This window comes from Streptomyces sp. NPDC097619, assembly GCF_040302735.1.
Lineage (GTDB): Bacteria > Actinomycetota > Actinomycetes > Streptomycetales > Streptomycetaceae > Streptomyces.
The window spans coordinates 1-40,729 of sequence record NZ_JBEOSD010000065.1 but is presented as its reverse complement, the minus strand read 5'-3'; the positions used below and the strand labels follow the sequence as shown (position 1 = coordinate 40,729).

Genomic DNA, 40,729 nt, shown 5'->3' with positions numbered 1-40,729 from the left:
CCTCCCACCACCGCGGGGGGTCCCCACCCCCCACGGGGGGGTAGTTGGGGGCCGGGGGCAGCCCGGCCCCGGCCCCCCCCCCGGCGCGGGGCCCCACCGCTCCTCCGCGGTCCGCACCGCCGCACCATCGGCACGCTCGGCGGCGGCATGGCCGCGCTGTGAGGCCGTGGACACCCTCGTCGTTGCGCTCCGTGGCTCGTTTCCGGAGTTCAGCTGGACAGGCTGAATCCGCCGACTTGGTATTCCAGCCCCGCACGGAACTCCAGGTGCGGGATGGCGCTGCGCATGGCGGAGTACAGCGCGGGTGGTACCTCGTATGCCGCGGTGTCAAGGAATTCGTCGTCCCGGTCGGGGAACAGGTCCCTGATCCTCAGGTCTCCGCGCGGGTGAGGCCGGTGACATGAGCGGCGTCCTCGTCGCCGTCCCAACCGATGAGCTCCCACCCCACGGTCTCCGGGGTATCTGTGTCGAAGTCGTTCATGTGACCAGTGGTAGGCGCGAACTCGCCCGCGACCAGAACGTCAGGCTCCGGGCGGGTGTCACCGGGCCCGCGCTCCTCCGGGCGGCCACCCCCAAGACCTGTGATCGAGAGGGGGAGTCAAGGGGGTGTTCGTGGCGTCGGTCGGAGGGGGAGGCGGGCCCGCCTCCCCCTCCGATGGACCTCGGTGTGTCAGCGGAGGAGGTCGGTGGGGGTGTGGTCCGACAGGGGCAGGAGGGCCGACTCCGCCGGGGCGAAGGGGGCCTTCGCGTTGCCGGTGCTCTTGTAGAGCTTGGTCGACCGGGCGGACTTGCCGGGGGCGATGAGGTCGGGACGGCCGTCGCCGTCCACGTCGCCGGCGGCGATCAGGGGGCGGAAAGCGTTCCAACCGCCGCCGACCTTCGTGCGAGCGGCGAAGGTGCCGTCGCCCTTGCCCAGGTAGAGCCAGAGGACGCCGTCCTTGTCGCGGGCCACCAGGTCGCCCGCGGCGGCGCCCGCGATGTTCCCGACCGCCGTGATGTCGTTGTAGATGCCCCAGCTCGTGCCGATCTTCTTGCGGGGCAGGAACGGCTTCGTGGTGGTGCCGGTGCCGGTGTAGAGCCACAGCACGCCGGACTTGTCGACGGCGAGGGCGTCCGCGCGGCCGTCGCCGGTCAGGTCACTGCCCGAGGTGATCCGGTCGTAGACCTGCCAGCCGCCGCCGATCCGCACTCGGGTCCCGAAGGCACCGGTGCCCTTGCCCTCGTACAGCCAGAGGACTCCGGACTTGTCGCGGGCGAGGAGGTCGCCGACGGGGGTGCCGCCGAGGTGGCCGGCCGCCTCGACGCGGTCGTAGACGCCCCAGCCGGCGCCGATGAGCGCCTGCGGTCCGACTTCGTCGATGCCGCGGCCCGGGTCGACGGGACGGTAGAAGAGGTCGGTGCGCCACAGCCGGCCCGCGGAGTCGCGGGTGAGCAGGTCGGGGCTGCCGTTGTCGGTGAAGTCGTGCGGCTGCGTCGTGCGGACGACCTTGAAGGTGCCGCGGGCGGTGGCGGTGGGGCCGATGCCGTTGGCCGGTGGGGCGGTCAGCTCCCAGGTGTATTCGCCGTTGGGGACGGCCTCGTGCCGGTCGACGTCCTCCCAGCTGAACATCGGGTCGCCGCTTCCGACCGGGGCGGTCAAGGTCTCGGTCCTGCCGGTGCGCACGTGGCGGAGGACGAGCCGCGGGTCGTTCAGCGCGCGGGACGGCGTCCAGGTGAAGGTGAATCCGGTGGTGCGGTCGAGGTCCAGCTCCGCCGGGGGCACGCGGGTGGACGTGAGGGTGACCTCGGTGGGTTCGCCGGTCGCCGCGACGAGTGTCGCGCCCAGGGTGTCGCCCGTGGCCGTGAGCCGGTACAGGCCCTCGCCGCTGCCGAGGAGGCCCCCGCGCGCGTAGAGGCCGCCGTCGGGGGTCGAGACGAGTTCGTAGGCGTGGTCGAGGATCTTCACCGTGGCACCGGTGACCACGTTGTGGGCGGTGATCGCGTGGTGGGGGCCGGCGTAGGCGAGGCTCATGGCGCCCTTCTGCCCGTACACGACCCAGTCGCCGACCAGGCCGACCTGGAGGAGGCCGGAGGCGGGAGTGGTGGGTACCGGGGCCTCGTGCACGGTGCCGGTGGCACGGTCGGCGACGAAGACCCGGGGGGCCCGACTTGTGGGCGTCGCGTCGGACCAGGCGGTGCGGGTCTCGGAGACCGCGTGCGGAAGGGCCCCGGTGCCGGGGCTGAAGGTGCCGGCGGCCAGGTCGAGCAGGCCCCAACGGCTCACCGACGACTGGGTGAAGGAGACGAGGGCGTGGGCGGTCGTGGCGGGGGTGACGGTGACGGCGCCGGCGTCGGTGGGCAGACCCGTGACGGGCACTACGGCGGCTCCGTCCACGTGCTTGCGGAGTACCGTGCCGGCCTCGGTGGTGAGGGTCGTGAAGAGGGCGTCACCCGCGGCGCCCGCCCATCGCGCGTCGCCGGGCAGGGAGCCGACGGCGACCTGGAAGACGCCGTTCTTCTTCAGGTTCCGCTGCGTGATCGTGTACGTGCCCTTGTGGACGAGGTAGTCGGCGGTCGGGGTCGACCGCAGGTACACCGTGCCGTCGTACCCCTGTCCGACGCCGCCCGCGAAGTCACGGAAGGCCGAGATGCGGGAGGCGGAGGTGGTCAGGAAGCCGTTCAGCCCGACCCCGGCGAGCGTGCTCTTCTTGGGGTACGGGATGGGGGCGGCGGTCGCGAGGGCCGTTCCGCCACTTCCCGCGGTGGTCCCGGAAGGAGCCGCAGCGGCGGGCTCGGCGTGCGCGGGGGACGTCAGGGGCGTCGCCCCGAGCGTGACGGCCAGGACGGTGGTGACGAGACCGGCGAGCCGCCGCCGCGTCGGACGTGCCAGAGACACAGGGGTTCCTTCCGAGAACAACAGGCGCCCCGTGCGCCTCACGGTGTGAGACACGCGAGGCGCCGGAAGGTTGTACGAGCGTCCGGGGTGGTTTCCAGGGCTTGCCGCGGCGGGGCTCGGCGGCAGACCCCGCGGTACGCATGCGTGACGTGTACGGTGATGAATCGTTTCATTTGGGACCGGATCCCGTTGGTCTCGGGTGGCGTCCGGTCGATCGGTGCGCGGGTGCCGTGTCCTTCAAAGGGAGTGTGTGTGCACGATCGTTCGTTCTTCCATTGCCGTTCCTGCCGGGAGCCGCTGTACGCGACGAGTTCCGTGGCCGGCCAGGCGGACAGGGACTGGGAGGTCGATCATCAGGAGTCCGGCCGGTGGTGTCCGCTCGGTCATCTGATGCCGTTGACCGGTACGGCGCCGGATCCGCGCGCTCTGCCCGACGCGGTGCGCATCCTGCTGACCGTCGGCGAGTAGGCCCACGGGTCGCGGCGGGCCACCGGTCGAAGGCGCTCTCGCGGATCCTGCGGACCCGAGCCCGGGCCTGAGACGGTGCCGGGCTCCTGAGCGACATCGACCTGAGTGGCGCCGCCGGAGGCCGTCGAGCAAGTCCCTCTCGGTTTCGAGCAGATGGGGGTCGGCCAGCCGACGTCGGATTGCCGCGGGCAGGTCGGTGCGCCAGCCGACCCCGCAGCTGCGGGTCAAGGACCGGAGGAAGGCGGCCATCAAGAGCCGTTCGTGGGAGCGCAGTACGAGGCTGCGGAGGATGACCTGGGTCCTGGCGACGTCGGTCTCGGGCCGACCGGTGCGGCAGGTGGTCCAGTCGATGACGCGGGGGCCGTGCTCGGTGAGGATCACGTTCTCCGGGTGGAGGTCGAGGTGCAGGACGCGCGGGTCGTCGCCGCCGTCGGGGAGCCGGGGGAGCCAGTCCGGGGCGGGGAGGGTGTGCAGGTGTCGGTGCAGCCGCCCCAGCATCGTTCCGTAGGCCAGCGCACGCCACGGCCGTGCGCGCAGGGCCTGAGCCATGGTCGGTCCGTGCAAGCGCTCCAGGACCAGGTCCGATCCCTCCGCCGCGTACACCTTCGGCACCGGGTATCCCTGCTCGTCCAGCCGGCGCAGCAACCGCGCTTCCTGCCCGGCGGGTCCCCGACCCTCCCGGAAGCGCCGCAGCACTCGGCTCCCGTCCAAGGCGAAGACCTCCGCCTCCCGCCCCTGTCCGATCAGCTCCACTTTCCCGCCCCCGCCCCCGCCCCCGTCACGCACCCATGATCGTCCAACGGGACCGCCGCACGGAACAGCCTCCGGTGATTCGTGCGGGCCGGTGCACCGAGGGCCCGCCGACCGCAGTCGCCTCGCACAGCCCACGGCCGCTTCGAGCGCCACGAACCTGCGCCGACCCGAGCCCGTCGCCTCACCAACGCCGGACCACCGGGTCTGCCCTTGGGAGCACGCCGAGATGTCGGCGGCGTGGTCCGCCTGGCCGAGGGCGTGTCCCCCGTGGGGAGGTGGGCAATCGTTTCCGTTCTTCCGTGCCCGGTCTCCGGACCGGGAGGATCGGGCCGCCCCGACCGGTGGTTCGGGGAACCAGGCTCTGCCGGAGGTGGCTTCCCGTTGGCTCTCGTGATCATTGTCGCCGTCGTCGCGCTGCTCGCCGGTCTCGCGGCGAACCGCTGGTTGCGCCCCCGCCTGCTGGACGTCGAGGACGAGGAAGGGATGGCGGTCAAGGACCTCGTCGGCCCGCTCCTGACGATGACCGTGCTGCTGCTCTCCTTCGTACTCGTCACCGCCAACGGCTCCTACGGCAAGGCCGAGGTCGCCTCACGGGGTGAGGCCCGCGCCCTGGACCAGCTCGTGGAGACCGCCGAGTACGCACCGGCCGACGAGCGCGCCCGCGTCCAAGCCGACGCCGTCTGCTACGCCCGCGCCGTGCGGGTCCAGGAGTGGCCGGCGATGGCCGACGGCGACAAGTCCCCCGCTCCCAGCGTGTGGTCGACCGACGTCCGCACGTCCTTCAAGGACGTGGCCGGGCAACCCGTCTTCGGGATGCTCGTCGCGGCCGACAACAAGCGTTCCGACGAGCGCGAGGAACGCCTGACCCAGGCGACGTCCAGCATTCCGGGCACGATCTTCTGGTTCCTGCTGGCCACGTTGGTCGTCACGGTGACGGCACTGGGGATCTGCGTGCCCCGCCGCAACAACCGCGGCCAGATCCTGGCCCTGGTGGTGATCACCGGCCTGCTCACCACCGCTCTGGTGATCATCCGTGACGTCGACCGACCCTTCGGCGGCATCATCGACATCGCCCCCACCGCGATCGCGGAGGTCGAACGCCAGGCCCTGCGCGACTTCACCCGCTACCAGCCGGCATCCCGCCTGCCCTGCGACACCGAAGGCAACCGGATCGCCACCTGACCCCGGTGGCCACCACCCGCCCCCCAGCGCCGGGAGCGGCCCCTGCCCCCTTGGGCGGGGTCCCGCCGCGCGGTGGCCGTCAGGCCGGTCCGGTCCCGGACGCCTGATGTCGGTGCGACCGCTCGGGCGTCGGCCGACTGACGTGCTCAGGTCGCCGATCCCGTCCAAATCACTCCTGGTGGTGGGCCTGCGCGCCTGGAAGTGTTCGGACGATCACGTCCCGCGCCAGGGGCGACCGACACACTGGCGCTCCTGTGCGTCCACCGGCGGCGCGCTCGACGTGGCCTCCGTCAGCGTCGAGCCCACCCACTGGGGCACCAACACCGTCTACGCACGGGTACTCGACGGAGCCGGCAACTCCTCCCCGACCCGGTCGTACGCCTTCTACGTGCCGTGGAAGGACGGCGCCGTCGCCTTCGGTGACACCACCGGCGATGTCCGCTCCGACATCCTGGTCCCCGACATCGCGGGCAATCTCGTCACGCACGGCCGCGCCGACGAGGGCATTGGCCGCGGCGCGATCCCCAGCGGCACCGCGGCCACCGTGCTGCAGGCTCCGGAGGTCCCCTCCGGCCGCACCTGGAAGGACTACCGCACGGTTCACCGCGGCTCGCTCGACCCGGGCCGCAACGTCGACGACCTGTTCGTCCACCAGGAGCCGGCCACTGCCGGAGCCCTGGGCGGCGACCGCCTGTTCGTGTACGACAACACCCTCTCCGACCCGAGCCGGTTCACCCTGGGGACCAAGACCTGCCCGTGCCGGGCGAAGGACTGCGGAGGGATCACCGAAGCCGCATCCTGCCCCGTCCACGGCACCGCCGCCGCCCCGGCCCTGCCACGGCACCCGGCGGGCGGGGCCCTCCGGAGTAAGGCTCTCCGTCCCGCTGACGCTCGGCAGTGACTTCCCAGGGTCCTGGGAACGTCTGGTCAGTCCAACTCGACGAAGCGATGAACGCGAAAGGACGTGAGGTTGTTCGGTTCGATGTCTGCCGAGTCCACTCGGTAGCGGCCGGCGGAGAGGTCGAGGATGGTGCTGTCCGTGAGCGTCCCGACCTCGGTGCCGAAGTAGGCGGCGTCGAACATGACAAGCTCGCCGGCGGTGCTGAGTGCGGGTCCTTCCTCCCACTCGGCGTTGGGAAGACCGGTCCGGATGATGTCGGCGACGCCTTCCCCGCTCTCCGCGTAGTGCCAGCGGACGAGGACTCGGTGCTCGGGAAGGTAGGCAGTGGAGAGAGGTTCGTCCCCGAGGACGAGCGCCTCGGCTCCGTCGGGCAGTTCGAGGACCCCGACGAGATCCATCACCCCGCAGGCCCGGTCGTAGTCGCCCTCCGTTCCCGACCAGTGCGGCAGCGCGGTGCGGGCGGGCCTGCTCGCCTCGACCTCCCCTTGGCTGTCCCCGCTCCGGTCCACCCGCACCCACGGGCCAGCCCGCCCGCCGCGCCGCCGCGCGGGGTCACTCCACGCCACGCGAGCGCCTGAACCCGTACCTCCGCAACCTGCGGCCATCCCCACCGGCGTCAAGGGTCCGGCACCGGGCGAGACGTGCAGCGCGGCGATCTCCGGACCGACCGCCTCGCGGCATCTCCATCGGCACCACTCATCCCGTCGCGTCGGCGGTCCGTTCCGTGGCCCTGCGCCGCAGCGTCGCCTCCACACGAGCCCGCCACAGCGCCAACGGCTCCGGCATGCCGTCACCCACGAGGGGTGTGCCGGCGGGGGCTCCCTCGTGCCCGCGCCCCGCCTCCTGGTTCCTCTCGTACAAGGTCACCAGGTCGGCCAGCCGCGGAAGTTCCCGGCGCAACCGGTCGGCCCATTCGGGCGTCAGGAACCCGTGGTTCACGACGAACCGACCGTCGTCCCGGGCCGTTGTCACATACAAGAGGTGGCCGTCCGGGGACCAGAAGTACCGGATGTGGGGGTCCGGGCTCCAGCCCGGCGACGGGTACCGGGACAGTGCCTCGTGACGGGCCGTCGCCTGCTCATGGGTCATCCACGACCGGACCCGCCCCGCCTCCTGGTACTCCTCCTCGGTGAGCGGGACCCCGAACTCCCAGAGCCGGGGCAGCATCTCCAGCTGGGCGACCTCCCGGAGGCAGACGGCCCGGACCCGCTGGTCCCCCCTGAGGCGGGCGGCCTCCGCGTCGTGCCGGCGGCCTTCCAGACCCCGCTCCTGATCGAACCGCAACAGGGCTGCCCAGTCGAGCTGTTCCGCGGCGGCCATGCGTTGCCTCCCCCGGCCCGCTCGTACAGGGCCCTCGGCCGGGCCGCCGCAGCCCGGCGACCCTCTCCACCGGATGATCCTCCGTCCGGAGGTCCGGCGCCAGAGGCTCCGGCCCGCCGGGCGAGACCGCGGTAGGCACCCCAGCCGGGCCCGTACCCGCCGTTCACCTGCATTCCGCCGCCCGAGTTCTTCCACCGCGCCAGTTCCCCGGTGGTGCCGTTCACCGCGACCCGGTCGCGGTACCCGGCCCAACCGACGCCGTGGTTCCCCGCGACTTGCATGCCGCTCGTCAACACCGGCGAGGCATCGCGCTCGGCGGGCGCCGCCTGCCCCGGTTTTCTGCCAGGTCGGCAGGCGTTTGGTTCCGGCCAGAGGCCGGATTCGAGTGGACACGTATGCCCGCAGATGCGGATAAGAAACAAGTAAAGGCATGTGCATGGCAGGGGAAGGGCGGGGCATCCGGTGTATCGGAGGTTGATAATCATGGTTCCCCTGCTTCTCGTCCTGCTTCTCGTTCTGATCCTGTTCGGTGCCGGTTTCGCGGTGAAGATCCTTTGGTGGATCGCGATCGCGGTCCTGATCCTGTGGCTGGTCGGGTTCGTCGCCCGACCGAAGAACAGCTCCGGCCGCTGGTACCGCTGGTAGCCGAACGACCCGGGCACGACCCGGCGGCGATGTGACGGTGGGCCACCCCGCTCGACGCGGGGTGGCCCACCGTCATGTCCCGGCGCCGAGCGGCTCCTTCTGGAAGAGGCCGACCTCCCGGCAGGTCAGGCGGAACGGCTGGAGGCCGGAGCGCTCCCGACGGCCAAGGCTCCGCTTCGAAGTCGACACGTGCGTTCGGTCCCCGTCCGCGCGGGCGCGGGCGGTCACCCGGTCAGCCGCTCTTCCTCCTGTCGTACGCCATCGTCGAGAGGGATACGGCCAGGCCGGTGAAGAAGAGGACCTGCGGCACGCCCCGCTCCGTCCACGGGACCTGGGATATCAGCAGCGCGCAGAGGAGGGTCAGCGCCGCCTGTGCCACCACGATCCGGGCCCAGCGGCCGCGGCGCAGGAGCGAGCGGATGGTGAGCTGCACCCCGGTGCGCATCCGGCGGTAGCGCAACAGCGCGCCGAAGCCCCAGATCGCCGCCATGACCGCCAGGACCCAAAGGCGATTGCCGAGCGGTACGGGCAGCTCGCGCAGGACCGGGTCCTTGGCCGTGGCGAAGAGGTCGACCATCGTCCCCGCGGCCGCGAGACAGACCAGCGCGAGCCAGCGCGTCCCCCGCAGCAGCCGGTACGTGGCCCGGTCGAGGCCGCTGTGCAGCATCGAGGACTGCGGCGCGCCGGCCAGGGCCGCGGAGTAGATTTCCGCGGCCCCGGCGGCGGTGACGTCCGGGCCGCTCGCCACCGCGTCGGAGTACATGGCCCGGGCCGTCTCGTTGGACGGATCGAGGCGCAGCCATTCCACCAGGGCCTGCTTCGCGAGGTCCTGGCGCTCGATGCGCACGGCGGCGAAGCACAGGGCCTGGTGGGCGTCGGGCTCCTGCGGGGCCAGGCGCACGGCCTCGCGCGCCGCCTCGTACGCCCGCTCGTGGTCGGCGCGCGGGACCGTCGCGTAGGCGACGAGTACGCCGGACAGCGCGAAGTGCGCGGTCCAGGTGCCGGGCGCCCTGCGGACGGCCTCCTCCGCCGCCGCTCGGGCCTCCGGCTGCCTGCCGAGGCTGAGCAGCACCCGGGACAGCAGGATCAGCCCGCCCACGTGCCCGGGTGAGATCCGCAGCATCTCGGTGGCCGCCCGCTCCGCGAGTCCGTACTCTTCGAGGCGCTCGTGGGCGACGGCCATCATCTGCCAGGCCCAGTCGTCGTCGGGCTCCTCGGCGAGGTGCGGGGCCAGCACCGCCTTGGACTCCTCGAACCGCTCCGCCGCCTGCAGCGCGCCGGCGCGCGCCACCACCGGGTGCAAGGTCACAGCTTCCGCCTCTTCTTCAGGTACGTCACCAGGTCGTCGTACATGCCGCCCTCGTTGGCGAACATCGCCACGTTCCGCGCCGCCGCGAACCACGGTTCTGCCGAGGGGACCACCGACCTCGCCGCGTCGAGCAGGTCCTTCGTTCCGATCATGCGGATCCGGCCGGTGCGCACCGAGTCGAGCAGCGCGCTCTCGGCCGCCGTCTCGCACACGTGCGCCAGGTCCGCGCCCGAGAGACCGTCCGTAGCCTTGACCAGACGGCTCACATCGACCGCCTCGATGGGGCGTTCGCGCAGGTGGTAGCGGAGGATCGCCTCGCGGGCGGCGGCGTCGGGGGGCAGGACGAGCAGGGTGCGGTCGAGCCGCCCGGGGCGCCGCAGCGCGATGTCCACGTCCCAGGGGACGTTGGTGGCGGCGAGCACGAACACGCCGTCGTCGGCGGCGGAATCGATGCCGTCGAGCTCGGTGAGGAGCTGGTTGACGGTGTTGCGCAGACCGCTGTGCTGCGTACGGCCGCGCTTGGCGCCGAGCGCGTCCAGTTCGTCGAGGAAGACCACGCAGGGCGCCCGGCGGCGGGCGGTCTCGAAGACCTCGTGCATGTTCCGTTCGGAAGTGCCGATCCACATGTCGAGGACGTCGTTGAGGGACACGGACAGGAAGCCCGCGCCGAGTTCGCCCGCGACGGCGCGGGCGATGAAGGTCTTGCCGCAGCCGGGCGGGCCGTAGAGGAGGAGCCCACCCCGCAGGCTCTTGCCGTACAGCTTCCGCAGTTCGGGGTTGCGCATCGGCGCGAGGAAGGCGGCTTCGAGGCGGTCCTTGACCTCCTGCATCCCGCCGACGTCCGCGAGCCGCAAGGCGCCCGGAGCGGCCACCTCCCACGCCTCGGCGCCCCCGGGGTCACCGCCGCCGCAGGCGCTCTGCGGGGGTTCGACGAAGCGAGGTTCGACGATCCCGTCGACCTCCTGCTCGGCCGCCCGCCAGTCGAACCCGGCTCGGGGGGACAGCTCTTGGGGGGCGGCCGCGGGGGTGCCGCCCGCGTCTGCGGACGCTGCCGAAGCGGTGGATTCCGCGGGCTCTGAGAGCTCGGCGGGCTCGGCGGGCTCGACTGGTTCAGCCGACTCCGTGCGCGGCGGCGGGCCCGCCGGCATCCCCATCGCTCGCACCATCAACTCCCGGGCCTGTGCATCCCCCGGAGCGTGCTGCAGCACCGCCGCGGCCTCCGTCACCGCGGCGTCGCACAGGCCGGCGGACAGCAGCAGGTCCACGAGGTGAAGCCGCAGGGGTACGTCCCCGGGAGCGGCGGCCACGGCCGTGCGCAGGCTTCGTATCAGCGGGGATTCAGGGGCGGTCGGCTCTTCGAGCATGATCCATGTTTACGCGGGACCGCCGAGGCGAGTCCAACCGGGGATGCCCGACACCGGCGCCACCCCCGGCATGGCGGGGTGTCAGCGCAACAGCGACCGGGCAGTGGGGGCCAAGCGCAGTCGCTGCGGGGGCCTGGCCGCCCAGCGGCGTGTGAGCTCCGGTTGCAGCGCGCGCCAGTCCGTCGCCTGGCGCAGCCGCTCCAGACGCACGTCGGCGCGGGCCGCGTCGGGGAAGCGGGCGAACCACACGAAGACCTCTTCGCCGCTGCGCACCGGCAGTTGCGGGAAGGTGTTCGGGGCGTGCTCCGTCTGCAGCCAGGACAAGGGCTCGACACCGGCCGCGGCCAGTACGGGTCGCACGCGGCTCCGGAAGAACTCGGCGGACTCCGCGTCGAAGGGGCGGTTGCCGTACCAGACCGTGGCCAGGACGAGCGGGGACGGCGGCTGCGCCGGCTCGCCGGGGGCGGGCCGGGTGCCGGGCTCCGGCAGCGCGAAGCCGCTGTCCGCCGAGACCGGCCGCAGCAGGAGCACGTCGTCGGAGTCGGCCATGGTCGCGTTCGCCGCTTCGCGGTGCGCGTGCCAGACCGGCCCGCCGTAGAAGCGTCGGAGGGCTTCGGCGCGCTGCGGCATGTCCTCGAAGCCGCGCAGCCAGACGAACCGGTCCGGGTGGTCCATGTCGCGGAACTGTCCCAGGAGGGTCGCCCCCGCGGCTTCCTGGGACTCCACGAACTTCCTCTCGAACAGCTCGATCAACTCGTCGCGCCGTCCCGGATACAGGGTGTACTGCCGCAGTTCGACGACTGGGCACGGGTGGGTTCGCACCGGTCCCGCCTTCCGCTCGATTGATGGAACGATTTCTGTTACAGCCGACCGTGTGAGGCGCCCGCGGCCGGACGGCCCCGCGGTCGTGCAGGGGGCGGTGGTCAGTGGTCAGTGGTCAGTGGTCAGTGGAGGAGTGTTTCGCGCAGGACGTCGGCGACGGAGGTCCCGGCCAGTTCCCGCCGCATGGCGCGCTCGACCCGGTCGTAGACCCCGCCGAGGGCGGGCCGGATGCCCCGGCCGACCGGGCACAGCGGATTGGGGTCGGAGCGGTGCATCCCGAAGGGGGGCTGCGCGTCGACGGCGTCGTACACGTCGAGCAGGGTGATCGCCTCGGGTTCGCGGGCCAGGCTCCAGCCCGCTCCGGCGCCGTGGCGGACCTCCACCAGGCCGGCCCGTTTCAGATCGCCGAGGCTGCGTCGGATCACGACCGCGTTGGTGTTGACGCTGGCGGCGACCTGCTCGGAGGTGAGTACCTCCCGGCCGCTGCGCTGCGCGAGCGCCAGCCAGGCCAGCGCGTGCGCCGCGACGGTCAACCGACTGTTTGCCGCCATCACCCCTCCTTGTCGCAACAGTTTCTGTTACAGCGACTTCCCCGTCAAGGGCGGATCAAGGGCGGGTCGAGAGCGGGTCAAGGGGGGATGGTGCGCGGTGTCGGCGCATGCCGAGGAGGCTGCCGGCAGCACGCCGACGGCCTCCCCCGGGGCGCGGGGCCGCCGCGCCCCGGGGGAGGGGCGGATCAGACCGGGTCAGGGGGTGCGCAGGTGGTGCCGGCGCCATGGGCGGAGCGCACGGGGCTCCTCGTGGACGGGGTCCGCGGCCCCCTCGGGCTCGGGCTCGGCCGCGGAACGGCTCCCGAAGTTCCCGTACCCCATCATTTCGTGCGGACCCAGTCCCCCCTTGGGGAAGTCCACGTACGCGCGGGCCCCGCGCACCTCGCGGACCGGGCCGCCGTCGGGCAGCCGGGGGTGGTCCTCCGGCGCCGGGGGCGGTCCCTCGCGGTCCATCACGCGCATCCCGGCCCAGAACGCCAGGACCAGGAACGCGGCCACGGCGATCCCCACCGCGAAAAACGGCCAGATATCGGCGAAAGTCTCCATGACGGTCCTTCCCGTCCGGGTCGACCTGCTTCCGTGCGACGCCGCCCGGCAGGGCCTGAGCGACGCCCGGTGCACTCTCCACGGGGTACTTCGCACCCCGGGGCGCGGCCGGATGCAGATGCGGCCGATACAGGCGAGGCCCTCCCGGTGGCCGAGGCCGCCGGGAGGGCCGGCGGCCGTGCCGTCAGTCCCCGTACTCGCAGAGGTAGGCGGTGTCGGTCTCGACCCTGAGCCGGAACCTGCTGTCGCCCGGAACGTGGAAGCGGGCACCGGGGCCGAAGGTCTCCCAGTCGGCCGCACCGGGCAGCCGGACCGTCAGCGCGCCCGAGACGACGTGCATGGTCTCCCGCTCGGCCGTACCGAATTCGTATTCCCCCGCGGCCATGACGCCCACGGTCGCCGGACGGCCCCCGCCCCGCTCGAACGCGATCGACGCGACCGAGCCGTCGAAGTACTCGTTGACCTTGAACACGCGCATCCTCCTGGAGAAACGGGCCGGGCACGACCGCCGCCGGCCTGCCCGGAGCGCAGACTAGTTCGCCCCGAAGCACCGATCCGCGCAGGTCCACGATGCGGACCGGGCGTCCCGGCCGCCCCCGCGGCTGAAGTTTGGTGGGACACGCCTTGCCCCGGGCCCGTCTCGCGGGCCCGGGGCGCGCTGCACGGCCTCCGGTACGCGGTGCCCGGCTTCACCGGGCCCCGTCCGAGCCGTCGCCGCCGTACCGTCAGGAGACGGTGAGGAAGCGGGCGATGCTCGGCACGCCCTGGGCGTCCAGGGCGAAGAGCATGTAGGTGCCCGGCAGGACCACTCCCGTGTCGGCCGGGAGGGACACCGTGTACGCGCCGGTGCCCGCGGGCGCCGAGACGAGGGGCACGCGCCGCTGGTCGTTGTCCGTGGAGTGGGTCGCGGCCGCGGCCCGCATCAGGACGAAGGAGGAGACCGGGCTCCCGGTGGTGAGGGTCAGCGCGGTGCCGGCCGCGGCGCGGGGCGGTACGCCGCCGGTGATCACGGGCCGAGGCCTGGGAGAGCCGTCGGCTTCGAGCAGGTACGGCGGTGTGAAGACGGCCCCGTCGGCGTGGTTGGTGGCGCAGTCCCCGCACAGGCCGCCCCCGCCGGAGAAGACCCGCCCGTCGGGCAACAGGTTCGCGACGCTGTGGTAGTTGCGCGGTACGGCCATGGTGGCCAGCGGGGTGAAGGTCCCGGTCGCCGGGTCCCACAGCTCGGGGGTGAGCACCGATGTGGCGTCGCTGAAAGGCACGGGGTACGCCTGCCCGCCGAAGACGGCGACCTTCCCGTCGGGCAGCACCACGCTGTTGCCGAAGGCCCGGGGGTGGCGCATGTCGCCCGTACGCGCGGCCCGGACCGCGGTGCCTTCGACGGCGACGGTGTACGCGCGCCGCGTGGCGGGCGAGTTCTCGTAGGCGGGGGAGCCGCCGAGGGTGAGCAGCTTGCCGATGTCGTACGCGACGGCGTTGCCGGTCATCGCGTCCTGGCTGTCGGCGCGGGGCCCGACCGGGGTGATGCTGCCGTTGCCCGTGGTCGTGATCCAGTTCATCTGCCTGCTGGGCCCGAGCTGGAGCACCCTGCCACCTGAAGTTCCGTACAGCCACATGTGGTTGTCGGCCCGGTAGGCGCCGGCCGGGTCGGCCGTCAGGGCCGGGGCGGCGGGGACGCCGGGGAGAGAGCGCCACGTGCGAGTGTCCGGGGACCAGACCTCGCCGCCCTTGTCGCCCGCGGCCCCGCTCCAGGAACCGCCCAGGACGAAGGCCTCGCCGGTGGAGAGCAGGGTCATGGCCTGGTAGCCACGGGCGGTGTTCATGCGGGTGGTCGTGGACCAGGCGTCGGTGGCCGGGTCGTAGATGCTCGCCTTCTCGGCATTGCTGCCGCCGGTGACGAGGACCCGGCCGTCCGCGAGCATGGCTATCCCCGGGCAGAACATGTCGTGGCCGGTGTTGTCGATGCGGCGCTGGGTGACGCGGCCGGTCTTGAGGTCGAAGACGGCCGTCTGCGTGTAGCCGCTGCTGCCGCCGAAGCGGTCGACGGCGTACGCCGACCAGGCGAGGAGCTTGTCGCCCGGCAGGACGGCGGTGGCGACGGGCACCAGGGGGAAGCCGATGATCCGGTCCCAGGAGCCGTGCACGGCCGGGGCGGCCGGTCCGCTCAGGCGTATCTCCGCGGCGGAGGCCCAGGGTCCGCGGCCGCCGGCCTCGCTGGTCACCGTCAGGCGGACGTGGCGGGCGTCCACGGTACGGGTGAACGTCGCGGTCTTCACGGTGTCGTCGTCGCGCCAGGTGCCCGCGGCGACAGGTGCGCCGAAGGTGGTGCCGTCGGTGCTGGTGGTGACGGTGTACGTGCCCGCGCGCCCGTTGGACCCGCCGGTGCGGGGCTGGTACACGAGGGCGGAGACGGCCGCGGTGCGGTGCATGTCGAGGGTGACGGTGTGCGGCAGCGGGGCCGGGGTGCCGGACCACCTGCTGTGCCAGATGGTGGCGGCGTCACCGTCGAGGACGTTCGCGGCGCGGCCGTCCTCTCCGGTGGTCTCCTCGTCGCTCGCCGTGGCGGTCCAGCCGGTGCGGGGCAGGTCGACGGTGGCGGCGGGGGTGCCGGGATCGCCGAGCAGGTCGAGCTCCGCGGCGGAGGTCCACGGGCCGCGGTTCCCGGCCTCGGTGACGGCGGTGAGCCGGACGAACCGGGCGCCCTGCGGGGCGAATCCGAGGGTCTTGGGGGAGGCGTCGTCCGCGAGGGTGCCGGTGGCGACCGGGCTCCCCCAGTTCTGCCCGTCGGCGCTCAGGTGGATGCGGTACTCGCCCACTCGCCCGTTGGCCCCGCCGGTGCGGGGCCGGTACACGAGGGCGGAGACGGCCGCGGTGCGGTGCATGTCGAGGGTGAGGGTGTGCGGCAGCGGGGCCGGGGTCCCCGTCCACCTGCTGTGCCAGATGGTGGCGGCGCTGCCGTCGAGGACGTTCGCGGCGCGGCCGTCCTCTCCGGTGGTCTCCTCGTCGCTCGCCGCGGCGGTCCACCCGGTCCGGTCGAGGAGGGGGGCGGACGGCTCCATCGCGTTCGCAGGGGCGACCCGGTGGTGCGGCGACTGCCGCGCCGTCTGCTGCCCGAAGGCGTCGGCCCCCGACCGGGGACCCGGGCCGCTGCCGCCCGGCCCGGTGCTCGCCACACCGAGCCAGGGGGTGACGCCGACGAGCAGCGAACCGAGGGCGAAGGCGACGAGCCAGGGCGAACGGCGCAACCCCCGGGCGAGGGCGCGTATGCGTCGGTACGGCAATCGGACCTCCAGGACGGACCGTGCCGTGGCGGCCACGGAAGGCTGAGGCCCCCAGGAGACCAGCCGCTCCCGAGCACCTCAACGTTCCGGCGGGGTAGTTGGCCGGATCGCGGCCGACTGCGCCGCGATGTCTCCGCATCCCTCGGCACGCGGCGGGCCGGCCGTGGTGCGCAGGGCACCGGCGGTGGCTTCCTCATCGTCGAGGATCAGCGGCGATATGGCGGCGCCGGCGGCGAGGCGGCTGCCGCCGCGGTGCTGGCGGCGCCCTCGACCGGGTGGTCGGGCGGCCCCGCACCCGTTGCGGACGTCACCGGCCCCCGTTGGGCGGGACAGGATACGGGGTCGGGGCGGGGGCCGGGCATCGCTCGTTCAGGGAATGGGTCGGAGCCCATTCGGGGGATAGCGTGAGGGGGTCGCGCGCTTCCTCCCGCTCGTGCGGAAGTGGAGGGCCCTTCTTCGATCCGGGACGGCACCCTTGAACCGGTTCATCCCCGCGCACCATTCCCCTGTCCACCCGCGCCCGTCGGTCGGCCACGGGTCGGTCGGGCACCACTCCGACGGACCCGGGGCCGCCCGATCACCGGGACAGGGCGAGTCAGGGGTCCGCTCCCGGCACGCCGCAGGGGAGACTTCGCAGGCCGGCCGCACCGCATGCCGCGGGATGTACGCCGGGATGCGGACCCTTTCGATACGGGCCGAGGAACTGGTGAGCGGCGGGGTGTGGGCGGTGACGGAGGAGGAGGCCGGGCTGGCGTGCGGGGCCGCTTCGGGTCTGGCCGACGCGATGGGGCCGCAGGTCGGGCGGGACCGGGCGGGGTTGCCGGATCGCGAGCGGCTGATGTGCCTGCGCGAGGCCCTGGCGGTCCTCGCCCTGACCATGGCGCGTGCCCGCGGGCATCTGGCATGGCTCCTGGCCGCGGGGAGCACCGAGCTGGTGCCGGTGCTGCAGTGGCGAGCTGCGACGGCGGATCCGGTCCGGGCCTTCGGCACGGTCCGGCCCTCCGTCGCCGACCTGGCCGACGCCGAACAGGCGGCCCACCACCTCCACACCACCCTCAGCCTGCTGCCCGACCACGCCCGACAGCAGCCCCACCCGGCATGATCCGACTCGGCGGTCGTGCGACGACCCGGCCGCCCGAAGGCGCGCGCCACGCCGTGGGGATCAGCCGTTGATGGGGAGGTCGTCACGGGTCCAAGAGGACCGGTTGCCGCCCGTCACCTGTTCACCGCTCGGGAATTCCGCCGGTTCCTCGAAGCCTTCGGGGGGCCCGCGCGTCCCATGCCTCGGTCAGGAGCTCGGCCAGGTGCCCGGTGTCCACGCGGTCGAGGTGGATCAGGACGCTGGCGTGCCCCTCGTAGTGGTCGGTGGTGAAGAACTTCTCCGGCTCGGCCGCCAGGAGGGCTTCTCGGTCTTCGAGGCTCTCGCGCCAGCACACCAGCACGCCGGGTCGCTCGGGCAGGCGGGCGAAGATCTTGCCCGCGACGTAGAAGGCCGGAGTGCCGTGGCAAGGGCGCTCGGTCACTTCGGGAAGGGCCGTGGCGAGTCGGCGGACGTCGTCCTCGGTGCTCATCGCGGTCTCCTCCGGTGGCGTCGGTCCCTGCGGTTCGATGCGGCTCGATGCGGCCGTCGGCTTTCCGGCGGGCACCCCCTCCCGAATGTACGCTCCGTGGCGCGCCGGGGACCCGATGCCCTGGACCCCTCGGTGGTCCCGAACTCCGGACCGGAACGGAGAATCCGCCCGGTGGATGCCGCTCCGCGGGGTACACGGGTCGACATGGCACCGAAGAGCGAACACCTGATGTCCCTGCGGGCCGTACGCCAGTTGCGCCGGGTCCGCGCCCTCTACATGGCAGGCGTCCTGCTGTGGATGGCCGCGGCGGCCTGGTCCGCGCGCGTCGACCCGGGCAGCCGGCAGACCTGGGTATGCCTCCTCCTGCTGGCCGTCTTCTCCGGCCTTCTCACCACGGCTTCCCTCCTGCTGTCCCGCCTCCGGGCCGCTCGGAGTACCGCGCCCGCCCACCACGCCGCACCCCGGCGGGCCGCCACCCCACGGCACGCGGGGGCCTGACCTTCCTGCTGCGGCCGTCCCGCCCCACCTCGGCCCCGTCACCAGGCCGGCCCTGAGCCGACCGTCACGGGCCGAGGCGGGGTCCGGCGAGCGAGGCCGAGGCCGGCGTCGCGGGTCGGGCCGGTCAGGCCAGGCCCAGGGCGGGGTCAGGCCAGGCCCAGGGCGAAGGAGGCGAACAGCGCCGCGAGAACCCCGGCCACCAGGTTCCGTGCCACCGAGAAGCGGCGGCCCGCTCGCGGCGGGGCCTCGAACCGACGGGTGTGGCGGGCGATCACCACCAGCAGGACGGAGAACACCGGCAGCCACGCGGCGCGCGCCACGATCCACCCCGGGCTGTCGGGCGCGGTGGTCAGCCCCGGCACCGCTCCGGCGAACGAGCCGGGCACGGCCGCCGCGAGCATCGCCGTCTGGTGCCAGCAGAGGACCGTCATGGCACCGAGGTTGACGAGGACCACCGGGGCCCACCACAGGGGCCGGTCCAGCAAACGCGCCAGCCGGTCGCGCAGCAACACCGCGGCTCCGGACTGGGCGGCGGCCAGGGCCAGGACCAGCAGCGACGGCGGATGCGAGTTCGTGCGCTCCGCACCCGGCACCCCGACCATGGACGGCGGGTAGTGGAAGACCGCGAGCAGCACGACGAACAGCACCGTTCCCCCGACCAGGAGCAGGCGGGCCCCGCGCCGCCCGATGCGGCCCTCGCCCCAGGACACGCCCAGCTGGTAGCCGAAGAGCCAGCCCGGCAGGAGGTTGAGGAGGGCCAGCCAGCCGGGTACGGCCCCGGCCACCGGCCCGTACCGCAGCAGGTCCACGAGGGCGACCCAGCAGATCAGGGGAGCCGCCGCCCAGCCGCCCAGCCTCCGGGTGGCGCGCACGCAGTACGGGGTGAGGGCGGTGACCACCGCGTACACACCGACGAACCACAGCGGTTGGACCACGAGGGTCGCCGCCGTCCGCAGCGTGGTCAGGGGTACGCCGGCCACGTGGAGCAGGGGTGCGATCAGCGCCCAGACGACGGTAACCCCGAGGACCGGGCGGCCCAGACGCACCAGGCGTCCCTTCAGCCAGCTCGCCGTGGACCCGGCCCTCCGTCGGTAGGAAAGGGCCGAGGCGCAGCCACCGACGAGGAAGAAGAGGCCGAGCATCTGGAGGACCCAGCTCGCCGGGGCCAGGTGCCCGAAGGTGGTGAGGGGGCTGGCGTTGTGCAGGGCGCCGGAGGGGTCGCGGGTGAGGCCGCCGAGGAGCCAGTGCCCGGTGGGCACGGCCAGCAGGGCGAGGGCGCGCAGTCCGTCGAGGGCGCGGTCGCGGTGGCCGGGGGTGCGGCGGTCGATCCGCGCGGCCTGTTCGGTGATCCTCGTCCGTAGCGCCCGCCGGTTCATCGGGTGCTTCCGTTCGCGATGCGGGCGAGGGCGGCCAGAGTGCGAGTGCCGGGAGCGAAGTAGCCGGTGTGGCCGCGGACTTCGGAGGTGGGGAGCGGATGTGCGCCGAAGTCCGCGGAGATGGGGTCGGCCCCGTGGCCGAGTCCGGCGAAGCGGACGTGCGGGACGTCGGCGATCCAGTCCGAGGGGCCCCGGCCGGCCCAGACACGGGCCCGGGTGCCGAGGTCCGCGACGGTGTCGGCGCGCATGCCGGGGGAGCCGAGGGCGACGACGTCGGTGGCGTCGGTGTGCCGGGCGGCCAGTCCGCACACCACGGAGCCGTAGCTGTGGCAGAACAGCGCCGGGTCGGGGGCGCCCGCCGCGTCGAGGCCGCGTGTGAACCGGGCCAGTCGCACCGCTCCGGCTTCGGCGAGTCGCCCTCCGGCGGCGTCGACGCCGACGCCCACGGGGGTGGTGTAGCCCACCCACGCGATGACGGCGGTGTCGGCTCCCGCCGCCGCCCGCAGGGCACGTGCCATCCCGGCGGGGCCGGTGGCGGGCGTCCGGGGGGCGTCGTGGCGGCTCGCGTCGTTGTCGGATCCGGGTACGACCACCGCCACGTGCGCGGCGCCTTCCAGATCCCCGAAGACCTCGGCGACCTGGCCGCGGCCCCGCGGGTCGAAGGCGAGGATCCGCCGGCCGGGGGCCGCGAGTGAGGCGTAGCGGGCTTCCCCGGTGGCGAGGACGGCGGCCCGGTTGGCCCGGTACCGCAGGTGCGGGGGGATGCCGTCCAGGTTTCCGACCACGAGGGGGTGGGTGCGCAGCAGGCGTTCCCGGGTGGGGCCGTCGAGTGCGGCGAAGAAGCGGGCCAGTTCGGCGGGCGTGCTGTCGACCGGATCGGGCAGGGGGCGTCCGCGGGCCGTGTCGGCCCGCCAGGCGGCCGTTCCCGGCGGCGGTCCGGTGACGGCGTTCTGGCTGTCGCCGGCGGCCCATCCCGCGGTGCCCGCCACCGTGGCCAGCACCAGTGCGGCGGTGGCGAACATCCTCGTGAAGCGGCGCATGCCCCTTCCCCTCTCCTCCTGACGGACCGTGACGGGGAGGAAGGTAGGAAGAAGGTGTGCGAAGGCGCCTCACACCGGGGAGCCAACCGCGATGTCATACCTGGGTAGGGGGTGGCGGAGGACGCGGACCCGGGGGAAGGGACGGGGGACGACGGAGGGGGGGAGGTGTCCGTCGTCGTCCGGGTCAGGCGCCGTCCCCCGGGCGGACCAGCCCGGTCTCGTAGGCGAAGATCACCGCTTGCGCCCGGTCGCGCAGGTCGAGCTTGGCGAGGACGCGGCCGATGTGCGTCTTCACCGTCTGTTCGGCGAGCACCAGGTGTCCGGCGATCTCTTGGTTGGACAGCCCGCGGGCGATGAGTTCCAAGACCTCGGTCTCCCTCGGGGTGAGGCCGTTGAGCCGCAGGGCGGGGTCCTTGCGCGGGGCCGGGCGCTGCCGGACGAGGTCGGCGATCAGGCGGCGGGTGACCGAGGGCGCCAAGAGCGCCTCACCCGCGGCGACCACACGGACGGCCGCGATCAGATCGGCGGGCGGGGCGTCCTTGAGGAGGAACCCGGAGGCCCCCGCGCGCAGGGCTTCGTAGACGTAGTCGTCGATGTCGAAGGTGGTCAGCATGAGCACCTTCGGCCGGTGCACGACCCCCGGCGGGGGAGTGAAGATCTCGCGGGTCGCCGTCAGGCCGTCCATTTCCGGCATGCGCACGTCCATCAGCACCACGTCGGGGTGTGCGGTGCGGGCCAGCCGGACGCCCTCGCGCCCGTCCGGGGCCTCGCCCACCACATCGATGTCGGCCTGCGCCGACAGGAGTGCGGCGAATCCCGCCCGTACCATGGCCTGGTCGTCGACGATGATCACCCGGATGGTCAACTCGGTTCCTCAGCAGTGTGGTTCAGGGGCATTCTGGCGGCGACCCGGTAGCCGCCGTCGGGGAGCGGCCCGATGTCGAGGGTTCCGTCCGTCAACCGTACGCGCTCGCGCATCCCCACGAGGCCGTGCCCGGTGCCCGCGTGCTCCAGGGCCACCGGTGCCTCGCGGGCCGGTCCGTTGACGATGAGGACGAGGAGTTCCTCCGCGTCGGTGCTGACCGTGACGCGGGTCGGGGCGCCGGGCGCGTGCCGGACCACGTTCGCGAGGGCCTCTTGCACGATCCGGTAGGCGGACAGGTCCACGACGGGCGGAACCGCTGCGGCGGCCCCGGTCGCCAGGGAGAGTTCCACGGGCTGCCCCGCGGCCACGGTGGCCTCGATCAACTGCTGGAGGCGTGCCAGGCCGGGCTGAGGGGCGAGTTCCCCGTCCCGGTCCTCCCCGCGCAGCACGGTGAGGAGACGGCGCATCTCGCCCAGCGACTGGCGGGCCGAGCCCGCGATGGCCTGGAACTCCTCCTGTACCGCCGCGGGCATGCCCGGGAGCCGGTACGGGGCCGAGTCGGCCTGCACCGTGATCACCGACATGTGGTGGGCGACCACGTCGTGCAGCTCCCGGGCGATCCTCGCCCGTTCCTCCAGGAGGGTCCGCCGGGCCCGTTCGGCCTCGCTGATGTCCTCCTGCTCGGCGATGCGCCGCCGGGCGTCGTCGTAGCCCCGGAACGCTCCTGCCGCGCCGAGCACCACCCCGCCGAGCACGAACAGCAGCAGCGCGGTGTCGCTCACGCCGTCCGGGCGGACGGCGTGCAGCAGCAGCCCGACCGCACCGGTGGCGAGTGCCACCGCGGCGAGGGTCCGGGCGGACTCGCGCAGGCCGAGACAGACCAGGGCGAGCAGGTAGCCGACGATCGTCATGGGCGGCCAGGGCCAGCCGTGTCCGGCGACGTGATCGGCGTGGACGAGGACGAGGGCCCCCGCGGTGTCCGCGGCGAGCACCAGCGACCACGCCGTCAGCGGCCTGGTCGTGGCCAGGAGCAAGGGCACGGTCTGGGCCACGCCCAAGGGGCCGGCCCAGCCCCCGGACATCCCGTAGTCCCGGCTCAGGACGGTGATCGTGACGGGCAGCAGCACCAGCACGGCGGTGGCGGCGAGGAGGTGGGGCAGCAGCCGCTGCCAGGCCTTGGGGGCGCGGGCGAGCAGTGGTTCCGCGGTGCGGGCGGGTGAGCGCAGGGCGCCCGCCGGCCAGGAGTACGGGCGCGGGCCCCGGCCCCCCGGGCCTGCGGGGGTATCGGACCGTCCGGCGCGCGTGGGATCACTCATGATCACCCATTCTGGCCCCCGGACGTCCTCGGGCCAACGCACCCGACCCTCCGGCCCCGCCCCGGCCCGCCCCGGCCCGCCCATGCTCTCCCCGGCCCGCTCCGGGCCCGCGATGCGGAGGCCGCTGTGTCCTCGCTGATGTCGGATCCTCCGGCAGAAGATCCACTGCGCGTACGGACCGGGCGTCGCCGACCACCGGGACGGACCGCCCCACCGCGGGGTGGACGGGCGTCACGACTCCGCCCCCGCGATCACCGTCGGAGCCGGCACCCGTCGTGCGGCGCGGGAACGATCCGGTCCCGTCACAGCCTCGCCTGGGCCAGACAACACGCGCAAGTCGGCCAATTTGCCCTGGGGTGATCGCTTCGGTGGCCCTGCACGGGCCGACCGGCACCCCGAACGGAAGGACTTCGTGGAGCACGGGGCAGGGAGCGCGGGAAAGGGGCTTCGGGCCCCGACGGCACGGCACTTGCGGGGACGGCGGAGGTCCGGCGGACGGCCCCCGTCGCACGGTGCCCCAGGTACCGGCGAGCGCCGACTGATCTCGGCCAGAGCCCCGGGATCCTTTTGTGCGCATCTGCCTAGCCTGCGGATGGCTGTCCGCCGACAGGCCGATACCGCGCGGCCGGACGGGCAGCCCGTCAGAACGGAGCGACCCATGGTGCAGTTCCCAGAAGGCCCCGACACCTACGCAGACCAAGCACCTCCCACGTTGTCCGTGGCATCCGGCGTGACGGCCGTGCCGCTCTTCCTGGCGGACTTCGGCCCGGGATTCAGCGCCGTGACCGGGCCACAGGAGCCCGCTCCGACCGGCACCTCCGGGACCGACTCCGACCCCCGCCTCTCCGGACTCCGCGCTTCCGGACTTCCCGGCCTCGGCCGACTGCCCGTCCACGCCCGTGCCCTGCGTGGCATCGCGGCGGGCGACGTACCGGGAACCGTCGTGATCAGCGCCTTCCGGGACCTCGGCCACACGGGCACCTCGGGCCGGCCGACCCTTCTCCAGCTGATCCTCCGCCACCACTTCGACGCCGGCGGCGGCTACGCCTACCTGGGCAACACCCACGGACGCACCCTGAAGGAGACACTGGCCGAGTCCCGGGCGTACCCCGACATCGCGATCCTGGTCCCGATCGACCTCTGGACGCAGGGCCCCGGGGCAGCCGCCGAGCAAGCGCGTGAAGTCGTGGCCGCCGCGGCCGGCCGAGGTGCGATGGCCGTCCTGCACGCGGATCGCCGGCACGACGTGGAAGCGGCCGTCCGGGCCTTCGCGGACCTCGGCCTGTCGCCCGAGCAGTCACGGTTCGCCGCCGCCTACCACCCGTGGCTGTCCGGACCGGGCCCGGACACCGACCCGGTGCCCCCGGTCGGCGCCGTCACGGGAACCTGGAGCCGCACCGACCGAGCAGGGGGCGTGTGGAAGGCACCCGCGAACGCGGCGCTGCCCGTGGGCCTGCGCCCGGACCGGAAGGTCGACGATGCGCAACAGACCCGGGCCGGCTCGGTCAACCTGATCCGTGAGTTCCCCGGCCGGGGCACGGTGCTCCGGGGCGCCCGCACCCTGGACGAAGGCTCCGACCCCACGTGGCGGTCCGTGCCCGTGACGCGCCTGCTGTCGATGATCCGGCGGGACGTCGAGACGGCCCTCCGGCCCCTCCTGTTCGAGCCGGACGACGAGACCAGCCGCCGAGCGGTCCGCTCCGCCGTCGAGAACTATCTGCACCACCTGTTCCAGCAAGGAGCCTTCGCCGGCGACAGCCCGAAGAACGCGTATTTCGTCCGCATCGGAACGGGCGCCACCATGACCGACGCGGACACCCCGGCCGGCATCCTCACCTTCGACATCGGCGTGGCCCCGTTACGACCGGACGAGTTCGTCACACTGGAGTTCACCCAACAGACCGCCACCGACTGACCGGACACCCCTCCCCGGCACGGCCGAGCCGACCGGTACGAAGTCGACCCTCGTGAGGGCGAGGTCGATACCGAGGGCGGTGGTCGCGGCAGGGGAGGGGGAACCTCTCTCGGCACGCGGAGGCCGTCCTGGCACCGCGACCCCTCTCGGACTCGGACCGCGCGTCGCGGCCGGCGGTGCGCCGCGGCCGGCGGTGCGTCCCGGCCGTCAGAGCATCAGCAGCCCCGTCACTGCCGCGGCCACCAACACGACGGCCACCGCGAGATTGAACACCACGTCCAGTCCCTGTGACCGGTGCTCGGCCGCCCGGTCCAGCGTGAACACGGCCGGGTCCTCGCGGTCGTAGCAGACCGGAACCTCGCGCCCGTACGCGTGAGCCGGGTCAGGCACGTGCCGGGTGCAGTGCGCCGTGACCTCCTGACCGGCACCGGTGGTGAAGGACACGACCGGGGTGACCGTCGTCATGGTGCTGCCGTCGTTCTGGTCGATGGTGACGTCCGTGAGGACCGCGACGATCCGCCCCGACACGGTGTCCGCGGCCGCCCACCTCTCGGCGCGACGCTTGGTGGCGCGAACCGTGGCCGGAAGGTGCCCCACCGCGAACACCGCCCCCGGCCCGCCGCAGCCGATCAGCGCCCAGGGCGGGCCCCAGACCACGGAGGCGAGGGCCACCAGCCCCGCGTACACCAGGAACAGCGCGAAGGTCGGCCATCCCAGCCCCCGGCCCGACGGGTCAGGGGCCGTGGAGAACCGGTATGCATGCGGTCTCCCCCGCCGGTAGCCGACGCCGATCCTCCGCCCCGGCCAGGCGCAGGTGATCGCCTCGCCACGCTCGCCGTCGTTCGTCACCGTCACCCGCCGACCCGAATCCGGGTCGCGGTACGAGACGACCACCCAGACCCCGCCCACCTGCGACCCGCCGTGGCGAGGCTCGCGCACCTCCTCGATCCGACCCGCGAGCCAGACCGTCCGCTGCCGCGAGGTCGCCCCGACCCACGCCATGCCGTACCCGATCAGGGCCGCCACACCCCAAACGACGCACCACAGCACCAGACCCTCTTCCCACCCCATACGCCCGGCTCCCCTCCTGCGCCCGCTCCGAACGACCGGTCAACGACCCGCGCGTGCGGTCACCTTGCCCTGACCGTCGGCCTCCAGGACGCCCGTACCCGAGCCGTCCGTGACCACGAGCTTCAGCACGCCCGCGGCCCCCTGGGCGATCAACTGCCAGGTCGGCAGCCGGGAGGGAGATCCGGTTCCTGTCCCGGCCCCGGCCCCTCTCCCCACGGTCCCGGCACGAGCCTCCTCGACCAGGCCGGGTATCCGACCGTAGGGCAGTGACCGCGGATCGAACCCCGCCGCCCGCATACCGTCCGGGGCGTAGACGATCGTGATCCGGTCCTCCTGGACGATGACGGTCAACGCCTTCCGCTGAGACTCCCGCCGCGTCAACGACTCCACCGCCGACCGCAATCGACCGGGGTCGAGCACGGACATGCCCGGACCGAGTTCGACCGTTCCCGTGGCCGAAGTGACGGTGACGGTCACCGTCGCTGATCCGGAGGCGTCCGTGGATGCCTCGGCGGACACCGTCGGCCGAGGAGCAGGAGGCGAGGCAGACCCGCCCGTACCGAACAACTCCGTCCGGAACAGCAGCAGTACGGAAGCCGCCCCCAGCAACAGTCCTGCGAGGGTGAGGAATCCACCCCCGGCGCCTCCCGAGTGCCCGCTCGCCAGGGCAGGGCCGGGAACCGAGTCGAGCCGCGCCCCGGCCACCCGCTCCTCCCACTCCGGCGTCGGACGCCGCACGATCCGTGCCTTCCACGGTCGGTCCGGCGGGAACGCCACCACCACGACCCCGCGCGGCCGGTAGTCCGACAGCTCGCTGACGTGGACGTCCTGCCGTACCACCACGCGGAAGGCGGCCGCGTCCTCCGGAACCACGGACAGCTCGAACCGCACCGGCACCTCGGTCGTTTCGGCCTTCGCCGGCTCCCGGGACTCCACGACCGCGAGCGCCGTCAGCGGTGCGGTGTCCGCCTCCCTGCGCCGGCGCGGCAGCGACACGAACAGCAACAGGAGGCCGTAGAACACGGGCAGCCCCACGCCCGCGACGATCAACGCAGGCTCGCCGACGACGCAGCCGCCGATCAGGGCGGTCGGCGCGGCACCGAGCACCCCGCCCGTCAGGAACACCCGCGCGAACCCCACAGATCTGCTGTGTCTCGGCGGCACCCCCGCGGTCGCGTTCATGGGCCCGATTCTGCACGGCACGACACCTCACGGACAGGTCCCCGAACCGCCGGCCCCCGACCGGACTGGAAGACGATCCCGCCCCCGACGCCCCCACCGCCCCACCTCCCGCGCCCCGTTCCCCCGGATCCGCCCCACGTCCCAGACCGCGACCGCTTCGGACACCGATCCCTCAGTCGGCCCGCGGGCTCCTCCGCTTCGACCACCTGCAGCGAACCCAGAGGCCCGACGGCACACCGGTCGGCGGTTGTCCCAGCCGACGCACCCGGCCGGGCCCAGGAACCGTTGCACGACCCCGGTGTCGCGCCGTGCCTACCTGGCTCGACAGGACCACCAGCCCCGTCAAGCCGGGCGCTCACGGCCCTCAGGTAGACCCTCTACCGGGAACGCCCGGTGTAAAGTTCGGGCAACACACGCGAATGAAAAATGAGTTCTCCGAGCGAAAAGCCCCAGCTCGCGAAGGCGGAACCCGCGCCTGCGGGGAGAGGCCGCACTTGCACCCGCCAACAGCAGCCGGCCGTAGGCCCCTCGACGAACCGGCGGCGGAACGGGGCCGGCGTTGTCCGGAGGCGAGGACCGAGGGGAACCCGGCACACTCGCGGGGTGATACGTCTACAGCCCGTCCTGGAGGTCCACGCCACCGCCGGCTTCGCCCTCTGGCCGGTGGCCGAGTCCGAGGGCCACGCCCTGCTTCCGCTCGACGGCACGCTCGGAGCGGCCGAGGTCGGCACGGCGGTCATGTGCATCGCCGCCTGCAACGACGTCGATCCCGAGCAAGACGGTCGACCACCACGGCCCGCCGATCCCCTCGGGTCCTTCCTGCACGGACTGCTGACCATGGGCGACACCTATGCCGCCGGTGGCTTCCGCGTCGTCGACACCGCCACCGGTACCACGCTGCTCCCGGGCTGCTGCAGCGGGTTGGAGGAGTGGCGCGGTTGGCTCGACGTCGTCGACGGCGGCGGTGCCACGTGTTTCGGGCACGACCCTTCGCCGCTCGTCGAACGCCTGGGCAAAACGGTTCGGTTGACCGTGGACGCCGACACGGAGGACAGCGCCGTGATCGAGCTGTCGGTCCCGGAACTGCGCCGCCTGCTCGCGGCAGCCGAACGGGACCTCACCGACTTCCTCCTGGCGGCCGCCCGATGGGCCGCGGCCCACCTGCCCGACCATGCGGCCGACGTGACCGCCGCCCTGGCCCGAGCCCTGGACCTGCCCGAGCCGGACGTCTCCTGACACCGGGCTGGGGCGGACCCGTTCCGGCGGCCTCGGGGCCGCCGACAAGGCCTCAGCTCGCGGTCACCCGCTCCTCCGTGCCGGCATCCGAGGCCGTGGGGGTGGCGGGCGTGCGGGCCACCGGTCCCTCGACGGCCTTCACGTGCTGGAGGGCCGACAGCCGCCGGACGAACAGGACGGCGGCGACCGCCGCGGCGAGTTCCAGCAAGTCCGAGAAGATCATCGTCTCCATCCCGCGCAGGTACGCCTCGCCCTCGTTTCCGAACAGGGTGAACGTCCCCGCCCAGCCCACGAGCGTCGCCGTGATCCACAGGCCCCACCAGGAATTCACGGTGCCGAGCGAGGGCCTGGCCGGCTGCCCGGCCGCGGGGAGCTGCGTGCTCGCGGTCCACGTCTCCACGGCGATCCGGTACGGCATCCAGAAGTTCACCACCGGGACGAACCAGGAGCCGAGCGACCAGCCCGGCCCGCGCCGGAAGCCCTCGGGCGCGAACACCTGCGCGTTCTCGCGCACCCGCCGGAACCAGACGAGGAACACCGCGGCGGTCGGCAGCAGCAGGTTCATGCGCAACGTGTCGGACAGGGTGATCAGCCGGTCCAACTCGGCGGCGCGCTGCTCGGGCCACGGGTCGTACGAGGCGTACTGCTCGGCGTAGAAGTTGTAGGCCGTGATCCACACGTACAGGGAGAAGACCACCAGAGCGGCGGACAGCACGAGCAGGCCCGTGACCCAGTGGGAGAGGGCCCGCGGGTCACGGAGCACCGGGACCGGCAGGGACGGGCGTGGCCGAAAGGTTCCGGTTTCGTGCGTGTTCATGGCTGGGATCCCCCGGGGACGTACCTGTTGCTGTTCCGTAGAGCGCGGGTTCGAGGAACCTACGGCACCCCTGACCTGCGATGAAGACGGGTGTCCGGACCAATCGACGGGCGGGGGGACGGATCGGGTCAGAGCATGGCCAGAGGGCCCACGGCTGCTCCCGTCCTCGTCCGCTTCGGGATCCTCGTCCGCTTCGGCGGGGTCCTGCGCGGGGTGGAGCACCCCGGCCTCCCACTTCCGCAGGCGCAGGTCGTGGTCGCGGAGGAGGTGCCCGCACCGGTCGAGCAGACAGCCGATCTCGGCGTCCCCCTTCGGCTCCGCCGGTGACGGGCGCCACTGGTACAGCGCCTCCCGGGCCCGGCGGCGCAGCGTCTCGTCCGGGTCGTCGGCCAGGACCGTCGTGGCCCGCAACGCGACGACGCCGCCGCGCGCGCCGAGGAGGCGCAGCGCGCTGACACGGACGTGTCGCGGGTGGCCGGAGCCGGTGCGTTCCTCCAGCCACTCCGCGGGCAGGTGCCCGGCCCGGGGGAGCAGGGTGTCGGTGGCCTCCCGGACGACTCCGGGGTCGGGGTCGTCGAGGAGGGGCCGTATCTGCTGGGTGTCGACGCTCGCCAGGGTCCGCAGCGCGGCCACGGCTCGCGCGCGCACCCCGGCCAGGGGGTGGGTGAGCAGCGGGACGAGCAGGGGAGTGTCGGCGCGGTCGCCGCATTCGGCGAGGCCGCTGACCGCGCCGCCGGGCAGGGCCGGGTCCTCGGGGGCAGCGCACCGCGCCCGGTAGTGGGCCGTCGGATCGCCGCCGTGCTCCCGGACGACGTAGCGCGCGCAGGCGCGGACGAGGGCCGAGCGGTCGTCGAGGAAGGCGGTGGCCCGTTCCGGCAGCCCGGCCGCCCGGAGCGCCGTGACACCGGCGGAGCGGGTCCGCGGGTCACGTGCGGACAGCAGCGAGGTCAGCACGTCCTCGGCGGGGCACTCCCCCTTGCTCACCGCGGTGAGCGCGGCCGTGGCGCACAGGTCTCTGATCACGTTGTCGGTGTCCTGCGCGGCGGCGAGGGCCCACGCGGCGGGACCGAGGAGACGTTCCTCGACGGCCAGCCGGTACACGAACCGGCGCACGGTGCGATCGGGGTGGCCGAAGAGCGCGGCGAGTCGATCGCCGGGGGCCCCGCGCAGGACCCGGTCGAGGGCCTCCACGCCGAAGGCGCCCCGGTCGCGGCGGCCGAGTTCGAGGAGGAGCGCGGCGAGGGCGGGGGCGGTGTCAGCGTCCAGTGCCTCCTGCAGCAGGCGTCGGGCGTCCTCGCGTACGGGACCGGCCCAGTCCGCACAGCGGATCACGACCAGCGGCAGCAGCGCGGGGAACCGGCCCGCCTGACGCAGGGCCTTCTCCCGGATCCGCCCGTCGCCGTGGCAGAGGGCGAGCGCCAACAGGGACTCCTCGACCCCGCTCAGGTCCGTGGGCAGCGCGACCACCGGGTCCCGCCTCAGCGAGTCCAGGCGCCAGGGGACGTACCGCATTCCGGCGTCCAGGGCGAGCCAGGCGCCGGGTGCGGCGACGTCGATCACCTCGTGGAGCGGGGCACCCGCCGCGAGCCGTTCCACCGCCGCCGTACTGTCCTCGAAACCCTCGACCATGTCCCACCCCTCCGGCTGTCGTACCCGGCGATCGTAGGCCGTGGAGTTCCGTGGGTCACGCGAGATATGCCCGTTGACCTGCGACGAGAGGCAGCGGCGGGATCGGTTAGCCTGCTCGCCCCGCGCGTAGTTTCCGGAGATCCCGTACGACGGCGTGGCCGGCGACGAGGACCAGGACGGCTCCCGCCAGAATCCAGAGCTATCGGCCGTTGCGGCGCCGACGATGAGTGCCGGCATCGTGGAAGCGGATCATGCCGACTCCTGACATGCCTGTGAGCGTGGTCATCTCCTTCATCCCGTGCACGAGCCGGCATGCCCCGGTGCCCTGGTCGACGATGATGGGCCAGTTTCCCCCGACCCGGAACTGGCGCCCCTGTTCGTCCTTCGCCGTGGGATGCCAGGTGAAGCCGTAGACGCCCTTGCTGGTCGGGGTCGCCACCAGGCCAAGTTTGAAGGCCCACTCATCCCAGCAGTCGGTCAGGGTTCTGCCGAACTCTTCTGCACATCTCCGTGCTTCGCTCTCCTCCAAGAAATCCCCCTTCACCACTCCCAGACCTTGAGAGAGCAGACGTTACGGGACTGAACCCGGCCGCAGAACGGGAGCTACCTCGGTGCACATATCTCTGTACTCGGCGGTGAAGGCTCCTTGCGCAGGCTGAGGGCCCGGGTGAACCCGCCGATCCGGAGCGGCACCACAAGGTGCCTGCCATCGGCCGACTGCGCGTGCCAGGCCGCCGGGATGTCGTTGGCGCCGACGGTGACGAGGATCGCGTCGAAGCCGTCCGCCGGCACGAAGGCGTCAGGGGCTCCGAGGGCCCCGTCGCCAAGGACGACCCGCACACGGTCCGCGTACCCGGTCTCCTCCAGGAAGCGGACCGTGCGGCCATACACGTACGGGTCGATCTCCACGCACACCACCGAACCGTTCGGGCCGACCAGTTCGGCGGCCAGGCACGCGTTGTAGCCGCCGCCCCCGATCTCCAGCACCCGGTCGCCCGGCCGGATCCGGGCTTCGCGGAGCATGACGGCCTGCATCTCGCGCTGGGACACCGAACTCATCGACCTGCCGGTCTCGTCGAATACGGTCGCGACGGCCTCGTTGGCGTAGGCCCGGGGGAGGGGTTGCTCGGGCAGGAAGGCGTGCCGGGGCACCGTGGTGAACGCCCGCTGCAGCCCGGGGGTGTCGGTCCATCCCGCCTCCGTGAGGTCCCGCACCAGTCTGGTGCGAAGCCGGACCGCCGCGGCCGACTCGTCGAAGGTCAGCGCGACCGTTCCGGCAGGCCGGGGAGTGTGGTGGGCGGCGGGTACGTCGGGCAGCAGGCCCGGCCAGGCGAGGTTCACGGCCTGGGCGCTGGCCGTGAACAGGGGTTGCGGCAGGTGGCGCAGGTCGGACAGGGAGTGCCACTCCCAACGGGACAGGTCGGCTTCTCGCACGGTGGGCTCGCCGGTGAAGGCGGTGAGCCGGGCGACCTCGGTGACGCGGGTGAACCCGCCGCCGGCGGCGTCGCACAGGGTGCCCAGGAGCAGTACGTCCTCCGACCGCGCGGCCAGCCCGGACTCCTCCGCCAGCTCCCGGACCGCGGTGGCCTCGAAGGGCTCGCACGGTTCGACCTTCCCGGCGGGCAGCTCCCACATGCTGCACGCGTCGTTCCAGCCGAGGAGGAGCTGCCCGCGGGGGTTGGTGACGACGACGGCGACGCCCGCCATGGCAGCCGGGGCCGGCTTCGACTTCTCGGCGTAGGCGACGGCCGAGGTCTTCGGGCCCCGCAACAGCACGATCGTGGATTCATCGGCCTCGATGCGCTCGGACTGGTCCCAGCCGTCGCACAGTCGTCCGATTTCGGTGTCGTCCAGGCAGATCCCGCGGAGCTCGGGTGGGTGCCGGTCGGCGTGCGGGTGATCACGCACAGGACGCCGTCCTCGGCGAGCAGCGCGGCGAGTTCGGCGATGGTGCGGGTGCGGTCGGGCAGGTGGGCCAGGGCCCGGCGCACGGTGATGAGCCGGTATCCACCGTCGGCGGCGAGGGAGGTGAGGTCGCCGGTGGTGATGTCGAGCCGGTGGTAGGTGACCTCGTCCGTACCGGTGGCCGCGGCCCGGTCGATGGCGGACTGGGCCCAGTCCACCGCGTCGACCCGGTACCCGGCGGCGGCGAGGGCTCGGGCGAGGCCACCGGTCCCGCAGGCCACGTCCAGGGCCCGGCCGTCCTGGGTGTCCTCGGGCAGGGCCAGACGGCCGGTCAGCACGTCCTTCTCGGCTCCGGACAACGGGCGGAAGTCCCGGCCCGCCTCGTAGTGGTCGTGCCAGCTCTGCGAAGTGTGGGCGGTCATGGTGTGTACGTCCTCTGCGGCAGGTGACTTCAGGAACGGTGTTGGGGTGCGGGGAGGCAGGCTCGGGGTGAACGACGGCGGATGGTGCGGAGGCGGTACGGCATCCGGATTCAGTTCCAGCCGAGCTCGGTGTACCTCTCGCCGCGGCCGATCGCCTCGATCGCCGCTCGCGTGTACGCGACCATCGGTTCGGGAAGCTGCGCCGGGTCGGCCCAGGTCCACTCCACACACTTGTCCGGCTCTCGGATCTCGGGCGTTCCTGACCAGGTACGGGCACGGAAGACGAGTTGGAGTCGTGGTTGTCCGTCACTGTCGGCGCCTGCGTCGAGCATGTGCACTGTGTGGACGAGTTCGAGGTCTTCGGGAGCGATGACGAGGCCGGCTTCTTCCTCGGCTTCCCGGATCAGTCCGGCCGTGGCGCCTTCGGTCTCCAGGTGTCCGGCCAGGAAGTGGAAGCGGTCGCCGGCGAAGGCGATGTCGGGGTGGCGTCGGCCGAGGAGGATCCGGCCGTCTTCACGCTGGAGGTAGAGGTGGATGCCGATCACGTTCAGGCGGGTCATGGTGAACTCCTTCGAGATCAGGGGCGAGTGGTCCCGGCGGACACCGTGGATGCGGGGACGGGCATGCTGGTGAGGCGGGCCACCGGCGAGCGCCAGAGGACGAGCACCGGCAGGGTCAGGACGAGTGCCCCGGCCAGTAGGACCGTCCACACGTTCGTGACGGAGGCCAGGGCGCCTGCCGTGAGGGCGGCGAAGGGGCGACTGCCGGTGACGAGCCAGGTCGAGGTCTGCTGGGCACGGGCCTGCAGCTCGGGCGGGCAGATCTGCTGGCGGACCGATCGCTGGGTGGTGCCCGCGCACGCGGCGGCCGCGAGCTGGAGACCTCCTGCCGCCGCGAGGACGAGCAGCCACAGTGTCCCGGTCCGGGCGAACAGCAGCGGGACGGTCGTCAGCGGGTACATGGCGAATCCGGCGATCAGGACTGGGACGGGCCCGAACCGGCGGACGATCCGGGGCGTGGCGAGTGCCCCGGCCAGGCATCCGGCACCGGACACTCCCATGATCACGCCGAGGCCGGTCGTGCCGGTTTTCACCGTGGTCAGCAGGTGGAACGCCCAGAACGTCGAGGTCAGCGCGGAGCCGAAGCCCGTGCCGGCCAGGCAGAGGACGAGTGGCCGTACGAGCGGGGTGCGGGCCACGAACAGCAGGCCCTCCCAGATGTCGGCCGCCATCGTGCGCCGCGCCCTGGCGGACGGCGGCGCGTGCCCGGTGTGGATCCGGGTCGCGCACCATGCCGAGACGAGGTAGGAGACGGTGTCCAGGGCGAAGGCCCGGCCGGCGCCCACCACGGCGACGACGGCGGTTCCCAGGTAGGTGCCGGCCGTGTCGGCGGCGCCGAACGCGGCTCCGATCCGGGAGTTGGCCAGCTGGAGCAGCTCGGGCTCGACGAGCTGCGGCACGATGGCGATGGCCGCGGCCTGGTGGAGCACCGTCACGGCACCCAGCGTGAGGGCCACGGCGTACAGCACGGGCATGGTCAGCGTTCCGAGGATCGTGACGGCCGGGATCACCGCGACCACGACGGCTGCCGCGAGGTCGGTGACGACCAGGACGGTCTTCTTGTGGTGGCGGTCGATGATGGCCCCGGCCGGCAGTGCAAACACGAACGTGGGGATCTGAATGAGGAAGAACAGGAGCGAGACCTGCCCCGGTGTGGCCTTCAGGTGGAGTACCGCGAGCGTGGGCAGGGCGATGCCGTGCACGGCCGTACCGATCAGGCTCGCGCTCTGGCCTGCCAGGTAGGCGCTGAAGGACCGGTGGCCGCGCAGCGACGCCCTCGCCGCCGGTGTGGGGACGGCGGCCGAGGTAAGGGGCGTGTTCACCACAGGCCGGCCGCCTTCATCCGTGCGGCGAGGGCGGCCAGGCGTGACCATTCCGGTGACGGTGTTCGACGGGTAGGGCAGGTCGCAGGTCAGGCGTAGGACGGACCGCACGCGCACGACCTCGTCCCACGTTTCCCGGATCCGGGCCAGAGGCTTGGCCAGGCGACCCGGGGCGGTGGCGGAGGGGCCCTCGAGCCGACGGTCACCGGTCAGGAGCCGGGTGGCGGTCACAGGTCCCACGTCCTGGACGCCAGGGAGCGGGTTCAGGATCCGGATCCCGTCCCGGGCGAGGAGACCGTAGAGGTCGCGGTCCCCGGACAACACCACCACCGCACGGCCGGCGGCGGCCTCACGCGTGGCGATCGTCGTCACCACGTCGTCCCCCTCGGCACCCGGCCCCTCCAGCCACCGCACCGCGCCCAGGTCGAGCATCGCCTTCAGCGGCGCCAGGGCCCGGATCGGACTGTGGTCGGCGTCAGCCCGGTTCGCCTTGTATCCGGCCTCGGCCTGGATCCGGCCGTCGGCGCCGTCCTCGGCGTCGAAGACCACCAGGACCTCATGACCGGCGCCGTGCTCGCGGTGCGCCTTGCGGAGGAGCGCCACGAAGCCGAACGCGCAGGTCACGTCGGTGCCGTCCAGGGCCTCGAACCGCTTGGGGAAGCCGAAGTGCGCGCGGTAGAGGAGGTGGTGGCCGTCGACGAGGAGCAGCGGCGGCGCGGTCGCGGTCATCGTGGTGCCTCCCGGCATCCCGGGCGCCTGCAATCGCGACGCCCCGGTGCCCCGGGGCGGGCAGCCCGCCAGAGTATCTGCCCCTTCACGGGGAAGGGCCTTGGCCGCGGGGGTCATGTTTCGTCCTTCGAGAGATCTGCTGCGGGTGCCCGTTGTTCGGGCACGCTGTCCGCGAAGGCGGCGGCCTGCACCCGGTAGGCGGCGCGGAACTCCCCTGTGCCGGTGTTCTCGTCCATGAGTTCGGAGAAGGTCCCGGACTCGGCGAGTTTCCCGTCCTTCATGACGTGGATGACGTCCGCGTGCCGCACCGAGTGCAGTCGGTGGGTGATCAGGACGACGGTCTGGCCGGCGGCGGCCAGGGCGCGGATCTGGTCGAAGACCCGCTGTTCGGCGACGGCGTCCAGGGCGCTGGTGGGCTCGTCGACGATCAGGATCTGGGCGCGTTTGTACCAGGCGCGGGCGATCCCGATCGTCTGCCATTCGCCGCCGGAGGCTTCCTGCCCGCCCCGGTAGCCGCGGCCGAGCAGGGTGGAGAGGTCACGGCGCAGGCCGGCGATGAACCGGTCGGCGCCGGAGAACGCCGCGGCCTCCCGCACGGCCCGGTCGTCGATGGGGAGGGTCGGATCCCCGATGCCGATGTTGACGCGGACGGTGAAGGGCCACCGGAAGAAGGCCTGTGACATCAGCCCGACGCGGGCGAAGATCTGGCTGCGGTCGGCTACGGAGGCGTCGACGTCGTCCCACCGGACCGTGCCGCCGTCCGGGTCGGGCTGGTGGAGTCCGGCCAGCAGCTTGACGACGGTGGACTTGCCCGAGCCGTTCGCCCCGACCAGGGCGATGACCTTGCCCATCGGGAAGGACAGCGACACCTCCCGCAGCGTGGGCTCGGGCGTGTGGTCGCCGCTGCCGGGGTAGGTGAACGTCACCTTCTCGAAACGGACCTCCCGCACCCGCTCGGGCAGGTCCTCCCCGCTCTCCGGGATGGCCCGCGCCTTCGCCTCCGTGCACAGCCGCTCGAAGTCGGCGACGAAGAGCGACTCCTGGTGCAGGTCGGCCATCTGCAGCACGAGACCGTCCAGGCTGGATGAGCCGGTACGGATGGCCAGGACCGCTGTGCCGGCGACCGCGAGGTCCATCCGGCCGCTCCACAGCAGCAGCCCCAGCGCCCCGTACGTGAGGAGGGTGGCGACGCCGGACGCGCCGTCGGCGATGAGACCGATCTTCGCCGCGCTGCGGGCAAGCCGGGTCTGCTCGCGCTCGCTGGTCTCGGCCATCTCCCGGAAGTGGGAGAGGAGGAAGGGCCCGACCTCGTGGACGCGTACCTCCGCGGCCGCCTCCCGCTGGGTCAGCAACTGCCCCAGGAGGTGCCCGGCCCGCGCGTGCTGGACGAACGCGTGGAAGGAGATGTAGCGCTGGCGGGAGATCGTCAGGGACCGCCACCCGCTCGGCAGGGTCATCAGGACGAGCAGGGGCAGGAGTCCGATGTGCAGGACGGTGAGCACGCCGGCCGCCGCGACCAGCGAGATGCCGGAGTTCAACGTGTTGGTGCAGTACCGGATCATGCGCCGGGCGGAGTCGGCCCCGTAGCGGGCGGCGTCCAGCAGCCGGTGGAACTCGTCGTCCTCGATCGCCGCGAGCTCCACCCGGTGCACCAGCCCCAGGTACTGCTCGGTGGCCACGCGCTGGACCTTCGGCTCCAGCTCACCGGTGGCGGCCGTGGACGCGGACCGCAGCAGCGATCCGACCAGAGCGGTGACCGCTACGGCCACCAGCGCCGGGAAGGCGTTGTTCAGCCGCTCGTTCGTGGCGCCGGCGGCGAGGATGTGGCCCAGGACCGCGTTGACCGCGACCAACCCGATGGCCTGGACGATTCCGCGGCCCAGCTCGGCGCCGAGGACCACGCGCAGGGCGCGGGCGTCGGCGAGGTGTGCGAGGCGCAGCCCGGTGCCGATCATCCGAGGTAAGCCCTTGGCCATCGTCCACAGCCCGAGCTTCAGCCAGGCCCCCTCGTGCTGGTCCCAGCCGACGTCGTACGCCAACTCCCCTCCGAACAGCAGCCGCTCCGACTCCGAGACGGTTGCCTGTTCGGGATCAGTGTCGGTTCGTTCGTTCACTTCGTTCCCCTTCGATCCGGTCGTGCACTGGTGGTGTCGCCGGTCGTGAGCAGCCCGGCGGGCCCGCGCACCGGCGGTCGCGGTCCGCCGGCGCACTCCGCCGCCCGTGCTGCTGGGCCTTCGGCCGTGCCGGGCCCGGTGGGCGGCAGGGCGGCGCTGTAGAGGGTGCCGGCGACGTACTGGTCGAGGACGGCGTGGGTCAGGGCCCGGCAGTCGGCCGGGGGCTCGCCGGGGTCGGCCCACACCACCTCGCTGAACCTGTCCGGTGCGGTGTTGTGGGGCTCTCCGGACCAGCGCTGGGTGGCGAAGACGGCACACAGACGGCCCGCCCCCTGCTCGCTGCGGTAGTGCAGAAGGCCGCTGAGCTCGATGTCCTGTACCCGCACCCGGATCCCCAGGGTGCGCAAGGCGCCACGGCAGGCGGCCTCGTCCAGCCACTCCGCCGCCTCCAGCCGGCCGCCGACCAGTGCCAGCCGGCCACGGTCGGGCAGGTGGGCCCGGCGGACGAGCGCGACCCGTCCGTCGGGGCGCAGCGGGAGGAGCACGACCTTCGTCAGCGGCCGGTAGCCCGGCCTGGTTTGTTCTATTCTGTGAGCAGCTGGGTGGGGGTGGGGCGCGGTCTGCACTGGTCCTCCCTGGGTGACGTGGAACCGAGCGATGGTCGAACAACCCCTCACGCCTGGGTGCCGTAACGGACGCGGACGGGGGAATTCTTCGAACTGAGATGCGGTACGGGCGGAGAGGGCAGTTCCGCCGGGGGTGGGGGAGTTCGAACCCACACGTTCGAGTGGAGCGGGCGCTCACGGCACCCGGTCGGGGGATTGCGCGATGCGCCTCCCGGCCCGGGAAGGGCGTTCGTCATGGGCGTCCCTGTGGGGGGCGGGGGCATGCCTGAGAAGGGGGCAGCGGCGGGTGCGGCTGCCCCGAGGTCCGGGCCCGGTCAGGCAGCGGTTCTCAAGGTCCCTACCTCCCCTCAGCACAGGTCCTTGCGGACTCGGGCTCGACGCTTGCGGCCCCGGCCGAAACGTCGACGCTCGGGCATCCCGGTCGGTTCGTCAGCGCCCGCGCGGCTTCGGGTACCACCGGCTGGGGTCCATTGCCACTTGCGGGCCGTCCACGGCTTCGCTGTGGGGCCGGCGGCACCGCGGAGGCACGCCAGGCGGTGATCCGCTTCCGCGCGACCTGCCGGGCCGGCGCCGGCGTGGCGCAGGCGAACAGCGTCGTGCACAGGGAACGGACATCGCAGATGACCTCGTAGCCGGCCAGGTGATGACGTCGTGGCCGCATACGTGGGCGAAGGCGGCGTAGTCGTCTGGGCCCGCGCCGAAGGTGACGCGGCGCCAGGCGGCGGTGGCCTGGTCCCATGATCGGGCGGGGAATCGGGCGAAGGGGGCGTGGGCAGGCAGGGGGGAGGTCTGATGCGACCAGCGGTTCTCGGTCCGCAGTGTGGCGGCGGCGGGGCCCGCAGGGTTGCCAGCGTCGCAGCGCGCGACCGGCGTCACGGTCCGCCGAGCCCGGGGAAAGATCGGTGGCCCGGCCGGAGACGTGCTCGAACAGCAGCCACCGCCAGCCGCCGGCGATCCCCTGGTGCACCAGCTTGGGCGCGAGCGGTCGGACAGCGGGTGCGAGACAACCGGCTTCCGGGGACGTCAAGCGACGGGCGCAGCCGGGCGGTCCTGCCGCTGCGGCTTCGACGGCGCCGAGGACGGGGCCGGCGCCGGACTCGACGGCCGTGCGCAGCGGCTGGGGGACGTGGCTCCATGTGGTGGAAGCGGCGAGGGCGGGCAGGCCGGGGGTGAGGGTCATCGGGCCATTCCTGATCTGGATCGCTGCGGCTGGGAAGGGGTGGACGCGGACCCGGCCCGGGGCACGCCGGGTCCGCGCCCGGACGGGCTAGGGCCGGTGGGCGGCCATCCGGTCCAGGACGAGGTGGCCGCGCGTCACGAGTTCGGCGCGGTCCTCGGCCAGGCCGTTGCGCAGGTAGGACACGCCGATGCGGACGGTCAGCAGGTGCAGCAGGCGGTCTTCCTCGGCCGTCAGCGGGCGGCCGTATCCCTTGAAGTACGCCTCGCGCAGTTCCGGGCGGACGGACCAGACGGTGCCGCACAGCCACACGTACTCGGATGCGGCGACGCCGTGCGCGGCCGTCGCGAAGTCGATCAGGCCGTGGCGGCCGGTGGCATGGTCGTACATCCAGTTCCGGGTCGCGTAGTCGCCGTGCCGGTAGACCAGTGGCAGCTGCTCGGCGAGGCCGGGGAGCTCCTTCGACGCGGCCTCGACCATGGCGAGCCGGTCGGCGGCCAGATGCGGGACGACATCCTCCAGGCAGTCGGCGGCCTCACGGGCCTCGTCCTCCATGTCGGACCGCACCGCGGCGCGGTCGGCGGCCGTGGCGGGCTCGGACGCGTCGTGCCAGCGGCGCAGCAGCCGCCCGGCGTCCTCGTACAGGCGCGACTCGCTGCTGACCCGTAGCGGCAGGTCCCGTACGACGCGGCCGGGCAGCGGCGTGCTGAGGATCGCGCGCAGGCCCGGGTCGCAGGCCAGCAGGCGTGGCGCCTGCGTCTCGCTCAGGTGCGCTGAGGCGAAGGCGTATCCGGCGACCTCGCGCTCGAAGTCGAGGTCGCTGGGGCTGATCTTCACGTAGGCGTCCCGGTCGGCTGCGCTCACGCGCCACACCAGGGAGGTGCTGCGCGGCCAGGAGCGGTCCTCGTTCGCGTTCAGGCCGGGCAGGTGGCCGGCGACCCAGTCGCGCAGCTCAGGTGGGAAGGGCTTGGCGGTGGTCATGAAGGTGGGTCTCCGAACGGGTGTGGGGCGGGTGGATTCGATGGGGCCCTGCCCGGGGGCGCGAGGGGCGGGCCGCGGTTCCCGCCGGTTCAACGGCCGGATGGCGGGCGGGGTGCGAGGGTCGGAAGCAGTCGGCGAGCCAGGGCTCCCGGTCGGCGACCGCGACCAAGGACTCACCCACCCCGACCACGCCCTCGACATCCTGCGCACCGTCCGCTCCAGCCGTGCCCACGGCTACCTGCGGGACATGGCGACGAGGTGGTGGGAGCTAGGCAGTGTCTTCAAAGAGGCTTTAGCCAGAGGAACAGGGACGCGATGGTGACGGCTGCCTGGTAGGACTCGCGGGTCTTGTCGTAGCGAGTG

At 73.0% G+C, this 40,729-nt stretch carries 33 protein-coding genes and 2 pseudogenes; 8 read left to right on the top strand and 27 right to left on the bottom strand.

Features of this window, described 5'->3' with window-relative positions; translation table 11 throughout:
• Window positions 1-670 precede the first annotated feature (670 nt).
• A complete protein-coding gene (locus ABTZ17_RS19275; protein ID WP_352196852.1) occupies window positions 671-2,875 on the bottom strand; it encodes an FG-GAP-like repeat-containing protein in 2,205 nt (734 codons plus the stop codon).
• Window positions 2,876-3,127: 252 nt separating this feature from the next.
• On the opposite strand from ABTZ17_RS19275, the gene ABTZ17_RS19270 reads away from it, so the two are divergent.
• Window positions 3,128-3,343 carry a hypothetical protein gene (locus tag ABTZ17_RS19270; protein WP_352196853.1) on the top strand — a complete coding sequence of 72 codons (216 nt, stop codon included), beginning with the start codon at window positions 3,128-3,130 and terminating at the stop codon, window positions 3,341-3,343.
• Between the two features lie 306 nt (window positions 3,344-3,649).
• On the opposite strand, the pseudogene ABTZ17_RS19265 reads toward ABTZ17_RS19270, so the two are convergent.
• A pseudogene (locus tag ABTZ17_RS19265) lies at window positions 3,650-4,096 on the bottom strand (phosphotransferase); the annotation flags it as partial.
• A gap of 390 nt (window positions 4,097-4,486) precedes the next feature.
• Here ABTZ17_RS19265 and ABTZ17_RS19260 point away from each other — a divergent pair.
• A complete protein-coding gene (locus ABTZ17_RS19260; RefSeq protein WP_352196851.1) occupies window positions 4,487-5,278 on the top strand; it encodes a bestrophin-like domain in 792 nt (263 codons plus the stop codon).
• A gap of 280 nt (window positions 5,279-5,558) precedes the next feature.
• Window positions 5,559-6,179 (top strand): hypothetical protein, encoded by a 621-nt coding sequence (locus tag ABTZ17_RS19255; protein WP_352196850.1) that lies wholly within the window; start codon window positions 5,559-5,561, stop codon window positions 6,177-6,179.
• A 26-nt stretch (window positions 6,180-6,205) separates the two neighbouring features.
• Here ABTZ17_RS19255 and ABTZ17_RS19250 read toward each other — a convergent pair whose 3' ends face one another.
• Window positions 6,206-6,688, bottom strand: coding sequence for an Imm21 family immunity protein (locus ABTZ17_RS19250; protein ID WP_352196849.1), 483 nt, complete (start codon window positions 6,686-6,688; stop codon window positions 6,206-6,208).
• A 187-nt stretch (window positions 6,689-6,875) separates the two neighbouring features.
• Window positions 6,876-7,499 carry a hypothetical protein gene (locus ABTZ17_RS19245; protein ID WP_352196848.1) on the bottom strand — a complete coding sequence of 208 codons (624 nt, stop codon included), beginning with the start codon at window positions 7,497-7,499 and terminating at the stop codon, window positions 6,876-6,878.
• 483 nt (window positions 7,500-7,982) lie between these two features.
• Here ABTZ17_RS19245 and ABTZ17_RS19240 point away from each other — a divergent pair, with 483 nt between their 5' ends.
• A complete protein-coding gene (locus ABTZ17_RS19240) occupies window positions 7,983-8,144 on the top strand; it encodes a hydrophobic protein (protein ID WP_352196847.1) in 162 nt (53 codons plus the stop codon).
• Between the two features lie 232 nt (window positions 8,145-8,376).
• Here the strand turns inward: ABTZ17_RS19240 and ABTZ17_RS19235 are convergent, their stop codons facing one another.
• From ABTZ17_RS19235 to ABTZ17_RS19205, 7 genes are all read right to left on the bottom strand, one after another.
• Complete coding sequence (locus ABTZ17_RS19235) at window positions 8,377-9,453, bottom strand: tetratricopeptide repeat protein (RefSeq protein ID WP_352196846.1); 1,077 nt, start codon at window positions 9,451-9,453, stop codon at window positions 8,377-8,379.
• Window positions 9,450-10,817 carry an ATP-binding protein gene (locus ABTZ17_RS19230; RefSeq protein ID WP_352196845.1) on the bottom strand — a complete coding sequence of 456 codons (1,368 nt, stop codon included), beginning with the start codon at window positions 10,815-10,817 and terminating at the stop codon, window positions 9,450-9,452. The genes ABTZ17_RS19235 and ABTZ17_RS19230 overlap by 4 nt, the downstream gene beginning before the upstream one ends.
• An 81-nt stretch (window positions 10,818-10,898) precedes the next feature.
• The gene (locus ABTZ17_RS19225) at window positions 10,899-11,639 is read right to left on the bottom strand and encodes an NIPSNAP family protein (RefSeq protein ID WP_352196844.1); all 741 of its coding nucleotides are present in this window, start codon (window positions 11,637-11,639) and stop codon (window positions 10,899-10,901) included.
• Window positions 11,640-11,761: 122 nt separating this feature from the next.
• Entirely contained in the window at window positions 11,762-12,190 is a 429-nt protein-coding gene (locus ABTZ17_RS19220) for an Rrf2 family transcriptional regulator (protein WP_352196843.1), read from the bottom strand.
• A 195-nt stretch (window positions 12,191-12,385) separates the two neighbouring features.
• Complete coding sequence (locus ABTZ17_RS19215) at window positions 12,386-12,736, bottom strand: DUF6479 family protein (protein WP_352196842.1); 351 nt, start codon at window positions 12,734-12,736, stop codon at window positions 12,386-12,388.
• A 184-nt stretch (window positions 12,737-12,920) separates the two neighbouring features.
• Window positions 12,921-13,208, bottom strand: a complete 288-nt coding sequence (ppnP, locus tag ABTZ17_RS19210; RefSeq protein WP_352196841.1) for a pyrimidine/purine nucleoside phosphorylase — start codon at window positions 13,206-13,208, stop codon at window positions 12,921-12,923.
• A gap of 253 nt (window positions 13,209-13,461) precedes the next feature.
• The gene (locus ABTZ17_RS19205; protein WP_352196840.1) at window positions 13,462-16,014 is read right to left on the bottom strand and encodes a galactose oxidase family protein; all 2,553 of its coding nucleotides are present in this window, start codon (window positions 16,012-16,014) and stop codon (window positions 13,462-13,464) included.
• 673 nt (window positions 16,015-16,687) lie between these two features.
• Here ABTZ17_RS19205 and ABTZ17_RS19200 point away from each other — a divergent pair.
• Window positions 16,688-17,116: a hypothetical protein gene (locus tag ABTZ17_RS19200; protein ID WP_352196839.1), complete on the top strand. Its 429-nt coding sequence runs from the start codon at window positions 16,688-16,690 to the stop codon at window positions 17,114-17,116.
• Between the two features lie 121 nt (window positions 17,117-17,237).
• On the opposite strand, the gene ABTZ17_RS19195 is transcribed toward ABTZ17_RS19200, so the two are convergent.
• A complete protein-coding gene (locus ABTZ17_RS19195) occupies window positions 17,238-17,585 on the bottom strand; it encodes an MmcQ/YjbR family DNA-binding protein (RefSeq protein WP_352196838.1) in 348 nt (115 codons plus the stop codon).
• A gap of 204 nt (window positions 17,586-17,789) precedes the next feature.
• On the opposite strand from ABTZ17_RS19195, the gene ABTZ17_RS19190 reads away from it, so the two are divergent.
• Window positions 17,790-18,083 (top strand): hypothetical protein, encoded by a 294-nt coding sequence (locus ABTZ17_RS19190; protein ID WP_352196837.1) that lies wholly within the window; start codon window positions 17,790-17,792, stop codon window positions 18,081-18,083.
• A 146-nt stretch (window positions 18,084-18,229) separates the two neighbouring features.
• Here the strand turns inward: ABTZ17_RS19190 and ABTZ17_RS19185 are convergent, their stop codons facing one another.
• From ABTZ17_RS19185 to ABTZ17_RS19170, 4 genes are all read right to left on the bottom strand, one after another.
• Entirely contained in the window at window positions 18,230-19,459 is a 1,230-nt protein-coding gene (locus tag ABTZ17_RS19185) for an acyltransferase family protein (RefSeq protein ID WP_352196836.1), read from the bottom strand.
• Complete coding sequence (locus ABTZ17_RS19180; RefSeq protein ID WP_352196835.1) at window positions 19,456-20,499, bottom strand: alpha/beta hydrolase; 1,044 nt, start codon at window positions 20,497-20,499, stop codon at window positions 19,456-19,458. The genes ABTZ17_RS19185 and ABTZ17_RS19180 overlap by 4 nt, the downstream gene beginning before the upstream one ends.
• A 184-nt stretch (window positions 20,500-20,683) precedes the next feature.
• Window positions 20,684-21,364 (bottom strand): response regulator, encoded by a 681-nt coding sequence (locus ABTZ17_RS19175; RefSeq protein ID WP_352196834.1) that lies wholly within the window; start codon window positions 21,362-21,364, stop codon window positions 20,684-20,686.
• The gene (locus ABTZ17_RS19170) at window positions 21,361-22,680 is read right to left on the bottom strand and encodes a sensor histidine kinase (RefSeq protein ID WP_352196833.1); all 1,320 of its coding nucleotides are present in this window, start codon (window positions 22,678-22,680) and stop codon (window positions 21,361-21,363) included. Before ABTZ17_RS19170 ends, ABTZ17_RS19175 begins: the two co-directional genes overlap by 4 nt.
• Before the next feature lie 658 nt (window positions 22,681-23,338).
• On the opposite strand from ABTZ17_RS19170, the gene ABTZ17_RS19165 reads away from it, so the two are divergent.
• Entirely contained in the window at window positions 23,339-24,595 is a 1,257-nt protein-coding gene (locus ABTZ17_RS19165; RefSeq protein WP_352196832.1) for a phage tail sheath family protein, read from the top strand.
• Window positions 24,596-24,802: 207 nt separating this feature from the next.
• On the opposite strand, the gene ABTZ17_RS19160 is transcribed toward ABTZ17_RS19165, so the two are convergent.
• Window positions 24,803-25,666, bottom strand: coding sequence for a DUF3592 domain-containing protein (locus ABTZ17_RS19160; protein ID WP_352196831.1), 864 nt, complete (start codon window positions 25,664-25,666; stop codon window positions 24,803-24,805).
• Between the two features lie 39 nt (window positions 25,667-25,705).
• Entirely contained in the window at window positions 25,706-26,848 is a 1,143-nt protein-coding gene (locus ABTZ17_RS19155; RefSeq protein WP_352196830.1) for a hypothetical protein, read from the bottom strand.
• A 603-nt stretch (window positions 26,849-27,451) separates the two neighbouring features.
• Between ABTZ17_RS19155 and ABTZ17_RS19150 the strand changes: the two genes are divergently transcribed.
• Window positions 27,452-28,084, top strand: coding sequence for a hypothetical protein (locus ABTZ17_RS19150; protein ID WP_352196829.1), 633 nt, complete (start codon window positions 27,452-27,454; stop codon window positions 28,082-28,084).
• Between the two features lie 52 nt (window positions 28,085-28,136).
• Here ABTZ17_RS19150 and ABTZ17_RS19145 read toward each other — a convergent pair whose 3' ends face one another.
• The 9 genes and pseudogenes from ABTZ17_RS19145 to ABTZ17_RS19105 all read right to left on the bottom strand — a co-directional run bounded on the left by ABTZ17_RS19145 (window position 28,137) and on the right by ABTZ17_RS19105 (window position 40,366).
• Entirely contained in the window at window positions 28,137-30,530 is a 2,394-nt protein-coding gene (locus tag ABTZ17_RS19145; RefSeq protein WP_352196828.1) for a DUF4328 domain-containing protein, read from the bottom strand.
• Window positions 30,531-30,729: 199 nt separating this feature from the next.
• Window positions 30,730-31,059: a hypothetical protein gene (locus ABTZ17_RS19140; RefSeq protein ID WP_352196827.1), complete on the bottom strand. Its 330-nt coding sequence runs from the start codon at window positions 31,057-31,059 to the stop codon at window positions 30,730-30,732.
• Between the two features lie 74 nt (window positions 31,060-31,133).
• Window positions 31,134-32,438 (bottom strand): NUDIX domain-containing protein, encoded by a 1,305-nt coding sequence (locus ABTZ17_RS19135; protein ID WP_352196826.1) that lies wholly within the window; start codon window positions 32,436-32,438, stop codon window positions 31,134-31,136.
• Between the two features lie 17 nt (window positions 32,439-32,455).
• Window positions 32,456-32,857 (bottom strand): annotated as a pseudogene (locus ABTZ17_RS19130) (class I SAM-dependent methyltransferase); the annotation flags it as partial.
• A 110-nt stretch (window positions 32,858-32,967) separates the two neighbouring features.
• Window positions 32,968-33,417, bottom strand: coding sequence for an NUDIX hydrolase (locus tag ABTZ17_RS19125; RefSeq protein WP_352196825.1), 450 nt, complete (start codon window positions 33,415-33,417; stop codon window positions 32,968-32,970).
• Window positions 33,418-33,434: 17 nt separating this feature from the next.
• Window positions 33,435-35,468: an MFS transporter gene (locus ABTZ17_RS19120; RefSeq protein ID WP_352196824.1), complete on the bottom strand. Its 2,034-nt coding sequence runs from the start codon at window positions 35,466-35,468 to the stop codon at window positions 33,435-33,437.
• A 113-nt stretch (window positions 35,469-35,581) separates the two neighbouring features.
• On the bottom strand, window positions 35,582-37,582 hold the full coding sequence (locus tag ABTZ17_RS19115; protein WP_352196823.1) for an ABC transporter ATP-binding protein: 2,001 nt from the start codon (window positions 37,580-37,582) through the stop codon (window positions 35,582-35,584).
• The gene (locus ABTZ17_RS19110; RefSeq protein WP_352196822.1) at window positions 37,579-38,127 is read right to left on the bottom strand and encodes an NUDIX domain-containing protein; all 549 of its coding nucleotides are present in this window, start codon (window positions 38,125-38,127) and stop codon (window positions 37,579-37,581) included. The genes ABTZ17_RS19115 and ABTZ17_RS19110 overlap by 4 nt, the downstream gene beginning before the upstream one ends.
• 1,348 nt (window positions 38,128-39,475) lie before the next feature.
• Window positions 39,476-40,366 carry an aminoglycoside phosphotransferase family protein gene (locus ABTZ17_RS19105; RefSeq protein WP_352196821.1) on the bottom strand — a complete coding sequence of 297 codons (891 nt, stop codon included), beginning with the start codon at window positions 40,364-40,366 and terminating at the stop codon, window positions 39,476-39,478.
• Between the last annotated feature and the right edge of the window lie 363 nt (window positions 40,367-40,729).

Coding starts and splice junctions, on each gene's coding strand:
- ABTZ17_RS19160 (WP_352196831.1), bottom strand. CDS start 25,666: ATGGGGTGGGAAGAGGGTCTGGTGCTGTGGTGCGTCGTTTGGGGTGTG.
- ABTZ17_RS19105 (WP_352196821.1), bottom strand. CDS start 40,366: ATGACCACCGCCAAGCCCTTCCCACCTGAGCTGCGCGACTGGGTCGCC.
- ABTZ17_RS19185 (WP_352196836.1), bottom strand. CDS start 19,459: ATGAACCGGCGGGCGCTACGGACGAGGATCACCGAACAGGCCGCGCGG.
- ABTZ17_RS19230 (WP_352196845.1), bottom strand. CDS start 10,817: ATGCTCGAAGAGCCGACCGCCCCTGAATCCCCGCTGATACGAAGCCTG.
- ABTZ17_RS19215 (WP_352196842.1), bottom strand. CDS start 12,736: ATGGAGACTTTCGCCGATATCTGGCCGTTTTTCGCGGTGGGGATCGCC.
- ABTZ17_RS19190 (WP_352196837.1), top strand. CDS start 17,790: ATGGCACCGAAGAGCGAACACCTGATGTCCCTGCGGGCCGTACGCCAG.
- ABTZ17_RS19125 (WP_352196825.1), bottom strand. CDS start 33,417: ATGACCCGCCTGAACGTGATCGGCATCCACCTCTACCTCCAGCGTGAA.
- ABTZ17_RS19195 (WP_352196838.1), bottom strand. CDS start 17,585: ATGAGCACCGAGGACGACGTCCGCCGACTCGCCACGGCCCTTCCCGAA.
- ABTZ17_RS19245 (WP_352196848.1), bottom strand. CDS start 7,499: ATGGCCGCCGCGGAACAGCTCGACTGGGCAGCCCTGTTGCGGTTCGAT.
- ABTZ17_RS19200 (WP_352196839.1), top strand. CDS start 16,688: ATGCGGACCCTTTCGATACGGGCCGAGGAACTGGTGAGCGGCGGGGTG.
- ABTZ17_RS19180 (WP_352196835.1), bottom strand. CDS start 20,499: ATGCGCCGCTTCACGAGGATGTTCGCCACCGCCGCACTGGTGCTGGCC.
- ABTZ17_RS19170 (WP_352196833.1), bottom strand. CDS start 22,680: ATGAGTGATCCCACGCGCGCCGGACGGTCCGATACCCCCGCAGGCCCG.
- ABTZ17_RS19165 (WP_352196832.1), top strand. CDS start 23,339: ATGGTGCAGTTCCCAGAAGGCCCCGACACCTACGCAGACCAAGCACCT.
- ABTZ17_RS19145 (WP_352196828.1), bottom strand. CDS start 30,530: ATGGTCGAGGGTTTCGAGGACAGTACGGCGGCGGTGGAACGGCTCGCG.
- ABTZ17_RS19220 (WP_352196843.1), bottom strand. CDS start 12,190: ATGGCGGCAAACAGTCGGTTGACCGTCGCGGCGCACGCGCTGGCCTGG.
- ABTZ17_RS19120 (WP_352196824.1), bottom strand. CDS start 35,468: ATGACCGCGACCGCGCCGCCGCTGCTCCTCGTCGACGGCCACCACCTC.
- ABTZ17_RS19155 (WP_352196830.1), bottom strand. CDS start 26,848: ATGAACGCGACCGCGGGGGTGCCGCCGAGACACAGCAGATCTGTGGGG.
- ABTZ17_RS19240 (WP_352196847.1), top strand. CDS start 7,983: ATGGTTCCCCTGCTTCTCGTCCTGCTTCTCGTTCTGATCCTGTTCGGT.